The organism is Acinetobacter sp. LoGeW2-3 (genome assembly GCF_002688565.1).
Taxonomy (GTDB): Bacteria; Pseudomonadota; Gammaproteobacteria; order Pseudomonadales; family Moraxellaceae; genus Acinetobacter.
On record NZ_CP024011.1, the window covers coordinates 173,014 to 230,684 of the forward strand.

Sequence of the window (57,671 nt, forward strand, 5' to 3'; positions counted from 1 at the left end):
TCGCAAGCTTAATCCAGACCATGAACTAGTTATGATTTGTGCCGATGATGCGACCAACTACGCGAAACCGACACTTTCCAATGCTTTAGTGGGCAAAAAAGCACCTGAAAATATTGCCTTAGGCGATGCTGCAAAAATGGCGGCTCAGTTAAATATGCGTATTGAAACACATAGCTGGGTCAAAACCATTGATGCGGTTGCACATGAACTGACTGTTGTAAAAGATCAGGCTGAGCATAAACAGATGTATTCAAAACTGGTTCTTGCGGTGGGTGCACAGCCAGTTCGTCTGGCCATTTCCGGTGATGGCAGTGATGACATTCATGTGGTCAACAACCTGACTGACTATAAAGCTTTCCGTGCCAGTCTGGAAAAACGTGAAGATAAGCGCGTGGTAATTTTAGGTGCAGGCCTGATTGGCTGTGAATTTGCCAATGACCTGCAAAACACCGGTCATCAGGTAACTGTCATTGACCTGGCACCGCAACCTTTAGCGCGTTTACTGCCAGCACACGTTGCAGATGCTTTTCAGCAAAATCTGGAAGAAACGGGTATCAACTTTGTATTAGGTACAACTGTTGAGAAAGTCTCTAAAGTTGAAAATGGTGACTATCTGGTAACTTTAGCCAATGGTCAGTCTGTCATTGCTGATGTAGTTCTGTCTGCGGTGGGCTTACAGCCAAATGCATCAGTTGCGAAAGAAGCTGGTATACAGATCGGTCGCGGTATTCTGACCAATAGCCAGTTAGAAACTAATCTGGCGGATATTTTTGCTGTCGGTGACTGTGCTGAAGTTAATGGAACTTTATTGCCTTATGTGATGCCGATTATGCAGCAGGCTCGTGCGCTGGCTAAGACCTTAAATGGTGAAACTACAGCAGTCCATTACCCAGCGATGCCAGTCGCAGTAAAAACTCCTGCAGCACCACTGACTGTACTGCCTGCACCAGCGAATGTTGATGTAACTTGGGACACCGAAGAATTTGAAGATGGCATGATTGCCAAAGCTACAGATGCTGAAGGAACTTTACGCGGTTTTGTGCTCTTAGGGGCGACAGCAGGGAAACAACGTCTTACTTTGACTAAGCAGGTTCCTGACTTGATTCCTGTATCAGTTTAAGGTTTAAATACAAAGGACATTCTTTGTACAGTACAGAATGTCCTTTTATAGGGAACTTAACATGAATAGTCATGTGCAATCGAGTCTATTACCATCTCCATATACGGCATTCATGCATGAAACCAAGATTGATCTTGGCAATGGGATTGAATTGCATGTCGAAGTGGGTGGTCAGGAGAATCGCCCGACCCTGTTACTGATTATGGGTCTGGGTGCACAGATGCTATATTGGCCAGACTTTTTCTGTAAATCATTTATCGACCAAGGTTTCCGGGTCATTCGTTTTGATAATCGCGATATCGGCTTATCTTCAAAAGTTCATCATAAAGGTCCACGACTGAATACCCTGAAACTGATGGGTCGCTTCGTGTTAGGTCTGGGGAATCAGGGTGCGCCTTATACCCTGTACGACATGGCCGACGATGTCAGTCTGTTGATTGATAAAATGGAACTGGATGAAGTGTATGTCCTCGGTGCTTCGATGGGCGGTATGATTGCCCAGATTCTGGCAGCACGTTATCCTGAAAAAGTAAAAAAGCTGGCCTTGCTATTTACCAGTAACAATCAACCCTTATTACCCCCACCATTTCCAAAACAACTTTTTAGCCTGATTGGCAAACCCGCTTCACATGATGAAGATGGTATTGTCGACCATAGTTTGAAACTGTTTAACATCATTGGCTCACCTGGTTATATCAACCAACTTGAGGCAATGCAGACCGCTCGTAAATTATATAATCGAAGTTATTACCCAGCGGGTGTACTTCAACAGTTTTTAGCAATATTATGTACGGGCTCGTTGCTGCAACTGGATAAGCAAATCCGACATGAGACGCTTGTGGTACATGGTTCTCAAGATCGCTTGCTGCCACCCGGCCATGGTAAGGCTGTTGCGAAAGCAATATCTGGTGCTAAATTTGAATTAATTGATGGAATGGGGCATGATATCCCACCGCATTTTATTCCATATCTTAGCGAATTATTTGCTGATCATTTTAAATCATAAAATTAGGACACTATGGCTGCATTACCATCCCTAAGACAGCTGTCATATCTCGTAACACTGTCTGAGACGCTGCATTTTACAGAAGCTGCCCGTCGTTCATTTGTGACCCAGTCCACCCTGTCGGGCGGGATCATGGAGTTGGAGCGTTTACTCGGTGGCGTTCTTGTTGAACGTGATCGCCAGAATGTACGCTTGACTCCCCTCGGAGAACAAGTGGTTGCACGCGCCCGTGTTCTACTGGCTGATGCTCAGGACTTAATGCGTTTAAGTCGTGAGATGAGTGAACCTTTGACAGGTGATTTGCACTTAGGTGTGATTCCGACCATTGCGCCGTTCATTTTGTCGCAATTACTCGATGAAGTGCATAAGCAGTTACCGAAAATTCAGCTGCATCTGCACGAAGCACAAAGTGAAAAGATTGTCGAAAAACTTGAGCATGGCAACCTGGATATGGTTGTGCTGGCGCTACCTTTTGACACTCGCAGCCTGAAAGTTGCTGAGATTGTGAAAGAAAATCTGTATGTGGTACACCACAAGTCAGATCAGAATGCAGCGAATGCCCATTCATTAGAAGATTTGGATCTTTCTCGTTTAATGTTACTGGAAGAAGGTCATTGTCTACGTGATCATGCTTTAAGTGCATGCCCGATTGGTGAACGTAAGAATGATCACCGTCTAAAAGCAAGTTCATTGCCGACCTTAATCGAGATGGTGTCTTCGAATCTTGGTTTTACCCTGTTGCCTGAAATTGCACTGCATACCAACATGATTAAAGCCAATCCTGATCTTCAGGTAAAACAGATTGCTGCTGCACCAAGCCGTACTCTGGCACTGGTGACACGCAAAAGTACTCCGCTGCAAAGCGAATTTGATGTACTACTACCAATCCTGCAAAAAATCGCACAGCACTAATCATCATATTGCTGACTTAAAAAGGAGCTATCAGGCTCCTTTTTATTTTTAGAACTGAAAATTTAAGATAGAAAAAAGGCTGGATTTCCAGCCTCTTTTTTTAAGATTCAGTACTTATTTAATCGTTTCCAGTAACACACGCTGTGCATTATGTGGTTGTTCACCTTCTGCAGGTTGTGCACGAATCCAAGTTCCATCACTTTGTAGCAACCAGGCTTGCTGATTATCTTTCAGGTAATTCAATAAGCCCTGCTGATAGATGCGTTTCTTCAGCGCTTCATCTTCAATCGGGAAGCAGGCTTCAACCCGGTTAAACAGGTTACGGTCCATCCAGTCGGCACTCGAGCAATAAATACGGGAATTGCCATTATTGCTAAAGTAATACACGCGGGTATGTTCCAGGAAACGACCGACGATGGAACGTACCCGGATATTTTCCGACAAGCCCGGCAAACCTGGACGCAGACAGCAAATCGAACGAATAATCAGGTCAATCTGCACACCCGCCTGTGATGCTTCATACAGCTTATTGATCAGCTGCAGTTCAGTCAGCGCATTCACTTTGACAATGATCTGCGCCTTCTTACCTTCTTTAGCATTGGCAATTTCATTGTCGATGTAATTTACCAGCTGGGCTTGCAAGGTAAATGGCGCATGTAGCAGCTTTTTCAGCTTGGCCATTTTGCCCATACCAGTCAATTCCTGGAAGATCCGGTGCACATCTTCACATAGCTCTTTATCGGTAGTTAGCAGGCCATAATCGGTATAGATGCGCGCATTGCCAGCGTGATAGTTCCCGGTACCAAGATGGACATAGCGCACTAGCTTGTTATTTTCGCGGCGTACGACCAGAATCATTTTGGCATGGGTCTTATAGCCAACGATGCCATACACCACTACTGCCCCTGCTTCTTGCAGGACATTGGCTACGGCGATATTCGATTCCTCATCAAAACGCGCACGCAGTTCGATGACTGCAGTGACTTCCTTACCATTTCGTGCTGCTTCTGCCAGTACCTGGACAATTTCCGAGTCCGCACCGCTACGATATAAAGTCTGTTTGATCGCCAGCACTTGTGGATCACGTGCAGCCTCACGCAGCAATGAAATCACTGGTGAGAAAGATTCATAGGGATGATGCAGCAGAATGTCCTGTTTCTGCATCGCGCTGAAGATATTTTCAGATTTCTTTAAGACCTTGGGTACGATTGGCGTATGCGAGTCATAACGCAAATGAGGACGTTTAAAATTCGACAGCAGACGTGCCAGGTTTACTGGACCGGCAACTTTATACAGCTGCTCATGTTCAAGATCGAACTCTTCCAGCAAGTATTCATAAATATGCTGAGGACAATTTTCAGTGACTTCCAGACGTACTGCACGACCAAAACGGCGTGAGTTCAACTCACCTTTTAAGGCAATCGCCAGATCTTCGACATCTTCGTTTAAAGCCAAATCAGCATTACGGGTCACGCGGAACTGATAGCATCCGGTTGCAGTCATACCCGGGAACAAGTCGGAGACATGTTCATGGATAATGGCTGAAAGCATGACATGATGTTCTTTCCCACCCGTTAGTTCATCCGGCAAACGCACTACACGTGGCAATGAACGCGGTGCAGGAACAACAGCTAGGTCGATCTGACGACCAAAAGCGTCCTTCCCTTCTAGCGTCACAATAAAGTTCAGGGATTTATTCACTAAACGTGGGAATGGATGAGCAGGATCTAGACTAATCGGCGTTAAGACCGGTGCTACCTGTTCCTGGAAATATTTTTTCACCCATTGCGACTGTGCTGGCGTCAGTTCACCACGGCGCAGAAAACAGATATCTTCTTCACGCAGTTTAGGCAGAATTTCTTCATTTAAAATTCGGTACTGACGTTCAATCGCGGCATGTGCAGTTTTGGAAATCTGATCCAGCACCTGTTTCGGCGTTAAACCATCCGGACTGCGGCTTTCATTGCCCAGATCCAGCTGTTCCATGACACCCGCAACACGAATCTCAAAAAACTCATCCAGATTACGTGAGAAAATCAGCAGAAAATTCATGCGTTCAAGTAGTGGATGCAAAGGATCGACAGCCTGTTCCAGGACACGCAAATGAAAGTCCAGAATAGACAGTTCCCGGTTAATGTAACGGTCATTATAAGTATATTCAGTCTGTACTGAAGGGCTGCTGGCTGCCGTATTCATATCGAACCTTTTAATCTTTTTAAAGCCTGAGTCAATAGTATCAGTATGCTTTAAATTTATGACAATTTCATAAAAAAAGCCCGAATTCTCGGGCTTTATGGTGATTTTTTATAACCAATCTTTACCATTAAGGTAATTCTGCATAACGCATATAACGCTGGATCATGCGCTTACGTGCTTTCAAGGCAGAAGCATTACGATTTTCCTCAAAATATTTCGGATTGGTTAAAATCGCCGCCAAGAAAATAGCTTCTTCCCGAGTCAGACTTTTCGAAGTTTTACCAAAATAATGCTTGGCTGCTGCTTCTACCCCGTAAATATGATGACCAAACTCAATTGAGTTCAAATACACCTCAAGGATCCGTTGTTTCGACCACATGCGTTCCATCATCCAAGTGGCAACTGCTTCCTGACCTTTACGCAGAAAAGAACGTTTATTAAACAGGAACAGATTTTTTGCTAGCTGCTGGGAAATAGTAGAACCACCTGCAACTACTTTACCCTGCTCTTTATTCCGGCTCAAAGCCGTCTGAATCCCATCCCAGTCAAAACCATGGTGATGTACAAATTTGCCATCTTCCGCAGTCACCACTGCTTTTTTCAGATTGGTACTAATCTCGTCATAAGGACGCCATTGATGCTGAATCGGTTTAGAGGGTTCAGTCCAGTAATCAAGTCGCATCATCATGGTGGTATTGACCGGATTGAAACGCCACCAAGCCAGACTGGCAAAGATCCAGAGTTGAATGCATAACACCACACTGAACAGCAGCAAGAATACTCGGATCAGAAAAGCTTTCATGTCAGTGTGTTACTCCTGAAGATGTCATTTTTCGTGTTAAGCTTATTTGAAATATCTCATACAGCGCAAGAATAGCATGTCTGAATACGCACCTCCTTCCATTCACCGTAAACTGGACGTCCACGCCTGGTGGTTTACTGCAGTATTGATTGCAGTGAATGTCGGATTATTTGTCTGGCAGATTCTGACCGGCACCGATGCCAGTCATCCGAGTACGCAAGATGCTATCCGCTGGGGTGCTGATTATGCACCTTTGACTTATCTGGCGGAACCCATTCGCGTGTTCAGCAGCATGTTTTTTCATTTTGGCCTGATTCATTTAATGTTGAACATGTGGGCGCTGTATATTTTTGGTAGCGTCTCAGAACAGCTGTTTGGACGCTGGTATTTCGTTGGTCTTTATCTCTGTGCTGGACTGATGGGCAGTCTGTTCAGCGGTTATATGAATATTCAGGATAGTTATGCCTTAATTGAAGGCGGTGTCGCCAATCCGGGGCTTTTACCGAGCGTGAGTGCTGGTGCCTCAGGTGCAGTGATGGGCTTAGGTGGCGCGTTGACGATCTTATCGATTCTGCCAATTCTTCCACGCCAGCGCTTTATCCTTGATAAAAAAACCTTGCTGATGGTGATGGGGATCAACCTGTTTATGGGCTTTATGATTGCCGGCATCAATAATGCTGCACATATAGGCGGGATGATTATGGGCGCTGTGCTGGCAGCACTGTGGTATGCCGGACAAAAATTACAACGTGCTAATTTCATTCAATTGATCGCTCTCATAGCCACCCTCGCTGCCTGTTATGGACTCTATCAATATAACCTTGCTCTTATTGAGCCTATTGAGCCACTCTGGCAGGAAATTCTGGAGATGATGCGTCAGCAGTTAAAGCTGTAACTGACGCATCTTCCTAGGTCTTATTGATTCAACTCACGCAGACTTTGCAACGGTGGAATATCACTGAGATAACTCAATCGATAGCGACCAATCAAGGCACAAAGCAACGTCATAAAGATCGGTAGAATCAGCCAGATTTCCCAATGTGGCTGAATCGGCAATTCCATGCGGTAACTGGCGACGGCGCTAATCACTTCAGCAAATAGACAAGATACAATTCCGGCACATAGACCAATAAAACCAATTTCCACACTGAGCATGGTTTTCAATTTTTGCTTGGAACTTCCGAATGAGCGAAGTAAAGCCACCTCCCGCTTGCGTTCATCCATGAGCAGATTCAGACAGGCAATCAGAACCAGTATTCCGGCCACACTCACCAGTAAGGCCAAGATCGTCACGATCTGCACCAGTACATTCACAATACGCTTGATCTCGTTCAGAATCAGGCTGACATCGATAAAGACCGTATTAGAAAACTGCTGGATCAGCTGAACCAGTTTTGGTCGTTCCTGTTCCGGCACATAGAAACTGCCCAGATAACTACCGGCATTGGCATCCATGGTATTCGGAGTAAAGATAAAGAAGAAATTCGGACTAAAGCTTTCCCACTCCACACTACGCAGATTCACCACTTTGGCTTCTAGTGGTCCCTCAGGTAAGCTAAACGTCAGCTTATCTCCAATCTTGATTCCCAGTTCTTCCGCAGTCGTGGCTTCAACTGAAACTTCTCCCGGCTGTTTCAATTGCGCTTCGCCAGTTAAAATCACATTATCTTGTGGATACTGATCGGTCTGGGTCAGGTTCAGTTCACGGCGTAGTGTATTACTCTTCTTGACTAACTCTGCAGCAAATGGCTGATCATTCTTGGCAATCAGACGGCCACGAATATTCGGATATAGCGGCGTACTGTTCCAGCCATTTTGCTCTAACTCGGCCCTCAACTGCGGCATCTCAAAAGGCGGCAAACCATAGACAAACTGGTTCGGTGTACCTTCTGGTAACTGCTGTTGCCAGCGTTCCAGCAGATCGGTACGCAATACGGCTAATACAGTAATCAGACTCAGGCCCAGTGCCAAAGCGGTGATCTGTAACGCAGTCTGATACGGTGTCCGTACATAAGCGGAAATCCGGGATTTTGTATTACGCAGGACTTTCAGCAATCCCCATACGGTGAGATACAGCACAGCACAAAGCAGAATAATGGCGCCAATCACCCAAGCCGTTAATACAATATTCTCGGTGAGCACCACACTGAAAATAATCAGGCTCAGTGTCCCACTCACCAGCATCCACAACATGGAATGTACGGATTTTTCTTCCTGACGGATAACCCGGATTGGTGCAGTATTGAGTAGTTGCCACAAACTTGGCAGCACAAAACCAAGCAATACCACAGCACTGGTCAGCATCGCAATCGGCAATGGACCTGATAGCATTGCCATCGCCGAGAATTGCAGCTGCAGATGTGGAATCAGCTGTAACATGAGTTGCAGCAAAGCATAACCTAAACTGATGCCAACAATGGTGCCTATGAGCATCGCGATTGCCAGTACCAGTCCAAGTAATGCCAGATAAGCCGCCAGAATTTGCTGTTTCGTCGCGCCGATACAACGCATTAACGCAATATGATCCTGATTCTGCTGTACATAGCGCTGTGCGGTTAAGGCAATCGCGATACCACAAAGCAAGATGGTCAAAATATTTGCCAACTGCAAAAAGGTATCCAGATTAGCAATCGGCTTCATCAAACGGGTATTGCTTTCACTGGCATTTCTTAGACGCAGACTATTCTGCTCCTCAAACTGTTGTTCCTCAGCTTCTGTATCCACACCCGGTTTAACAATCTTCTTAAAGTCTTTTTGATAGGTTTGAACACTGTCCGGATCACCTGCCATGAGCAGACGATAATCAATCCGGCTACCGACCTGAATCGCATTGGTTCGTGCCACATCTGCCTGAGAGATAATTACGGTCGGTGAGAAACCCGAGAAGCCTAATTCCTGATTAGAGTCATAGTCAATCACGGCAGTAATCTTGAATGAGGCATCGGCAATATTGACCTGATCCCCCACTTTAACTTTGAGCAGATCCATGGCACGCTGACTGAGCCAGATTTCACCCGGTTTTAGCTGTTTCGCTTCGGGTTTGACCCGCAAATCTCCTCTCAAAGGGAAAGATGAATCAATGGCTTTGACATTGACCATGACAAATTCGTCATTGGTATGTGCCATACTGCCAAATACAGTAACCTCCGATTGCTGCAAACCCAGCTGATCAGCCTTTTCACGCCAGGTATCTTCGATTGGCTCATTATTACTAAGCAGCAGATCTCCAGCCAGCATTTCCGCTGCTTGCAATGCCACGGCATTCTGAATCTGCTCATTACTGAACTTAAGCGCTGTGGTCGCGCTAATTGCTAGGGTCAAAGCAATGATTAGCAGATAAATGCCCGTAGTCTTAAAACTTTGAGTCAGTAAAGGACGGAAGAGGTTCATATCATCCTCCATTCACATGTTCAGTCAACTGACCATTGCTTAACTCAAAATGACGCTGGCATAGTTGTGCCAGTTTCTGGTCATGGGTCACGAGAATTAAAGTGGTACCCAATTCATGGTTTAACTGAAATAACAGCTGTTCAATTTCCTTGGCGGTCTCCCCATCCAGATTTCCAGTCGGTTCATCAGCAAAAATAATTTTTGGCTCACTCACCAAAGCACGGGCAATCGCAACACGTTGCTGTTCCCCGCCAGAAAGCACTTTAGGGGTTTGCTGGGCCTGACGGTCCAGCCCTACTCTTTGCAACAGATTCAACGCTTTTTGTTCAGCTGCGGCATAATTGAAGTTTGGCTGTAAACGCAAGGGCAACATCACATTTTCTAATGCAGTCAGATGTGGCAACAGCTGAAAAGACTGAAATACAAAACCGATATTTTCCAGTCTGACCTTGGCTCGCTGTTCTTCATTCATTTCAGTAATGGATTCGCCACAGACCTGTAACTGACCTGAACTGGCCTGATCCAGGGTTGCCAGTATGCCCAGTAAGGTGGATTTTCCAGAGCCGGATCGTCCTGTAATCGCCACCTGTTCTCCAGCCAGAATCTCCAGATTGAGGTCCTCAAAAATCGTCAACTGTTTTTGTGATAGTTGTATCTTTTGTGTCAATTGTTGAGCAGAAATTATTGGCTGTGGCATGATGGTAGCTTTCTGGCGATCTTGAATCATACTTTTCCTATGCATCTGAATATTCAAATTCTAAAGTCTTATTTATTCCGCAGCTTAGCACTGTTTGGCCTGTGCCTGATGCCGGTGCTGGTTTCAGCAAAGACCATTATGATTCTGGGTGACAGCTTAAGTGCGGGTTATGGTATTCAACCTGAACAGGGTTGGGTCAATCTGTTGCAAAAACGTTTAAACCAACAGTATCCGAAACAGTATAAAGTGGTCAATGCAAGTGTAAGCGGCGAAACCACCAGCGGTGCACTGGCACGTCTGCCTAAACTGCTCCAGACCCATAAGCCACATATTGTCGTTATTGAACTGGGTGGTAATGATGGCCTACGTGGTCAGCCGCCACAGATGATTCAGAAAAATCTGGCAAATCTGGTTCAGCAAAGTCAGAAAGCCAAAGCAAAAGTCATTCTTTTTGGCATGAAAATGCCGCCAAATTATGGTCAAAGTTATACAAAAGCTTTTGAAAATAATTACAAGGTGGTGAGCCAGCAATATAAAGTGAAATTGTTACCATTCTTTTTGAATGGGGTGGCAGGAAATAAAAACTTGATGCAACAGGATCTGGTACATCCAAATGCCAAGGCACAAAGTATCCTGTTAAATAATGCTTATCCATATATTAAAGGCGCCCTCTAAGGCGCCTTTAATATCATTCATTCTTAAAATTCAAATTAGAAATCAAAAAAGGTGACTTCACCAGTTTCCAGTGAGTATTCAGCACCCACCACCAGTAATTTGCCTTGTGCAATGAGATTTTCCAGTACTGCTGAACCATGACGTAACTGGTTCACAGAAGCAAATACATTCGAACGTACTGCATGCTTAGACAGTTTGTTCAGGTCATCCTTCAGTTCAGTCTGCATCAGAATTTCAACTGATGGACGTACACGGTTAACAATTGACATCAGATTTGCAGATGGCGGAGTTGCCGGATTGGTCAGTGCTTCAATCGTAGAATGAATTGCGCCACAATGTGTATGACCTAAAACAATGACTACAGGACAACCAAAGCTTTCTGCAGCAAACTCAACACTACCAACCTGAGACGGCGCGACAATATTCCCTGCTACGCGAATGACAAACAGATCACCCAAACCTTGGTCAAATACCATTTCTGCTGGCACACGTGAATCTGAACATCCTAAAACAATAGCAAATGGTTCCTGACTTTCTGCCATTTCAGCACGTTGCTGATGCGATAATAATTTTAAATGCTGCGTTTCACCGTTGACAAAGCGTTGGTTACCCTTTTTAAGACGTTCTATAGCTTCCTGAGCTGTGAGCATTCGTGTTTACCACCGTTGTTTTAAGTTGCAATATCTTAATCCTCTGATTTATGAATGTCACTTGCAAAAAATCAGCTTGTCTAAATTTCTATCAGTGGACCTGCATCACACTAATATTTCAATTTATGATCAGAGTTCACATGAAAACTGATTTTTTTTCACTTATGCGAATAACTTATTGGTGACATTACTTCACAATTATTTACAATAGAAATAACTCTATAATTTTATCCGAACAAGGTGGATTTGCTTCAGGATAAAACTGTTTTGAACAGTACACTGGATGCAAGACAAGGAATGTGACGCCATGATAAGAAAATTAATAAAGCGCTCAAAATTACTCTGCGCCATGACTCTAATATTAGCCCCAAGCTTCAGCACACTAAGTCAGGCCCAAGTCAGTTTTCCTACGCGTGCTCAGCCAAGTAATAATATTCTTAGCCAGTATCTGGTTCAGGAACGGCTACAGGCGGGTCTGAAAAGCAAAACACTGAAAGTCGGTCATATTTCCTGGAGCTATAACGAGGGCGGGAATGTCAATAAACCGTCTATTTTACTGATTCATGGTCTGGCGGGCACCAAAGACGACTGGAATCGTGTCGCACGGTTTCTTACCCCTTATTATCATGTGATCGTTCCCGATTTACCCAATAATGGTGACACCCGTACACCTGCAGATTTTGATTTCTCAGTACCGAATGTAACCTCTCAACTGCGTATCTTTCTGGAAGCTTTGGATGTCAATGAGAATCTGCATGTTGCTGGACATTCTCTAGGGGGGTCGATTGCCACAGTTTATGCTTCTCAATATCCTTTCGATACGCAAAGCCTGTTCTTACTGAATAGTGCCGGAATCTATAAAAACGCCAATACGCGCTATACTCGTGATCCATATGCTTTAAAGAACCTGATTGTAAGCAAACCGGGAGATCTGGAAGATGTCAGTCATAAACTGATGCAGCATCCGCCTGCTCTCTCAGATCAGTTAAAACATGCCCAGGAAAAACTGCTGATTTCCCGTTCCGAGCAGACCAGCAAAGCTATTGATCAAATTGTCATGCTGAGCCGGATCTACACGCCGGAAACATTTGCTCGTTTGACCCGTACTGTAGAAGCACCAACGTTGATTTTATGGGGTAAGCAGGATCGTATTATTAATGTTGAAGTGGCTAAAGAGCTGCACTCCCTATTTAAACGTGCCGAAACACCAGTGATCCTGAACAATGTCGGTCATATACCGATTCTTGAAGCAGAAAGACAGGTTGCACAGTATTATTTACCTTTTCTTGCAAAGACACAGACCCTAAAAAATCCACTTGCTGATAAACTCATCCCTTTAAATTAACTTTTAGAATCAATATGCAGAAACACCCGATGATTGAGCAATTGATCGAAGCTCAGCTTGACTTTCTAGATCAGTCATTTGCTCAATCTGAAACGATTCAAAATGAGTTTCAGACCTTTTATCTCTGGTTCCGCAAACAGACCCTGAAAGATCTGTGGAGTCCGATGCAAATTAACCTGCTATTGCAAAAACAAATATTAGGCACAGCAGCCAGCTCTTTTCTGATTGAACAGATTGCAGAACATATCCGTTTTGCTCTGGTCCACCCTGCAAATGACAATACCAAGATTGCCGATGTGATTCCTGTACTGACCATTGATAAGATTGCTCAGTATGTCGCAAGTAAAAGTGGTCATCGTCAGCGCCTGATCAAGAAAGTGGTGAATAATCCCGCCTTCTCTGCCATGATCAGCCAATTGATCCAGCATTCAATTCAGGATTATCTGGATAATTCGGTGATTGCCAAGAGTGTACCGGGCGTTTCCCGCTTTATGAAAATGGGCAAGTCTGTACTGGAAAATGTCACCGATACCAGTCTGGACAATACTATTGCCAAATACCTGCAAAAGAATATTCTGAAGTTGGGTCAGCTCAGTGAAAATATTCTAAACCAGCATTTTGATGATGAAAAACTGTATCACTTTCAGGCGAATCTTTGGCACAAAATCAAAGATATGCCACTGTCTGTATTGAAGAACTATATTGAAGTGCAAGATCTGAATCAGACGGTGAATTTAGGCCATGAGGTCTGGGACCATATTCGCCAGACTGATTATCTCCAACAACAGGTACATGACGGCGTACATGCCTGGTATGTACGCAATCAAGAACATACGTTTGATCTACTGCTTCGTGACCTAAATATTGATGAATCCCTGATTCAGCATGAGTTGAATGAATTACTGGTTCCTGTAATTCAACAGATGATTTCTCAAGGTTATTTACGCACACGTGCTCGTCTGTACTTAGAAAAATTTTATTATTCAAATCAAACTTTAGATATCTTAAAGTTAAAATAAATGCATTAAAAAGCCCAGATCATTCTGGGCTTTTTTGGAAATAATGCAGTGATGCTTATTTCATGTAGGCGCCTTCTGACTGGCTGTGGTCAGTTTGGTCAACCACGTGTGCCAATTCAGGAATATGCTGTTTCAGCGTTGTTTCCACACCTTGTTTTAGGGTGATATCAATTGCTGAACAACCTTGGCAACCGCCACCAAACTTAAGAACCGCTGTTAAACCATGTTCAGGGTTTTCTTTCACTTCTACCAATGCACAGTTACCACCGTGACCTGCTAGGCCTGGGTTGATTTCTGACTGAAGTACGTAAGTAATACGCTCTTCTACAGATGCATCAGGGCCCACACGTGGCACTTTAGAGTTTGGTGCACGGAAAGTTAGCTGACCACCAAAACGGTCTTTGTTGTAATCAATCACTGCATCCAGCAAATAAGGAATAGACGGTCTATCGATGTACGCAGGGAATTCTGGATAATCCTGTTTGTAATCTGTCGGTACAACTTCATCTGGTGCACTATAAGCCATGCAACATTCAGCGCGCGGTGTACCCGGATTTTCCACAAAAACACGTACACCAATACCTGGTGTATTTTGCTTTTCCAGTAGATCCTTTAAATACTCTTGTGCAGTCGGTGTAATCAATAGATTTGGAATTTCTTCTGTAACTGCAGTGCTGCTGTTCTCAGTCGACATAACAATAATTTCCTCAAGCTGAAGCTGCTATTTTAACTGAAGATGCGGGGTAAATTTAAAATTTCAACTAAAATTGTCGGATTTATTATAAAAGTACTACCTAAATGTCAGAATAATGGCAAGATTGAGTATCACCACTTCAGAATTAGAACTGCCAGATATGTTGCATTTACCCTTTAATCATACCGTTACCCTTATTCTGATTACCTGCATTATCTCCTTTATCGCATTTTCCAAAGAACAGGTCATGAACCGTCTGATTTTCTGGCCACCAGCGATTCAGCGTGGCCAGTATGACCGTTTCATTTCGCATGGCTTTATTCATGCCGATGGCACACATCTACTGTTCAATATGATTACGCTGTTTTTCTTTGGCAGCATTATTGAGAGCTTTTACCGCCAGTACCTTTATGATCTGGGCTTTGTTTTGTTCTACTTAGGTGGTCTGATTGCCGCGATTGTTCCGAGTTATCTTCAAAATAAAAATAATCCACGTTGGGCCAGCCTAGGTGCTTCAGGCGCAGTATCGGCAGTGCTGTTTGCCTATATCCTGTTTGAGCCGTGGAAACTGATTTTTGTATTCTTTATTCCAGTACCAGCGATTATTTTTGCGGTGCTTTATGTGGCATATAGTGTTTGGTCTGGCAAACGCGGTAATAGCAATATCAATCACAGTGCCCACCTTTGGGGTGCGGCTTATGGTGTGATTATGACCATTATCCTGGAACCTCGACTGATTCCACATTTCCTGAATAAACTGGCGCAACTTCCTTTCTAAATTCTTTGATTCATCAAGGGATAGTTACTATCCCTTTTTTAATCATTATCAAAGCTAATGCAAATTAAATTTTAAACAAGTAATGAAAAGGAAACTGTGTGTTTCCCTTTTACTTGAAACATCTCGTAATAATTTCCAAAGTCAGGATGTCATATATTGCCAACCTTGGACTAAATTTTGCAGCGATAATGTTTACATCTGTATATTAATTGCTGTAAATCGCGAGATATTTTGCATGTCCACTTCCCTAGACGGTCTTCAATTCCCCATTTCCAATCCACAACAAAAACCAAGCACATCGAAAATCGGCCGTAACATCATTTCTGAAGCCTTAGGCGCAGTTGATCCTGTGCATGCCACCGCAGCGCAACAGGAAAAAAACTGGCGTAAGCAATATCCGGTTCACTTCAAGCATTTGGTTGAAGATGGACTGCGCTCTCAAGGTGCAGCACTCAGCATTGCTAAGCAAGGTTTAGAAACGGCGCATTGCAGCTTTGAGTTTTACCGTGATGGTCAGAAGCATCTGCTAAAAGATGTGATGTCTCTGCCTGCGCAGAACCTGAATACTTTCCAGCTGAAAGATCAGTCTGACAAACCCCCAGAATGGTATGTACCTTACCATGGTAAAAAGCTGCAAGGACAAGCATTACTGGATCAGATCCAGTCTTGGGAAGAACGCGGCATTGTCGAGCCAAGTCATGCCAATGCCTTGCGTGAATGTATTGCCCATCCGGAATGGTTTGACCTATCTGATCGTACCACTGTTCTATTTGGGGCTGCTTCTGAAGCAGGCCCACTAACCTGGCTGTCTAAATGGAAAGCCAATATTGTCGCGATTGACCTGCCGAATACCCGTGTCTGGGGCAAGATTCTGGATACGGTGAGTCAAGGTAATGCGACTTTATATGCACCATCAGTTGAAGCGCTGCCAGCTGATACTTCACTAGACATTTTAAAAGAAAAACTAGGGGCTAACCTGCTCACCCAAATTCCTGAAATTGCCCAATGGCTGATTCAGTTCAAACAGGATCTGGATCTGGCTGCGATTGCCTATCTGGACGGTGAAAAGCACGTACGTGTTTCTATGGCAATGGATGCCATTATGAAATATGTCAGTGAGCAAAAAGCCAATACTAGCCTGATGTATATGTGTACCCCAACGGATGTGTACGCAGTTCCTGAAGAAGTGGTTCAAGCTTCACAAAGCAAATATCAACATCTTTCCAAAATTGAAAGTACGTTAACCAAAGGTATTTCACTGATTTCACACAAGCACTTTTTCCAGAAGAATGAGCAGGATCTGTTCAAGGTTGGCGACAAGTCTTATGGTGTTTGCGACTGTTTGGTGGTTGAGCAAGGTCCAAATTATGCATTAGCTAAACGCATCCAGCAATGGCGTGCAACGCTAGCACGTGCCAATGGTCAGCGTGTCAGCATCAATATTGCACCTTCGACGACGACTTATTCAGTGACCAAGAATCCGTTATTAAAAGCTGCATTTAACGGTGCTAGCCTGTTTGATGTAGAAGCTTTTGCACCAGAAACCACCAATGCGGTTATGGCTGCCCTTTGGATTCATGACCTGCGTAATACTGAGTCAGTCGCCAATCCTAATGTAAAACTCAATCATCCTTTAGAGCTGATGATGTTTGGTGCGAATCATGGCGGTTTATGGCGTGTGGCTTATTTGGCGCGTACTGCTCTGCCTTTTGCTGCGTTGTATGGTTTTGCAACGGATAAATTACCGAAGGGATTGTTAGGTAAGTTGAAGAAGTGATTTATTTTCTTCAATCTAAAATTCTTCTAGGGCAAGTAGTAAATAGTATTTTAATTTAAAACTATACCCTCACCCCAGCCCTCTCTTACGCTTCGTTTAAAGCAGTGCTTTAAACTCGCTCAGGGAGCGGGAGCTTTCTTTGTGAATTTAATAATTATTTTTAATTATAAAGGAAGTTCCCTTTCCTCTCAGGAGAGGGTTAGGGAGAGGTAAAAAATCACCCATAAAAAAACGCTGCCTAAGCAGCGTTTTTACATCAAATTTTTTTAGAAAACTTGTAGCAGAATCCAGTACAAACCACCAGATAAACAGATCGTTGCTGGCAGTGTAAATACCCAGGCAGACAAAATCGATTTAACCATTTTAAAGTTCAAGCCAGACTTATTCGCCACCATCGTACCTGCAACTGCAGAGTTTAGGACGTGCGTGGTAGATACTGGCATACCAAAACCATCAGCAGCAGCAATCGTAGACATGGCAACCAGCTCGGCTGACATACCTTGACCATAAGTCATATGCTCTTTACCGATCCGCTCACCAACCGTCACGACAATACGCTTCCAGCCGACCATGGTACCTAAACCGAGTGCCAATGCAGTCGCGACTTTTACCCAGGTAGGAATGTATTGCAGGAATGAATCCAGATTGTCACGGTATTCATCAACTGTTTGTTCCTGAGCCTCACTCATTGCCGGTAAAGCTTCTGCTTTATCCAGACGTTTAAACGCTGTGGTGCTCAGGTACATGTCATTCCGGAATTCTGAAACTTGCGCTTCTGGAACATCCTTGATGTTGCCATAGCTACCGACCTTATCACCCAGATGATCCGTCAGACTTGCCAGTGCAGGAACAACCTCAGCATTCAATTCTTTGGTTTGAATGTAGGTCGTGATGATGGCACGTGCTTTTTCGTCTGGAATATCTTCATGCTGCGGATAAATCGCATCAGCTGTTTGTGCAGACAACTGGCCAAAAGACTGGATATGTGCTGCATCCAGATTTTTATTCAGTGAATATGCCAAAGGTACACAACCGATCAGGATCAGCATGATCAGGCCCATACCTTTTTGACCGTCATTTGAACCGTGCGCGAAACTCACACCCGTACAAGTAAAGATCAGAATGGCACGAATCAATGGTGGTGGTGGCTTGTTGCCTTCAGGTGGCTTAAACAGTTCAAGTTGCTTACGGAACACCTTTTTCACTAACAGGAACAAGACAGCAGCAAATGCAAAACCAATCAAAGGTGAAAACAGCAATGCTTTACCAACTTTCAGCACCTGCTCCATATCCACACCAGAAGCACCACCACCCGAATTCAGCAGGTAGTTCATGATGCCTACGCCCAGAATCGAACCGATCAGGGTATGTGAACTGGAAGCTGGAATGCCGAGGAACCAGGTGCCCAGATTCCACAGAATCGCAGCGATCAGCATGGCAAAAACCATGGCAAAACCGGCACCCGTGCCGACATTCATGATCAGTTCAACTGGCAGTAATGCAATGATCCCGTAGGCAACGGCACCACTGGCGACCATTACCCCAAGGAAATTACAGAAACCTGCCCACATGACCGCAACTGGTGCAGACAGTGCATTGGTATAAATCACGGTCGCAACCGCATTGGCCGTATCGTGGAAACCGTTGACGAATTCAAAGCCCAGCGCAATCAGCAGTGCTGAAGCTAAAAGGATCATGGAATACAGACCGATCGGTGGAACATGAGCCAAATCTGAAGTCACTTGGAAGCCGATATAAATCAGCGTAGAAATAATGAGAGTCAGAAACACCGGCATAAAAAATTTCGGTGTTGGCACATGAACATTGGCCGGCTTATCAGAAGGCGACTGTTGGGCTGAACCTAAGGGAGTTTGATTAGAATTCATGCAAGCAGTAATAGAGGATTCAAGAATCCCCATATTGTTCAGTTAAATTGTGACAATTATATGACAAAGCGCTGTCATATAAACCAATTTTTCAGATTTTCTCACTGCCGTTTATCCTGTAACTCCATACAATAAAAATGAAAATTAAAATTTTAAAATCAGTTATTTACTGAAATAACAGTATTCTATTAATCAATTTTATTCATGTTTTGCAATATATCTATTCTACCCATCACAGCTGTCATATTCTTGAAGCTTATACCCTTGGGTTCATATTGCCCTGCTCATATGACATTTTCATGAAACTCACTTACATTTTATTTTCCAGTTAAGTGCCCTTCTCAGGGACTTTATTAATGCAGTTTTCTATCTGTTTTCAGCTTGCTAGGCAGACCTAGATTTCCTTATCAAATTTTCATATCAGATATATCCAGCATTCTGTATAAGCACTACAGAAAACTGCGCACTAATCTGTTAAGATTGTTGCCGTTTTTGATGCTTACTGAGAAAGTTTGAATGTCTACACTTGCCACCTTAAAAGAACTTCTTGCCAAGAGAATTTTAATTATCGATGGTGCGATGGGTACCATGATCCAGCGCCATAAATTGGAAGAAGCCGATTATCGTGGTGAGCGTTTTGCTGATTGGGCATACGATCTTAAAGGCAATAACGACTTACTTGTGCTGACTCAGCCACAGATTATTCAAGGCATTCACGAAGCGTATCTTGAAGCCGGTGCCGATATCATTGAAACCAATACCTTTAACGGTACCCGTGTTTCAATGTCTGACTATCACATGGAAGATCTGGTTCCTGAGATCAACCGTGAAGCAGCCCGTCTTGCCAAAGAAGCATGTGCCAAATATTCAACGCCTGAGAAACCACGTTTTGTGGCTGGTGTAATTGGGCCGACATCACGCACGACCTCTATTTCTCCAAACGTAAATGATCCTGCGTTCCGTAACATTACCTTTGATCAGCTAAAAGTAGATTACATTGAATCGACGAAAGCACTGATTGAAGGTGGTGTCGATATCATCCTGATCGAAACTGTATTCGATACTTTAAATGCCAAAGCTGCGATCTTTGCGGTGAAGGAAGTATTTAAAGAATTGGGCACTGAACTACCAATCATGATTTCAGGTACGATTACTGATGCATCTGGCCGTACCTTGACAGGTCAAACTGCGGAAGCATTCTGGAACTCAATGCGTCATGCAGAACCGATCTCGATTGGTTTCAACTGTGCCCTTGGTGCAGATGCAATGCGTCCACACGTCAAAACTGTATCTGACGTTGCCGATACTTTCGTGTCTGCGCATCCGAATGCTGGCTTACCAAATGCCTTCGGTGGTTATGATGAAACGCCGGAAGAAACTGCAGCCTTCATTAAAGAATTTGCGGAAAGCGGCCTGATCAACATCACGGGTGGCTGTTGTGGTACAACGCCTGATCATATTCGTGCGATTGCTCAAGCAGTTGAAGGGATTGCCCCACGTCAAGTTCCTGAGATTGAACCAGCATGTCGCCTCAGTGGTTTAGAGCCATTTAACATTACCAAAGATTCATTGTTCGTGAACGTGGGTGAACGTACCAACGTCACCGGTTCGAAAAAATTCCTGCGTCTGATCAAAGAAGAAAACTTTGCCGAAGCGCTAGATGTTGCGCGTCAACAGGTTGAAGCTGGTGCACAGATCATCGACATCAACATGGATGAAGGCATGCTCGATTCAGAAGGTGCGATGGTGCACTTTTTGAATCTGGTGGCATCTGAACCTGATATCTCTCGTGTGCCCATCATGATTGACTCATCTAAATGGGAAATCATTGAAGCTGGCCTGAAATGCGTGCAAGGTAAAGCAGTTGTAAACTCGATCTCCCTGAAAGAAGGTTATGACGAGTTTGTTGAACGCGCCCGCCTCTGCCGTCAATACGGTGCAGCCGTGATCGTGATGGCATTCGATGAAGATGGTCAGGCAGATACAGCTGAACGTAAAAAACAAATCTGTAAACGTTCTTATGACGTTCTGGTGAATGAAGTCGGCTTCCCTGCTGAAGATATTATTTTTGACCCGAACGTATTTGCCGTGGCAACTGGTATTGAAGAACACAACAACTATGGTGTGGACTTCATTGAAGCAACTGGTTGGATTAAACAAAACCTGCCACATGCGATGATTTCAGGTGGTGTATCGAACGTATCGTTCTCATTCCGTGGTAATGAGCCTGTGCGTGAAGCGATTCACTCGGTGTTCTTGTACCATGCCATTCAACAAGGCATGACCATGGGGATCGTGAACGCAGGTCAAATGGCAATTTACGATGACATCGATAAAGAACTGAAAGCAGCCGTTGAAGATGTTGTGCTTAACCGTAACCAGGGTGCAAGCGGCAATGAAGCCACTGAAAAATTGCTGGAAATTGCTGAAAAATACCGTGGTCAAGGTGGCACGCAAAAAGCCGAAGAAAACCTTGAATGGCGTAATGAAAGCGTTGAAAAACGCCTGGAATATGCATTGGTAAAAGGCATCACCACTTATATCGACCAAGATACTGAAGAAGCACGTTTAAAAGCCACTCGCCCACTAGACGTGATCGAAGGTCCATTAATGGCAGGTATGAACGTGGTCGGTGATCTGTTCGGTGCCGGTAAAATGTTCCTGCCACAGGTAGTAAAATCTGCACGTGTCATGAAACAAGCTGTGGCTTGGTTGAACCCGTACATCGAAGCGGAAAAAACCCAAGGTGAAGCCAAAGGTAAAATCCTGATGGCGACCGTAAAAGGCGACGTCCATGACATTGGTAAGAATATCGTAGGCGTGGTACTGGGCTGTAACGGTTATGACGTGGTCGATCTTGGTGTGATGGTGCCATGTGAAAAGATTCTACAAACTGCGATTGATGAAAAAGTCGATATCATCGGTTTGTCTGGTCTGATCACCCCGTCTCTAGATGAAATGGTTTTTGTTGCCAAAGAAATGCAGCGTAAAGGCTTTAACATTCCATTGATGATTGGTGGTGCAACGACTTCTAAAGCGCATACTGCTGTGAAGATTGCTCCTCAATACCAGAATGATGGCGTGTACTACACGGCTGATGCCTCTCGTGCGGTCGGTGTAGCGACTCAATTACTTTCTGCCGAAATGAAACCAAAACTGGCAGCAGACTATGCAGCGGATTATGAAAAAATCCGTGTCCGTCTTGCCAACAAACAGCCGAAAGCTGCGAAGCTGTCTTATGCTGAATCGGTTGAAAATGGTTTCAAAATCGACTTCGACAAGAATGCGCCATTTAAGCCAAACTTTATCGGTTCACAAACTTTCACCAACTATCCTTTAGAAACCTTGGTGGAATACTTTGACTGGACACCGTTCTTTATTTCTTGGAGTTTGGCTGGCAAATTCCCGAAAATTCTTGAAGATGAAGTCGTTGGTGAAGCAGCACGTGATCTGTATGCACAAGCACAAGCAATGTTGAAAGACATTATCGACAATAAACGTTTCGATGCGCGTGCAACGTTCAGCATCTACCCTGCAAATCGTACCGGTTCAGATACGGTTGCTGTGACTGATGAAGCTGGTAATGTAACGCATACTTTTGAACACTTACGTCAGCAGTCTGACAAAGTGACTGGTAAAGCGAACTACTCTTTGGCTGACTTTATTGCGCCTAAAGATGTGGTTCAGGATTACTTGGGTGGCTTTACCGTTTCGATCTTTGGTGCGGAAGAGCTGTCTCAGGAATATAAAGCCAAAGGTGATGACTATAACGCAATTATGGTTCAAGCCTTGGGTGACCGTTTTGCGGAAGCCTTTGCAGAGCATCTGCACCAGCGCATCCGTAAAGAGTTCTGGGGCTATCAGGCTGACGAAACTCTGGACAATGATGAATTGATCAAAGAGAAGTATGTCGGCATCCGTCCTGCGCCGGGCTACCCAGCTTGTCCTGAACATTCTGAAAAAGTGCCATTGTTCAACTGGTTAGGTACGACTGAGAAGATGGGTACTTACCTGACTTCTAGCTTTGCGATGTGGCCACCTTCATCAGTAAGCGGTTTCTATTATGCAAACCCTGAAACTGAATACTTTAATGTGGGCAAAATCTCTGGCGATCAGCTGGAAGATTATGCGAAACGTAAAGGCTGGACACTGGATGAAGCGAAACGTTGGTTAGCGCCAAATCTGGATGATTCTATCGTGTAAGAATCCTCTAATTTAGAGAAGAAAAAATCCCCTCGAGTGAGGGGATTTTTTATTGAAATATTAATTTCTGTTTTGTCTTCTCATATTCTCAATTGATTTTTCAAAGTTTGTTTCTTTAACTTCTTCAGACCATTTTGTCCAAAAATCAATCGTAGCACTGAGTGGTTTCTGAGTTGGTTCATGAATTTTAATACGACTAGGAAGTAATACTGCATCACCAACAACCATTGCCTCACCCACATCCAGCAATGGTAGTTGCTCTAATAAACTGGCATAACTTTCAGGCAAAACACTTCTCACAGCACTCTGATCATCAGAATTTGTCAACCTTAAAGAGATAATATTATTGCATTGGCTTAATATCGTAGTACTAACATCAGAAGGCCGTTGACTCACAATTAACAAAGCAACACCATATTTTCGTCCTTCTTTAGCAATCTTTTCAAAAGTTGCAACTGCTCGTTTTTCTAATGGGCTATTAGGATAGTTTGGTAAATATAGATGTGCTTCATCACATACAAAAGCTAGAGGTCTTCTACTAGCAGAATCAGTCCAAAATTGTACTTGATACGTTAGTCGAGAAACTAATCCGATAATAGTTGGCAAAATATCAGCAGGCACATCAGAAAAATCTACAACTTTTATATTGCTTTCAGCAAATGACATTAATTTTGCAACAATATTATATAAGGATTCGTATTGAAGATATGAGGAATCATTTTGAAATAGAAAGGAGTATCTTTTGTCATTAACACGACTTTTAATCCTTACAAGTAACCGTGTTAATTCTCCATGATAGGGACCATTTTTATCTTTATTATTAGCACCCGGGACTCTTTCTGTATTTAAATATTCTAATCGCTCTAATAAGTCTTCAATTCTATAAGGAATAGGGCTATCAAATGTTAAAGTTTCTATAAGGTCAGCTTTATTATTATCTTCTAAAAATTTTTTCTTTAACTCCAAAATAGTATTTTGAACTAAAACAACTTGGTTGTGAGCAGTAAACTCACTACCATCTACAAAAAGAGTCTGAATTTCATCATTATTAAGTAACCAATAAGGCAAATATATATTTTCTGGTGAAGAAATATCATCTTCTGGGCCAGGAATTCTAAGTTGCTTAGCATAAGCTAGACTTTTATATTCACTATGCAAATCATAAACAATGATATTAGAGGAAGGTAATTTGGAGGTATTTTCTAGTAAAGTAGCGACTGTCCAAGATTTCCCTGAACCTGTACTTCCTAATATAGCAGCATGACGTTGAAACAGTTTATTTCCATCCAATAACGCTTTCGCCTTATCATCTAATTTGAAAACTCCTAATTCTAGTAAGCTTTTTGAATCTTTCTCATCAGATAAATGACCCATAAAAACTTCTAAATTTGCATCTTTTAAGACAAAACATTGAGTATCAATTTCAGGTACATGATCTACTGATCTAGTAAATATATTTTTTTGTTTACTCGCATCCCATTTTAGAGCCCCCATCAAAGTTACTTTAACCGTATTAACTACCGTTTCTTCCAAATATTCTAATTCTTCTTCCTCTTCCGTTATACTAGTTGGACTTACTACAATAGACTTAATAACTTTGTCTATCATACCAATCAACCAATAATCATAAGCAATATTTAATTTAGCAGCGATTAATTGATTTACTCGTGCTTTTTTTAAATTATTACTATCTTCTACTAATATTGATACTTTTCTAGTATCTACTTCTCTAACGTCACCCAGATAATAAGATTCATCAAATGAAAACATAACTATGTCCCTAAAATTTCTTTACTAAAAACTGAAAATTCCCATAAATTAATATCAAGCTCATACCAACTACCAAGTTTTTTATTAAAGACTCTTGCATTATCATTTGAATCTTGTTTGCAAATTACCCACATATTTTCAGAGCTATTCATCCACTCTTCAATTCTTTCATTTAAATCTCTTGTAATTACTAAAGCGTTATTCTTATTATTTTGAATTTTATTCTTTATTGTTCCATTTACTAACTGCATATCATTAAATCCAAAACCCAAAAATAAAAATGAACTTGATCCATTCACTGCAGCATCATAAGCACTTAACAATGAAGTTCTATGCTCATGTAATTTTTCATATTTTGATAAACCAGGTGTTACCAATATACGCTCAACTGTAAGAGGCTTCGAATGTGTCCAAATATCACTCTCAACAACTTTATCTTTATATAAAAAAGTATTAAGAGACCCATGAGGCTTATAAAATTTAATATGCTTTTTTAAGGCTTTTCTCGGTGGTCTGCGACCAGTTGACGGAGTAATATGCTGATGATGATTACAAGACTTTTCCCAATCTAAATGTTTAATAACACCTCCGCTAAATCCGGTACAATAAGCAATATTGTCTGATACTAGACTATATTCACAAAGTAAATCATAGTTAGGAGTTGCAACATTCAAGACTTGATTTTCGCCAATAGAATTAAATAATTTATTAATTATTTTTCTTAAGCTCCATGAAACTTTTCCATCCAAAATTTGAGTTGAATATTCTTTATCTATTGAAGCTACAAAATTAGCTGTATTTTCAACTATCCTATTAATTAATTCAGTTGAATTAACTTCATTCATAGAATTTTCAAAATCTATTCCATTATTAAGTTTATCAAGAACAGCCTGCCATTCTTCTAACATTACTCCTGATAGAGTACTAAACTCATTTTCCAAATATTGTTGTAATGCTCCCATACCGAAACGAGTATCAAGTGCACAAGAGGTACCTGTTCCAAATAACACAAAAGGAGTATCTAAGAAAAAATTTTGAAGTTCTGTGTAAATTTTACTTTTCATAGCCCCAAATTTATAAAATAAAAACAATAATATATATTAAAATTAGTTTGATTTTTACACAAAAATATAATTTTTTGCTCTTTATAAGTTTTATTTTCTTTTCTGAAAAAACTTAAAGATTATCTTTCGTTCAATTTTGTCCTAACTTTTCTACTCTATTATTTTTTAAGCTCTCTTTTTTACATTTTAAGTTTTATTTGTTTAGTAATTTCAATAATAATAAATAGATATTAATCTCCCAAATCCATGACTATTGGTGTTCCAATGAAGAAACTCATGAACGATGCTGAAAACATCGTTGTCGAAATGTGCAAAGGCTTTGTCCTGGCACATCCAGAACTGGCATTTAATGAATCTTATAAAATCATTTCCCGAAAAGAAAAACACCAAAATGTCGCCCTGATCAGTGGTGGCGGTAGCGGTCACGAACCTGCTCATGCGGGCTTTGTCGGTCAAGGCATGCTGGACGCTGCCGTATGTGGTGACGTGTTTGCCTCACCTTCACAAATTCAGGTCTATAAAGCCTTGCAGCAAGTCGCGACTGACAAAGGCATCCTGATGATCATCAAAAACTATTCTGGCGATATGATGAACTTCCAGAATGGCGCAGCATTAGCAACTGAAGATGGCATCAAGGTTGATTACGTCAAAGTGGCAGATGACATCGCGGTAAAAGACAGCTTATATACAGTCGGTCGTCGTGGTGTAGCCGGCACGGTCTTCGTGCATAAAATTGCCGGTGCTGCTGCATCTAAAGGTTATGAGCTTGCTCGCGTGAAAGAACTGGCACAAAAAGCTGCGGACAATGTGATCAGCCTTGGTTTCGCCTATTCCTCTTGTACCGTTCCAGCCAAAGGCACACCAACGTTCACTTTGGCTGATGATGAAATGGAATACGGCGTAGGCATCCACGGTGAACCGGGGATCCGTCGTGAAAAAATCCTGCCGTCTAAAGAACTGGCTCAACGCATTGTCGATGACCTGTTTCTGGATCGTCCTGATCTGACTGAAGTTGCAGTTTTGGTAAATGGTTTTGGCACAACACCACTGCAAGAACTGTATGTATTCAATAATGATGTATGTGAACATCTGGCAAGCAAAGGCATCAAAATATATCGTACCTTTGTTGGCAACTACATGACCAGTATCGACATGGCCGGTGCATCGGTTTCCCTGCTGGCTGTGGATGATGAACTGAAAACTTATCTGGATGCAGAAGCCAATACCCCTGCATTTAAAATGGATGGTTCACCTGCACTGCCATTTGAGTTTGCTGCCAAAGGTCAAACGGCTACACGTACAGTAAATACCGATGTTGAAACGCATCCTGAACATGCTGTGATTGCCAATGAACAATTCACTATTGAAAACATGCGCTATGTGGTCGATGTGATGAGTGCCTGCATTATTAAAAATGAAGTGCCTTTCTGTGAACTGGATGCCCATGCAGGCGACGGCGACTTCGGTATGAGTGTTGCCAAAGGCTTTAAACAACTCAAACGCCAGTGGCATGAATTAGTTCAGGCTGAACAGATGGATGATTTCTTGCTGAACTGCTCCATGATCATCATGGAACATTGTGGCGGTGCTTCAGGTCCAATCTGGGGTTCTGCATTCCGTGCAGCAAGTAAATCGATTAAAGGCAAAACCACATTATCTGTGGCTGATTTTGCTGAGATGCTGCAAGCAGCAGTAAAAGGCATTCAAGTCACAGGCGAACGTTCATTTGGTCGTGGCGCAGTCGTGGGTGACAAAACCCTGATTGATGCTCTGGTTCCATGTGCAGATTCTTGGTCTGCAAATACCGATAAGACTTTTAAAGAAAACTTTGTTCTAGGTGCTCAAGCTGCTGTTGCCGGTGCAGAATCAACTAAAGACATCGTGGCGCGTATGGGGCGTGCAGGTACGGTCGGTGATCGAAGTCTGGGATATCCAGATGCCGGTGCGCATGGTTTAGGTGTAATCTTTACGGATATTGCTGAACATATTAAATAAGATTGCCTGATGTAATAAAGCCTCGACATTGTTCGGGGCTTTTTATTTATATTCTTACCTCAATCCTCTCTTACGCCTCCTTTAAAGCAGTGCTTTAAACTCGCTCAGGGATAGGGAGTAACATATGTCTATTTGCTTCAGTAATTTAAAAATGGAATTCCCTCTCCTTACAGGAGATGAGCAGCACTGCTGCGCAAGGAAAAGGTTATTTATACTTTTCCAAAAACTTTTCCAACTCCTCCGTCACCACCACCCTTTTTCTACCCTTTAACTGATCTTTATCCAGTAAACCTTCTGAGTCTACAACCAGCACTTTATGTCCATCCTGTTTTAAACGATCGACACCTTCAAACAGCATTCGGGCACCAACATCATGCATCAGAGTGAGATTGGTTAAATCGAGAATAATGGTGCTTTTACCTTCCGGTTCATCCTGCAAGATTCGTAGCAGCATTTCAGACTCGGTAAACTGCAACACGCCACGCAGTTCATAAACCACGACGTTATTCTTTTTACCCACCGTATAACGGCTTTGCAGAATGGTCTGTGCTGACGGCGTACCTTCCATGAGATGCAGTCCCATATCATGCGACAGATTTTCAAAGATTCTGACACCACGTACACTATTACCATGCTCATCAATTTTTGGGGAAAATACCGCAATCCCCACTTGCCCTGGCAGCACTCCAATAATGCCACCTGCCACACCACTTTTGGCCGGAATACCGACTGTCGTCAGCCAGTCTCCAGCAGCATCGTACATACCACAGGTTAGCATGACACTGAGTAATTGCCGGACTAAAGACCGATCCAGCAGCCGTTTTCCCGTCTTGGGGTTTACACCACCATTGGCCAAAATACTGGTAATGACTGCTAAATCTTTTACTGTGACTTTAATGGCGCATTGCTTGATATAGCCATGCACGATTTCTTTAGGATCTTCATCCAGCACACCCACCGTACGCAGCATGTAACCAATCGACATGTTACGAAAAGCCGTTTTAATCTCGGAGTTATAGACTTGCTCATCAAAGGACAATTCTCGCCCTGCCAGCCCACTTAAGAATCGTCGGATCTGTTCAGCGCGGGACACAGTTTTTTTATAAGGAATCAGAGAATGCGTGGTAATCGCACCTGAATTAATCATCGGGTTTTTAGGAATATTGCGTTCTTTTTCCAGCGAAATCTGGTTGAAAGCCTCACCTGATGGCTCTACCCCAACTTTTTCCAGTACCTGTTTTAGCCCTAACTCCTTGATTGCCAGTGCATAGGCAAAAGGCTTGGAAAGAGACTGCATGGTAAATTCAACGTCATCATCTCCTGCAGAATAGATGGTCCCGTCTACGGTCGATAGCGCAAGTCCGAGCTTGTCAGGATCGACTGCGGCAAGTTCAGGAATATAATCGGCCAGCGCGCCTTTTTCATTATCATGGCAGGTAGAAAGCACATGCCTTAAATAGTCGGGAACAGGTGTTTTCATCCAGATGGATCCTTAAAATTTTTATATTATTTCCACCTTAAATTTTTAGGAAAAAACTACAAGTATTGCTGGGTAGCATTTTGCAAATAACCAGCATTACTTTAAACATAAGCTATTTGCCGCTATAAATCTTCAGCATCAAAAGATCATGCAGTTTTATTTTTTCAAATTTTCAAAATGATTGAGTGGATAAATATCGTTCTTATATTTTTATAACTATGCTTAATTACGGAAAATGATATTATTCATACAATAGCTAATATTCTAACCCAACATGCTGACTTCAGATTTTACTTTTTATAGCTTACTGGTGCCGAGTATTATGTCGAGCTTGGGGATCATCATGCTATGTATTTCCCATTATAACGACTTACCGCATTATTTAAGCTCCTACGCCTATGCACTGATATTGTTTGGTTTGGCTATATTACTCAATACCATTTTATCTGGGTCAGCATTAATAGAAATCTCAAGTCTTGTTGCTATACTTTATTTTTTATCTTGTGCATTTCACAGTAAAGCGATTTATGAGCGTTTAACTGTCGACTATTTATGGCCCACCTATATTTACTTGATTAGCTTGGGTGCATTTGGCATTTATTACTATACCCAAGTGACTGCAGACCAGACTGCCCGTTTGCTGATTATTGGGATGACTACCGCAGCGATCTATCTACACCGCCCGATTGTTTTTCTTCGGACTCCCACACGTTTGCGGATCGACCGTTACCTGAAAATCTTTACCTTTGTGACTGCGGTTATTGCCATTGGACGTGCAATCGTATTAACTGCTTTATTGAATGATGAAGGCTTTGTCGCCCATTACGAACCGGCTTGGGCATTTACGCAACTGTTACTGCTTTTAATTGAACTGATCTTTTTAGGGATGTTCATCAGCTGTGCCATTTTGGACCTGGTATTAAAGCTAGAACAGGAACGCTATCGCGATCCACTGACCGGATTATTAAACCGTCGTGGACTTGAAGCCTATATTCAAAAAATAAATTCCGATCCTGACTTACAGCATGCGGTTTTGATGGCAGATTTAGACCATTTCAAGTCCGTGAATGATCGTTACGGACATCAGGTGGGTGATTTGGTTTTACAGCATATTAGTCAGATCTTTAAAGCCAATATTCGGAAGAAAGACCAGGTTTCACGTATTGGTGGTGAAGAGTTTTTGATTGTCTTGCCCAATATTCAAAAGGATGCTGCTTTTAAAATTGCTGAACGAATCCGATTACAACTTGAAGATACCCCATTACAGCATGAGCAGCAGCATATTGATCTAACCATCAGTATAGGCGTTAGCTTTTTCAAGGATCCGGCAGAGATTGAAGAAGCCATTTTAGCTGCCGATCAAGGCTTGTATCAGGCCAAACAAATGGGGCGCAATCAGATTCAATCTGCATAAAATCATTTTTACTAGAGATACATTAAAAAAATAATCACGAAATTTATAATTAAATTATTAGTTTATTTTTTATTCAATTTGAAAAATAATTAATTTTCTTACAATGTTTCAGATATTTGCGATGACCATTTTCCATACAAAATTTCTCAATTTTTATTTACACAAAATAATAAGAAACTCTGTTCTATTTTTGTTTATTTTTGCTAATTAATATAATGTTATTATGCTTAGAATCTCTCCCTAATATTTCCTATAAATGTTCGATGCCCAGCTGAACTTTTACAGCATACTCATCCCTATTACGATTATCTGTCTGGGGATTGCGATCGCCTGTCTGTATATTTTTCAAAGACTGCCACGCTATTTGGCAAGCTATTCGCTGGCCTTGGTCTGTGTCGGTTTTAGTCTGCTGTTGCAAACTGTCCTCACTGAGGATTTTCTAGAAATTGTTTTAGGCCCGCTTTTCGCCATCTATTTTCTAGGCTGTGCATTGCATATCTATGCCATCCATGAACGCCTCCATCTGCCCCCTCGTTGGCCTGTGCTGATTAGTCTGATTTTTTTGGGTTCGGTCGCCATTTTTTATTTTTCTGCGATTGAGCAGCAACAAGTGTATTCACTACTCGTGACCAGTTTTACTACGGCTGCCATTTTCCTGCATCGCCCGATTGCACTGTGGCAGCACCGTGCAAAACTAAAAATTGACCGGACGTTAAAAATACTCATTTTAGTGGTCGTGTTCTTCATTATCATGCGTGCAGTGATTTTTAGTTTCCTGATGCAAGGCGATGACCCGCTCTCCTCTTATGATGGTTTATGGGCGTTTACTCAGTTACTTCGTCTCTTAGTCGATATTATATTTTTAAGTTTGTTCTTTAATGGTGCTTTTCAGGAAGTCGTTCTACGCCTGACCCAAGAACGCAATTATGACCCATTAACTGGTTTATTAAATCGACGCGCCTTAGAGGAACATCTGACTAAAATTGAAAATCAACCGAGTACACAAAGAGCAGTATTAGTTGCAGATCTCGATCATTTTAAACAGGTCAATGACCAATATGGGCATACCTTTGGCGATCTTGCCCTGCAACATGTCAGCCAAATTTTCCAACAAAATATTCGCAGCTCGGACAAAGTGATTCGTATGGGAGGTGAAGAGTTCTTAATTTTATTGGATCGTTGCCATCAAACGAAGGTATTACATATTGCAGAACGCATTCGCAGCTCTGTAGAAAATACACCACTGCAATACCGCGGTGAGTGTATTCGTATAACGGTCAGTATTGGGGTGAGCTTTTTTAAACAATCTGAAGAGTTTGAATGTGCTTATCACCAAGCAGATCAACTGTTGTATCAAGCGAAAAATGAAGGCCGTAATCGCATCCATTTTCAGCCAAATCACGCCTAACCCACTTTGATTGGCTATAAAAAAGAGCATCAGCATGCCCTTTTTTATCAGATGATTATTTCACCTTGGTTTTACGAATCATCTTATACAGCATCTTCGGTGAAATACGGGATACGATGACACCCAGTTTTTCCTTGGTACCACCGACCACAATATATTCCTCCCCCTGCTGTAAGGCTTTGACTGTCTGTTTGGCAAAGTCATCGGGAGCCAAGCCATTTTCAATCGCTTCATCTTGTTTGGCTTGAGGTTTGCCTTCACCATTAAGTGCATTAAAAGAGACATTAGTTTTCACGAAGCCTGGGAAAATCACCGAAACCTGAATCCCCTGATCAGCCACCTCAGCACGCAAACTGTTGGCCCACATATGAATTGCACCTTTGGCTGCTGAATAAGAAGCGCGGTACTGTGTGCCCAGCAAACCAGCCACACTGGAAATAAATGCAATACGTCCCGACTTCTGTTCCAGGAAAGTCGGCAATACAGTTTTAGTCAAAAATACTTGTGAGAAATAATCTACTTCCATAATGGCACGTTCAGTTTCCATGGTGGTTTCCTGAATTAGTGCACGCAGACTAAGACCGGCATTGTTAATGAGCCAGTCAATCCGGCCTTTATTTTCCAGCACCTTAGCATAGGCTTTCTCCACTTGAGCTTCATCGGTAATATCCGCAATAACAGACAGATGTTGATCAGGATTCGGCAAGCTGAGACGGACATTTTCCAGTTCTTCAAAACGGCGAGCAGTTAAAATTACCTGCGCCCCCTGTGCTGCACATTCTTGTGCCATTGCCTTACCAATCCCTGAAGATGCCCCAGTAATCCATACCACTTTTCCATTTAAATTTTCCAGCTTTGCCATTGATCCCTCTGTCTTTTGTTAAATATTTGATGTCTGTTTTACTTCATCTTCTAAAAACGCTAAAAAATGCCCGAAGTAATGACTGATAGTTGGCGCATCATACAGGCTTCCCAGTTTGTCAAAACGCTTATAGCCGAGTTGCGTGGTTAAATTAATCACACCATTCAGGGTTTTATCAACCACCATATTGAACTTCAGCATTTTCTTGGGCTGACGTACCAGATGGGTAACGCCCTGATCCACCACTTCAATAAAAGTCTTTAATGCCGGTGAGACATAGTGAGGATTGCCAGATCGCATTTCCTCTACATAGCTCAGCAGTTCCATCGCCAGCGTTTTCTCGATGGGATAACGCACGTAGTAATCGCCTTCAATTTCGTGGGTCATCTCATACAGATAATTCACCATCGGAATCAGCCGTTCATTGCCAAAAAATGAAACTGACCACGGCATATATTTCCGTGTGGTCTCGACAATTTGCTGTACCACTTTTTCAGACTCGCGATCCGCAGAAGTTGAAAGACGAGCAAGGCGACCAAAGACCTGATCAATAATTTCACAGGCGATATCGGTCAGGTTTTCACCCAAGGCTTTGGATAGACTGACTTGATCGCCATTATTGAGACGAGCATGAATATCGCGAAAGCGATGATGGGTTTCAGGCTGGATTTGCAGCGTTATGTTATAGCTCATCTTCATCTCCTCTACACGAGTCGTATTCTTTTTAATCCGCGATGAGTCGCCTTTGTTTCAGTTCTATCATAGCCCGGTATCTGTCACAAGCTGCATGGTTAAAGTTTGCATCGGCTTAGGCTGCCGCATACGCCATTTTTTTTGCTACAATAGATGCAATTTTTTATCCACTTTTGATCTGTTTAGACTATGACTGATTCAGCGCAAAATATTGCTACGACCTACGATCCTACCGAGATCGAGAAAAAATGGTACCAAACCTGGGAAGAGCGCGGTTACTTCAAGCCGTCTGAAAAAGGTGAATCATTCTGTATCATGATTCCGCCGCCAAACGTCACTGGTAGCTTGCACATGGGTCATGGTTTTAACAACGCCATCATGGATGCGCTGACCCGTTATAACCGTATGTCAGGCAAAAATACCTTATGGCAACCAGGTACCGACCACGCAGGTATCGCAACGCAGATGGTTGTGGAACGTCAGTTGGGCGCTCAAGGTGTCAGCCGTCACGACCTTGGCCGTGAAAAGTTCATCGAAAAAGTTTGGGAATGGAAAGAACAGTCTGGCGGTAATATTACCCGTCAAATCCGTCGTTTAGGTTCTTCTGTAGACTGGTCTCGTGAACGCTTCACCATGGATGAAGGTTTATCCAATGCTGTTAAAGAAGTATTTGTAAAACTGCACGAACAAGGTTTGATTTACCGCGGTAAACGTCTGGTGAACTGGGATCCAAAACTGCAAACTGCCCTGTCTGACCTGGAAGTTGAATCTGATAAAGAAGAACAAGGTTCATTGTGGCACTTAAAATATTTCTTTGAAGATAAATCACTTCGCACTAAAGATGGTAAAGACTACCTCGTTGTTGCAACCACTCGTCCAGAAACATTACTCGGTGATTCCGCGGTTGCAGTAGCGCCAGATGATGAACGTTATGCACATCTTGTTGGTAAAAACATCATCCTGCCGATTACTGGTCGTACTGTTGCCATCATTGCTGATGAATATGTTGATAAAGAATTTGGTACTGGATGTGTGAAAATTACACCTGCTCACGACTTCAATGACTATGAAGTGGGTAAGCGTTGTGAATTACCAATCATCAACATCTTTAACAAAAATGCTGAAGTACTGGCTGAGTTTGAATACATTGAGAAAGCTGGTGAACAGATTTCTAAAACCATTCCTGCACCAGCAGACTATATCGGTTTAGAGCGTTTTGAAGCGCGTAAAAAATTGATTGAACAGGCTGAAGCTGAAGGCTGGTTAGATCAAATTCTCCCATATACATTGAAACCACCTCGCGGTGACCGTTCAGGCGTGATTGTTGAGCCATTACTGACAGACCAATGGTATGTAAAAATTGCGCCACTGGCTGAACCTGCAATTGAAGCGGTAAAAGATGGCCGTATCAAGTTCGTTCCTGAGCAGTACAGCAACATGTACATGTCATGGATGAACAACATTCAGGACTGGTGTATCTCGCGTCAATTGTGGTGGGGTCACCGTATTCCGGCTTGGTACGATGCTGAAGGCAATGTATTTGTCGGTCGTAACGAAGAAGAAGTTCGTGCGAAACACGGTATTTCTCCTGAAGTTGAATTGAAACAGGACGAAGATGTACTAGATACCTGGTTCTCTTCTGGTTTGTGGACATTCTCAACTTTAGGCTGGACTGGCGACGAAGCGAAAGACAAAGACAACTATTTCTTGAATACTTTCCACCCGACTGATGTTCTGGTGACTGGTTTTGACATCATCTTCTTCTGGGTTGCCCGGATGATCATGATGACCATGCACTTCATGAAAAATGAAGATGGCACACCACAAGTACCATTCAAAACTGTGTATGTACACGGTCTGGTACGTGATGGCGAAGGTCAGAAGATGTCTAAGTCTAAGGGTAACGTACTTGACCCATTAGACCTGATTGACGGTGTTGATCTGGAAACCTTGGTACAAAAACGTACTTTCGGTCTGATGAACCCTAAACAGGCTGCGAAGATTGAGAAATCTACCCGTAAAGAATTCCCTGAAGGTATTCAGGCTTACGGTACTGACGCAGTTCGTTTCACATTCTGTGCGCTTGCCAACACTGGTCGTGACATCAAGTTCGACATGAAACGTGTTGAAGGTTACCGTAACTTCGCCAACAAAATCTGGAACGGTACCCGTTTCGTGATGATGAATGTTGAAGGTCAAACGGTTGGTCAAACTGCACGTCCTGATCTTTGGGAATTGCCTGAACAATGGATCGTGAGCCGTCTGCAAAAAGCGGAACAAGCGGTTCAGCAAGCGTTCGCGACTTACCGTTTAGACTTGGCTGCTCAAGCGATCTACGAGTTTATTTGGAATGAATACTGTGACTGGTATGTCGAGCTGACTAAACCGGTTCTGAATGATGCTAACGTTTCTGAAGAGCGTAAAGCTGAAGTTCGCCGTGTGTTACTGGCGGTGATGGAAGCGTCTTTACGTCTTGCTCACCCAATCATGCCGTACCTGACTGAAGAAATCTGGCAAACACTTGCACCTAAACTGGGGATCTCTGGCGAGACCATTATGCTTGCTCAGTACCCTGTTGCAGATGAAGCGCTGATCAATGAGCAGGCTGAAGCGGATATGAAATGGCTGCAAGGTCTGATCGGTGCTGTACGTAACATCCGTGGTGAAATGGGCTTAGGTAATGCTCGCTTATTACCAGTTCTTCTTCAGAACACCACTGAAGCTGAAAAAGCACAGATCACTCGTATCGAAGCCTTGTTCAAGGCATTGGCTAAAGTTGAAAGCATCACCTTCTTAGGCGACAGCGAACAACCACCATTGTCTTCTTCTTCAGTAGTCGGTCACGTATCTGTATTCGTTCCAATGAAGGGCTTGATTGATCCTAAAGCGGAATTGGGTCGTCTACAAAAAGACTTAGACAAAGTTCAAAAACAGCATGACCAAATTGCAACTAAACTTTCTAACGAAGGTTTCGTAGCAAAAGCACCTGCTGCTGTGGTTGAAGGTGAGAAAGTGAAACTTGCTGAGTTTGCTGATCAGTTAGCAAAAATTAAAGCGAATATGGAGCAAATTGCGGCGCTTTAATGTGTTGTTAATTTAATCTAATTTGTAGTATAAAGGGCTGATTATTCAGCCCTTTATTTTTCTCTATGTCTTCAATTTTTGCCTTATTTTTCAAAGAAAAAGTATTACAACTCGATGGTAAAAACCTTATTATCATAGGTAATAATGGTGCAGGAAAAACTCGTTTCTTAAACAATCTTGCTAATGATTTAACAGGACGAAATGGTCGACATAACTCTGAGAACAGAGAGAAACTCAAGCATGAGTTAATATCTTTAATTAATTATGGTGTAATAAACTTTCATTCTTCTTTAGATTTTCAAGAGAAAGAAAATAAGCATCTTAAAGAAATATTTTTACAGGATATAGCCAATCTTGATTTTGTGTTTACGAAAGAATTAAATGAATTTCAAAAAAAATTAAATTACAAATATAGTATTTTTCAAAAAAGGTTAGGAAATTTTTCTAAAACTAATAACTTGAGCTTACGATTTAAAAATTATAAAGATAATCAGAAGAACTACTACTACTCTTCACCAGAACACATACATAACTATGTTAGAGAAATAAATCACTTAAGTAATTCTTATTTATCGAATCAAAAACCATTAGAAGTGGTGATGTCTTTATATGATAAAAATAATATTTTTTTCTTTGATGCGGCTCGAGTTCCAAGAATGGATTTTTCTTTAGATGTTTTTAAGACATATGATGATTTCTTAGACATTGATTCATTCGCCAATATTGAAGGTGCATTAGAAGCATATTTGGTACGTCAAAAATCAGAATTAATAGATTTAATGAAATTTAGAACTTTAGAAGGAACAAAAATAAGACAAATTAGTAAACTTGAAAAATGGTTAATAAAAGTAGAATCCGATCTAAAATGGATATTTGAAAATGAAAATACAAAACTTTCATTTACTCAAGACGGTAATAAAGTATTAATTAAACAAGGAGAAAACTCTTTTTCTTTTGATCAACTATCATCTGGGTTTAAAGCCATATTTAATATTTATACAAACTTATTAATGCGCGCACAAATAAAAGATTTAGAGCCTGAAAATTTAATTGGTATAGCCATCATTGATGAAATTGATGTACATCTTCATATATCACTTCAAAAAAAGATTTTACCCTTTCTTATAAAAGCATTCCCTAAAATTCAATTTATTGTAAGCACGCATTCACCTTTTGTGATCACCTCACAAAATAGCAATACTTTTGTTTTCGATCTAACAACTAACGAACTTATTGAAAAAGATTTAAGTCATTATTCATACGAATCTGTTATTAAAGGATTATTCCACGTCGGAATAAAATCTGAACAGTTAGAGTCAGAAATCAAACTTATAGCTGAAATCTTAAATAATGAACCAAATAATTATGAAAACCTCAGGAATATTTTAAAAAATATTAGTCCTTTTGTGAAACAACTAGATGTTGAGTCAAAATCTTTTTATTTCAGAGCATTAAATCATTTACTAGACAATCAAGAACTGGGAGATCTTGATGTTTAAAGTTATACGTTCAGATAAACCTGAAGATTGGACAAACTCTAATTACACAGACCCAGTGGTAGTTAAACAATTAAAAAAAGATTTTTTTTCTAAATGTTACTTATGCGAACAAACGGATTTCGGTAATGTCAATGTAGAACATTTTGTACCACACCTTAACAAAAGCGAAGAGCTAAGGACGGATTGGAATAATCTTTATTATGCCTGCTCTCACTGTAACGGTATTAAAGGCTCAAGACATAAAGAATTACTCGATTGTTGTGAAGAAAGTCACAATGTAGATACTGCTATTTCTTTGGAAGCTCCAAGTGTTCCAAATGGAAAAATTGTCTTAACTAACACATTAAATAATAATTCGGAATTATTTGAACTCACAAATAAAACCGTAGCATTATTAGAGCAATGCTATAACAATGCGAACAGTGGTAATCAACAAATAAGCCACCAATATTTGAAAGAAAAAATACTAGAAGAGCATGCTTATTTGCAAAACTTACGTTTCCAACTAAAAAATGGCTGGAACCGTTTAAGAAGACAACAGAAAGCTGATCTTATTGAAGATATTACCAATATGCTTCAACCCACTTATCCATTTTCAGCATTTTGGAAAACATATGTTAGAAATGATCCTTTTTTATCAGATGTTTTAAATCAATAACCCTGACCCTCTCCCCAAGGGAGAGGGAGTAAAGCAAGAACTTAAAGCACCCCATTCTCCAACAACATCTCCAATCCACTCACCTTCTTCATATATTTCAACCGTTCTTTCTCTACTTTAAGCTGTTGCTTTACTGCTGCTGTATCAGCATCAATCTGCTTATATAAGTCAGTAATTTGAACTTTGCCTTTCGATTTCTGTATTGTAATTTTGGCTTTCTGCGACCAAACCAGATCTGCAATCAGCTCATCAATTTGATCCTGCAATTTATGACTCTGCGCATTCAAAGCCAGTTGGTAAAACTTCACTTGCTCGGCAGTTAGTCCCTTTTTCGAACTATCCCGGTTTTGCTCCACCTGAATTTGCATTTTTAACAAAGAAAATAAATCCTGCTCGGCATAAGCTTCATTAGCACGTTGCAACATTTCAGTCTTTTCTATTTTCTTGGCTTCATCAGGTTCACGGTCAGGGTGAATCGTGGCAGCAATCTTTAAATACACCGTTTTTAATGACTGCTCCGCCATCTTCTCCGCTTGTTCCCTTTTCTCTTGCTGACGCTTAAACCTAGCTTGCTCACGTGCCTGGCTGTATTGCTCAGCGTCCAATTCTTTATAGACTTCGGAATCTATCTGATCTGAATCATTTAGCTCATTAAAACTTTCTGCAACTTCACTCGATGCTTTATTTTTAGATTTCTTGGTTTGGGCATATTCAACCGATTGCTGAAAGTAGTGATATAGCTCGTCTACCTTCTTATGTTGCTGCTGATTTAATGCAGGTAATTCTTTTAACATCCCAGCCAAAACATAAATTTTATCTTCTAACTGAGCCATGTCAGCTTTGCTGAAATTATATTGACTTAGGCTATTCCAAAGCTGTTGCATTTGCTCAAACAGCACCACATACAATGCATCATATACAGGCACGAAGGTCTTTCGGGTATATTGCTGAATCTCTTCTTTCGCCTGTTGCCATTGTTCCAGCTCACACTTCTGCTGTTCAATTTTATCAATCAGACGATTCAGCTTTTTTTGCTGTGGTGTAAGCTCTAAGTCTGGCTGAACAGTGGTTTTTAGATCAAAGGACATAGCGAAGATGCAAAACAAATAAATACTATTTTATTCCTAAAACTTTTGAGTGACTGCTGATTTACTGCAAATTAAAAAGCAGACCGAAGTCTGCTTAGTAAAAATCAATTAATTTTCAACAATGACACGCCCATTTAATGGTTGAATCGGACGGTTATTCGGATGTCCCATTAAATCGGTAAATTGTTTAATCTGCTGTTTAGAAGCTGTTTGGATTTCTTTCATCATTACCCAGCGCACCCCTTCTGAACATGGTGGCGTGGTCAGCGATCCACTAAAGCGATAGTATTCTTTATTCTGTGGCAGCATGCCATTTACCGATTGTGGCTTGCTCAGTACAACTTTTTCACCCTTCTGTTTAGGTAAATGTTTCCACATCCTTTCTAGCATCGGATTTTCTTTGCCCTGCTCATACATCATCCCCACCACGGCGAGTTCACCTTTCGCATTGGCATGAACAAGATGAATTTCTAGAGGATAACTTTTCCCTTTAATCTGGTTTTCACTTGGGCTATGAAAATGGAATTGTTTCAACTCAAACTGCTCACCATCCAGTTCTAAAACTCCACCTTGGGCAAAGTCGACCTGTACTGTATGACCATTATTCTGGATGGACTGAATCAGAGTGTCATAACTAAACTTTAAAGGTTGCAGCTCTGCCTTGACGGTATTTTCGATATTGATAGGTGACTGATTTACGCTATTGCATGCAGCATATTTTTGGCTCAGCGAACCCCACTGATGGGTCTGCTTATAATCCCAGTCTGCATCCGCATATGCTGCTGTCGTGAGTCCAAATGCAACTGCACATAGCATGACCTTTTTCATTTATTCACCTACCCTCGTTATTACCACTGTTTTTAAATACAGGAATATTCATGTATTTATTTTCTTTAAAGTACAATTAAGCAAATGATTTATTAATAAATAAAATTAATATTAACGATATTTCTATTAATAAATCAGGCGGGTTTTATTAAAACAGAGAGGAAAATCAAGACAAGTACAAAAGATTCCATTCTTAATTTAGAATGTCGTGCAAGTTTTATAGTTTTGTTATTAATTGAAAAATAAACTATTTTTATCCCGTTAATTTATATTCATCATCGGTTCATCAAATACCTAAGATACCGAGAGCTCCTCTTTATATACATAATCACTAAACTCTGCATCCTGCTTCATTGCTACACTCAAATCAAGCTAGGAAATATGGGTAAGCATTTGGATTTTTTCACGATTTTCGTTAATGATACCGATTGGAAATTTGTCGGTGAGATTCTACTGCGCTGCCTGATCATGTATACCATGATCATTGTGTTCCTGCGCCTGACCGGTAAGCGTGGGGTACGTCAACTTTCCATTTTCGAAGTCGCGATTATCCTGGCTTTAGGCTCTATTGCGGGCGATCCAATGTTCGATGAAACCCTGCCTTTATTGCAGGCATTTATCGTCATGTCGACCATTATTGTTTTATACCGTCTCACCACCTACCTGACCATGCAATATCAACCCTTTGAAGATCTGCTCGAAGGCAAACCGCTATATATTGTTGAAAATGGCGAAATGGTACTTGAGCATATTTCCCAAGGAAAAATGTCGCACGATGAATTCTTTGCTGAAATGCGTCAGCAAGGTGCTGAACATCTGGGGCAAATTCGTACTGGACTGCTGGAAAGCGATGGCAAATTCAGCATACTCTTTTACAGCCCTGAAGAAGTCCGTTACGGCTTACCCCTATTTCCTAAAGCCCAACAAGAACTAATTACCGAAGTTGAACCGCATAGCTATTACGCCTGTCTGCACTGTGGCAATGTTGTTTTACTATCTACTCCAGATGCCATTTGCCAGCGCTGCAAATATTGCAAATGGATCAAAGCCATCAATACACAGCGTCAAACTTAAGCTTTGAGATAATCCAGCACTTGAGCAAGATTCTGAATCTTGTGTTCGATCTGTTGTAATGGGGTGTGGAATCCTTCCATCCATAAGGTTTGCATGCCTGCACTCTGCGCACCTTGAATATCATTGATCGGATGATCACCGATATAAAGACAATGCTCTGGTGCGACAGCCAGCTTGTGCGCGGTATAGTGGAAAATTTCAGGATTTGGCTTACTGATGCCAACCAGACCTGAGCTGATGATTTCATCAAAATAATGGCCAAATCCAAGTCCACGAATAATATTCATTCGGGTGTCATGTCCACCATTGGAAATAATGGCCAGCTTATAATTATCAGCTTTAAGTGATTGCAATAAGATTTCTGCCTGAGGCATGGCTACGGCGAACTGACCAAAATTTTGGAACCAAAAATCACTGAGTTCTTCCAGTTGTGGTTTAGACTGCCAGGACAATTCTTGCAAGAGAGCAAAAGCAACTGATCCGCCAATCGTGGAATGAGTCAGCAATTCCTTTTTAGGATAACCGCCATTATCAATACGGCGTACGATCTCGGTAATTTTTGCAACATCAACTAAATCTAGCGCATGACTATAATGCTCTGCCAGATATCGGCTATACGCCTGCACACTCAGATCACGATGGGTTAGCGTATTATCCAGATCAAATAAAACAGCGCGTACAGTCATAATATTTACATCAAACTTTTGCGCTTACTTTAACAGTTCAGACAGTGCTGTTATTCGGTTTAAAATCATAAGCTATACAAATTTCCATATAAAAAGGCGATGTAAAAACATCGCCTTTTTTTCAGATCACAAACTCTAAATTAGAATTTGTATTCTAGACCTGTACCTACAACAGGTTGTTTAGTTTCATTTGAAGCTTGTTCAAGTGTTAAATAACCAGCATAGCCATAAGCTTTTACTTGCTTAGAGAATGCATAATCAGCGCCAACGAGAATTTGTTGAGCATCGTAATCTGATTTACCATTTTTAAACTCAGTTGTACTTTGACTATATTGGCCTTTCACAGTCCAAGCTTTCGCATTTGGAAGATTATATTCCGCGCCAATTAACCAAGCTTGTTGATCATCAATATTTCTGATTGTTGCAAGCCAAGTTGGCAAAGTTTCATCATCCGCATCCGCATTAGCTGTCTCTTCAACTTCTGAAGTTTGATAAAGTGCCTTAATAGCCAATGCATTATCAAGTAAATTCACACGACCAATAGCACGAATTGTATTAGCAGCAGCAAATGCACTACCTGCCACCCCACCTGTTACTTCTGGTGCAGAAGCATTTTGGAAACCACGACCAGCAAAGTTAGATGGGATTGCTTTGTCATAGCCAAGACCTAATACAACAGGTTTGCTGTCATACACCACAGATGCTGACCATGCATCACCTAGACCACGACCTGCAACCTTAGCTCCGCCTTTAGATTGGCTAATACCACCTGCTTCACCTGTTGCCAAGAGTGCAGTTGCTTTTAGTTTACCATCACCAACTGCTAATGCTGGAGCTTCATAAACTACCACATTATCGATACGGTTTTCACCAGTCATGATACCCGCTACATCTGCTTTATTTGCAATATAGTTATTAAATGTATCAACCACAGCAGAAAGTTGTTTTACAGGCGTATCAATTTTACCTAGTTTAATTGCACCTAGTTGTTCATCTTTAAGACCAACTAAAAGATTACGTGGTACAAATGTGTCAGAATTACCACCGTTATCTACGTAGAAAGTGAATTCTGCTTGGTAAAGAGCACTTAAACGGTCAGTAAGTTTTTCATCACCTTTTAGACCGACAAATGAATTATTAGTATTCAGCTCAACGACATCACGGTCACTTACGCCGGATCTATTGTCTTCTGGCAAATAATCTACAGATGCATCAATTTCACCATAGAAAGTTGGTGCTGCAAAAGTTGTCCCCGCTAAAAGGCTTAATGCAATCGCTGTTGCTAACTTAGTTTTCATTTCAATAGTCCTTTGGTTAATTTTGTAACAAATCATACACAACGTCTTTATACTACAAAATTATTAAAAACATATTTATATATTCTTTTTAGTACTTTAGGCTAATATCCAACCAAACAATTGATTCAGATCATTTTTCAATCAATTTCACGTTGTTTTATCCAACCGTTTATCGGGATTAAGCACAATATTGCAATAAAAACGATGCCATACAGATAATTCTGATAGCCCAATTTATCCCCTAATATTCCACTTATACTGTAAAGCCCACCACTAACCGTCGCCATAATCGCAACCTGAAAAGTAAAGTCTGTTCCCGCTAAATGCTTACGGCTATATTGCATGATTAAAGTCAGCATCACGACTAATAACATGGCAGAAATCATGTCTTCAGCTGCATTCACTAGATAAATCACCACAGGTGCAACTGACTGCTTGGTCTCGTATTGCATTGCCAGCCAGGCATAAGCCATCAAGCTAATAATCTTGAGAATTGAGAACACCAATAAAGTTCGGGCACGTGAAAATATTTTTAAACACCAGCCCGCGAGTCCTGCTCCAATCAGTGCTGCAAAGGCACCGAGCATAGTGACGTAAATCCCGATCTGACTAAAGCTTAATCCCATATCGACCATCAATGGTTTTAATAAGGGACCGGACAGACCATCTGCAATTTTAAAAGTCACCAAAATTGCTAACCACCAACGTAAGGTCGGATGTTGCAGAAAGTATTGAAAATAGGTTTTTAACTGGAATTTATTTCGCTGGGCTTGTGCAATAGCATTTAGGTTTTCATGTCTTGGTTCTTTAAACAAAAGTACGGGTAAAGTATTCAGAAAGACTAAGGCTGCTAAAATGAGAAAAGTGGTTTGCCATTGCAGGACATCTAATAACCATAGAATCGCACCGCCACCGACGATAAAACCAAGCCGTGAACCAATCACCTGAAAGGTATTGCCCCAGTGTTGCTGTTCATTTTTTAGAATATTGACGGCAAGTCCATCCGTGGCAATATCCTGTGTCGCCCCAACGCCATTCATAAAAAGCAACGCCACAAAAAAAGCCAACAGATACACTGGCTGGTTCAATGCATCGATCGGCATAAAAGACAGGACGATCAGTACGAGAACCGACAACAGCTGCATCGGGATGATCCAGCTTCGATAATGTCCTTTTACAGCTGAGCCATATCGATCTACCAACGGCGCCCAAAAAACTTTGATCGACCAAGGCAACATCAACAGGCCAAATCCACCGATATGGGTCAAAGATACACCTTGAGCACGCAAAATGACTGGAAGTGCATGTGTCATAAACCCCACTGGCAAACCTTGCGCCCAGTACAGGGAAAACAGCAAAACATAGATGTTGCGCATGGCGGGCATTAAGAGTCCTTGTACTGATCAAAGCTTCCAGAAAACATTATCTGGCATAGAGTTTTTGCCAGTGAAAAAATTACAGCAAAGGAATAATATAATAAAAACAAAGAATATTGTCGTAATTAAAGAGTCTGATAAGATGGCAAATACCTCCTTTCCAAACCTGCCTCCTTTAGTCCCTGGACGTGGCAGTAAATTCAGCCGGACATTTTATAAAAAGCTTTTTCTTGCCCAAGGCTGGAAAATGGAAGGTGAATTTCCAAACCTTCCGAAAGCTGTTGCCATCATTTCTCCACATACTTCCAATATTGATGCCTGGCTTGGTTTTAATGCCCTACTCGGTCTCGGCATTCAGATCACTATTTTTGGTAAAGACAGTCTATTTCGTACCCCACTGAAACCCATTCTGGAATGGATCGGTGTGGTTCCTGTAGTACGAGATACTCCTCAAGGTCATACCCGACAGATTGTGGATGTGATTAACAAAACCGACCGGATCTGGGTCGGTATGGCGCCTGAAGGTTCACGCAAGGCACCCGAAAAAATCCGTAGCGGTTTTTACCATATTGCCAAAGCAGCCAATCTGCCGATTGTGATGTTTTCCTTTGACTATGACATCAAGACCATTCATATCTTGGGCGTATATCATTTAACCGGTGACTATGAATATGATCTGGAGCAGATCTATGCTCATTATGAAGGCAAGATCTCGGCAAAAAATCCGGACTGGATTGCCAAGCCGTTACAAAAGCTGGTGAAAAAACGCTAGGCAAAGCAGTAGTTTTTTGTTCTGATAAGGATAATTTGCTTATTTAACACTCAATTTTTAGAATGAAATTAATCCGTTATGCGATGATTGGCTGCTTGGGTCTGAGCCTGGCCGCCTGTGATAGAAGTCCTACCAAACCTATTGTAACTCCTACGCTTAAAGCCCGTGAACCCGTCATTGCCCTTGCCTTGGGTGGTGGTGGTGCGAAAGGCTTTGCTCATATCGGCGTGATTAAAGTCCTCGAATCTCATGGCATCAAACCTAAAATCGTCACTGGAACCAGTGCCGGAAGTTTTGTCGGCAGTCTGTATGCCAGTGGTAAAACTCCATATCAGTTACAGCAAATTGCCCTTAATTTTAAGGAAGCAGATATTCGTGATCTGACCTTAAATCGTCAAGGGATTATCGCGGGTCAAAAGTTGCAGGATTATGTGAATAAGAATGTCGCTAATAAACCCATTGAACAGTTCCCGATTCGTTTTGCTGCGGTTGCGACCCGCCTAGATAATGGTCGTAAGGCTGACTTTATTAAAGGCAATGCCGGTCAGGCTGTTCGTGCCTCTTGCAGTATTCCAAATGTCTTTGTTCCAGCAGTCATCGGTGGGACCAAATATGTCGATGGTGGACTAGTTAGCCCGATTCCAGTGAAAACAGCCAAGGACATGGGCGCCGATATTGTCATTGCGGTGGATATCTCGGCACGCCCCGATGCCAATAAAGCCGTGAATATGTTTGGCCTACTGGATCAGACCCTGAATATTATGGGTCAGCAAAGTATTAATGAAGAACTGAATCAGGCCAGCATCGTGATTCAGCCGAAGGTCGGACATATCGGTACACTGGATCTAAAATCGAGCAATGAAACCATTCTGGAAGGTGAAAAGGCTGCCCAGTTAAAAATCCGTGCTATTGAAAAAGCCATCAGCGATTTCAGCAAGTCTCAGGCAGCACTGCAACCGCCACGCAAGGCCAAGTTCTAAATCAGGCATTGCAGGTATTCATCGGCTGCTGCATCTGCTACATTGAAGTGAAGATAAAAATCATGATGAATATTTAATATTGAATGACATAGGTTAATTTATGGAATTTGTTCTTGAACCGTGGCACTGGTTTGTACTTGGGATCATCCTGATTCTGTCAGAGTTAATTTTGCCAGCATTTGCCGCACTCTGGTTTGGTGTTGGGGCAATTATGGTCGGCATTCTTTATTGGATGTTCCCGATGATGGGACTGACCACGCAGCTACTGACCTGGATCATTCTTTCTGTGCTGTGTACGCTGGCATGGTTCAAGTTTATTAAGCCGCTGTCTACCGACAAGACCAAGGCCGGACTATCACGTGAAGCGACGATCGGTCAGGTCGGTATGGTGATTCAAACTGATCTGAACAATGGTCAAGTCAAAGTCCGCTTTCCGCTCCCTGTCCTCGGTTCAGATGAATGGGACTGCCGTACCCTAAGCCCGGTACAAGTTGGCGACCGGGTTCGTGTAGTCGATATTCTCGGTAATGACTTGGTCGTACAACCCCATAGCAATAATTAAGAAAAGGAAAAGGTAAAAGAGATGAGTGTAAGTTCTATCATTATGCTGGCCTTGCTGGCATTTGTTGCTGTTACCATTTTCAAAGGTGTACGCATTGTTCCTCAAGGCTATAAATGGATTGTACAACGTCTGGGTAAATACCATTCCACCTTGAATCCTGGCCTGAACTTTGTGATTCCTTATATCGATGAAGTTGCCTATAAAGTAACGACCAAAGATATCGTGCTGGATATTCCGTCTCAGGAAGTGATTACCCGTGATAATGCGGTCTTGCTGATGAATGCCGTGGCTTATATCAACCTGACTACACCTGAAAAAGCTGTATACGGGATTGAAAACTATTCATGGGCGATTCAGAACCTGGTTCAAACTTCACTGCGTTCGATTGTCGGTGAAATGGATCTGGATGATGCACTGTCTTCTCGTGATCACATCAAGGCACGTTTAAAAGCCAGTATTTCAGATGATATTTCGGATTGGGGTATTACTCTAAAAACCGTAGAAATTCAGGATATCAAACCATCTCATACCATGCAGGCGGCAATGGAAGAACAGGCGGCGGCTGAACGTCAACGTCGTGCGACAGTGACCAAAGCCGATGGTGAGAAACAGGCTGCAATTCTGGAAGCTGATGGTCGTCTTGAAGCCTCACGCCGTGATGCAGAAGCACAAGTGGTATTGGCAGAATCTTCGCAACGTGCCATTGATATGGTAACTCAGGCAATTGGTGATAAAGAAATTCCTGTGGCCTACTTGCTTGGCGAGCAATATGTGAAGGCGATGCAGGATATGGCGAAATCTCCAAATGCCAAGACTGTGGTATTACCAGCGGATATTATGAATACCATTCGTGGTGTCATGGGTCGCAATCATTAATTGTTAAGAAATATGAATCAAATAGGCAGTCGAATGACTGCCTATTTTCATTTAAATCAAGAAAATCTCAGCAAAGATTGTGAAATTATGGTTAAATTTCGCGTTTATTTTTGAAATCTTCTGGATACGATGTTGCATGGTTTTCGGATTAAAGACCACAACATTTGTCATAATCCTTATTTCGATCTACTGTCCAACTTAAAAATGGATACCGTATGAGCTCCCTAAATCCAACCTTAATTACCTTCCTCTTTTATATTGTCGCCATGGTCGTGATTGGCCTGATGGCTTATCGCGCGACAACAAACTTTTCCGATTACATTTTAGGGGGCCGACGTTTAGGTAGTTTTGTCACTGCACTTTCTGCTGGTGCTTCCGATATGAGTGGCTGGCTGCTGATGGGCTTGCCTGGCGCAATTTATCTTTCTGGTCTGTCTGAAATGTGGATTGCGATCGGTCTGATCATCGGTGCCTGGCTGAACTGGCTACTGGTTGCTGGACGTCTGCGTGTACATACTGAAGTTCAACACAATGCCCTGACCTTACCGGACTATTTCTCGAACCGATTTAACGACCAGAAAAAAGTTCTGCGTATTGTTTCTGCATTCGTCATTCTGATCTTCTTTGCGATCTACTGTGCTTCCGGTATGGTCGCAGGTGCACGTCTGTTCGAAAGCATGTTTGAACTGCCATATAGCACTGCCCTGTGGATCAGCGCAATTGCAACGATCAGTTATGTATTTATTGGTGGTTTCCTGGCTGTCAGCTGGACTGACACGATTCAGGCGACCTTGATGATCTTTGCCCTATTACTGACTCCGATCGTCACAATTTTAAGCTTCTCAGATATATCACAAATGACTCTGGCTTTAGAAGCTGCACGTCCGCAGGCGATGAATGTACTGGGTGATCTGAGCTTTGTTGCGATTATTTCCTTACTGGCTTGGGGTCTCGGTTACTTTGGTCAGCCGCATATTCTGGTACGCTTTATGGCAGCAGATTCGGTAAAATCAATTCCGAATGCACGTCGTATCGGTATGACCTGGATGATTCTTTGCCTAGGTGGTGCAGTCGCAGCTGGTTTCTTTGGTATTGCTTACTTCCAGGCACATCCTGAATTGGCGGGTACGGTAACAGCTAATCCTGAAACTGTATTTATGGAATTGACCAAGATTCTGTTCAATCCATGGATTGCTGGTGTGGTGCTGGCTGCCATCTTGGCTGCGGTGATGAGTACTTTGAGCTGCCAGTTATTGGTCTGTTCAAGCACGTTGACTGAAGACTTTTATAAGTCATTCTTGCGTAAAAATGCGTCTCAGAAAGAACTGGTTTGGGTTGGCCGTTTAATGGTGCTGTTGATTGCCCTGCTTGCCATCTGGATGGCAGGTAATCCTGAATCTAAAGTGCTTGGTCTGGTGGCTTATGCATGGGCTGGTTTTGGCGCTGCGTTTGGCCCACTGATTATTCTGTCATTGTTCTGGAAACGTATGACCCTGAATGGTGCCCTAGCCGGTATGATCGTGGGCGCGGCAGTGGTGATTCTATGGAAGAACCTGTTTGCAGCAACTGGTCTGTATGAAATCATTCCAGGCTTTATCTGTTCAATGATCGCCATTATTGTGGTGAGCTTGATGGGCAAAGCCCCAACAGCTGAAATTACGGATCGTTTTGAACAGGCAGAACGTCTGTACAACGAAAGTAAATAAGATTCCCTGAAATAAAAAAGAGGACTGCAAGTCCTCTTTTTTATGCATTGAATATTTTATTGAGATGATTAACTTTTACGGTGTAACAGGAACTGCGTGATCTGGGTCAATTCTTCCGCCTGACCTTCAAAATGAGCCAAAGCATTTAAGGCCTGATCATGTAGCTGTTCAGCATATTGCTTTGCCTGCTCTAATCCCATTAAAGCTGGATAAGTCGATTTTTCCACCTGTTCATCCTTGCCTGCTGTTTTACCCAGCACTTCGGTATCAGAAATAATATCTAAAATGTCATCTTGTACTTGGAAAGCCAGACCAATCGCCTGGCCAAATTCACGCAATTTCGGAATCGCCAGATCAGTGCCCTCAAAAATTGTTACTGCTGCCATCATGATTGCGGCAGAAATTAACGCTCCAGTCTTATTACGATGAATCGTTTCTAATGCGTCCTGATCAATTTGCTTCCCTTCAGATTGCAGATCCAGTACCTGACCATTGACCATCTTGGAAGATGCCGTTGCCAGAATCTGCATCTGTTTTAAGATAATCGCCGGCTCTACTGCGGGTCCCTGATCGAACAGACGGCTACCGAGAATTTCAAAAGCCATCGATTGCAGAATATCGCCAGCAAGTAACGCCGTATCTTCACCAAAAGCAGCATGACAAGTCGGCTGACCACGACGCAATAAATCATTGTCCATACATGGCAAATCATCATGTGCTAGCGAATAGCAATGAATGAACTCAATTGCCACCGCAGCACGACGTACTGCAGCAGTATTCTGATTTGGTTTAAGCGCGGCTGTGGCATAACATAAGGCTGGACGTACACGTTTCCCACCCAGCATCACAGCATGATGTACCGCTGATTTTAGCGGCTCAGGAATGGCAAAAGCATCAAGTGCTGTCAATAAGTCCTGTTGAATACGATGTTGTGCTTGAGTCAATGCATGGGTTGACAGCTCAGTTGTAGATGACACATTCGCCTCAGATCGGTTATTCAGTATATTTTCGATGACAAGGATAAGGAACTTGCCGCTTTATTGCAGCATTGTACCTCTAATCATCCTGAATTATCAGCTTGAAATCGTCTGCTTATTTTGCTCTATCAAATTGATAGATCATTTTTAATTGGAATATGCTGTCTACAAAGCTAAATGCCATGACCCAAATAAAAAAACCATTGTCGGAACAATGGTTTCTTATACAAGCAGCATTCAATACATTAATTCTGTTCTGTCAGCACATCTTCAGGCACACGTACCCAACCTTCCATCAATACACGGGCACTACGGCTCATGATGGCTTTTTTCACTTTCCATTCGCCATTTTCTTGAGTAGCCTGTGCACCCACGCGTAAAGTTCCGGATGGATGACCAAAGCGCACTGCTTCACGCTCACCACCACCCGCAGCTAAATTTACCAGAGTTCCAGGAATTGCTGCGGCCGTGCCAATCGACACGGCGACTGTTCCCATCATGGCATGATGCAATTTACCCATGGATAAGGCACGAACCAGCACATCGGTATCTGCTTCAGTGATCGCCTTGCCACCTGAAGAAACATAGGCTTTCGGCTGAGATACAAATGCAATTTTAGGGGTATGTTGACGTTGCGCTGCCTCAGCAATATCAGAAATCAACCCCATTTTTAATGCGCCATAGGCACGAATGGTTTCAAATTTGGCCAATGCTGCAGGATCACTGTTAATATCATCTTGCAGTTCAGTTCCTTGATAACCCAAGTCTTCAGCTTTCAGGAAGATAGTCGGAATCCCTGCATTAATTAAAGTTGCTTCAAAGCTACCAATGTTCGGCACAACCAGTTCATCTACCAGTTGACCTGTCGGGAACATTGCCCCACCCTCGGCATCATCATCCGCAGGATCCAGAAATTCGATCTGAACTTCAGCTGCAGGGAACGTTACACCATCCAGCTCAAAGTCACCGAGTTCCTGCACCTGGCCATTGACGATTGGCACATGGGCAATAATGGTTTTTTGAATATTCACCTGCCAGATGCGTACTGTGCAGATGCCATTGTCCGGAATACGAGCGGCATCCACCAGACCATTGCTAATCGCGAATGAACCTACGCCCGCTGTGAGATTGCCACAGTTACCACTCCAGTCGACAAAAGGCCGGTCAATCGCGACCTGTCCAAACAGATAATCCACATCATGCTCAGGCTGCTGGCTTTTAGACAGAATGACCGTTTTACTGGTACTTGAACTGGCACCACCCATTCCATCAATCTGCTTAACATAAGGATCTGGGCTACCAATGACACGTAACAGTACCTGATCTCTAATTTTGCCCGGTTTTTGTGCTGCAGATGGAAGATCTTCCAGCTTGAAAAATACGCCTTTACTGGTACCACCACGCATATAGGTAGCTGGAATCTTGATTTGCGGGGCAAAACTCATATTTTTATCTTCCTTCAACTTGTCTTTATTTTGTAAACATCGCGGGGCTAAATCGATGTGAGTATAGTATATTTATACTGCATTAAACTGGCTGCTCGACCTTTGTATAAAAAAGCAACATTTGTGAAATTTGAATTGACCAGTTCAAATTCAATTCATCATATTCAATAAAATTAATATATTGATTCATTTATCTTTTATTTCATTTATTTTTATAATATTTTTTTATAAAACTGATAACCATATTTTATTCAAGGGCTTGTACTAGGCTTCTGTAGTTTCATCCTTTACAATCTTCCTACTTATTTTCCATTGTCGGGCTGAATACTTTGAATAAAGAGTCTTCACAACTTCAGCGTGGCTTAAAGAACCGTCATATTCAGTTGATCGCCATGGGCGGTGCAATTGGCACAGGCTTATTCTTAGGTTCCGCACAGGTGATCCAATCCGCTGGTCCTTCGATTATTCTGGGCTATGCCATTGGTGGCTTAATTGCTTTCCTTATTATGCGTCAATTGGGTGAGATGATTGTTCATGAACCTGTTGCAGGTTCTTTCAGCCATTTTGCTTATAAATATTGGGGTAAATTCCCTGGTTTCCTTGCGGGCTGGAACTACTGGATCCTGTATATCTTGGTTGCTATGACCGAGCTGACTGCTGTCGCAAAATATATTAACTACTGGTGGCCGCATATCCCTGCTTGGTCATCAGTGCTATTTTTCTTCATCGTGATTACCTTGGTCAACCTCGGCAATGTGAAATTCTACGGTGAATCCGAATTCTGGCTTTCTATTGTGAAAGTGACTGCGGTCATTTCCATGATTGTATTTGGCCTGTATTTACTCTTCACTGCAGATGCCTCTTCTACTGCTTCGTTTAGCAACCTCTGGACAGCGGGTGGTTTCTTCCCGAATGGCTTTGAAGGTCTGTTCTATATGTTGGCCTTCCTCATGTTCGCTTTCGGCGGGATTGAGCTAATTGGTATGGCTGCGGCAGAAGCTGAAAATCCGGAAAAGACCATTCCTAAAGCGATTAACCAGGTTGTGTTCCGTATCCTGATTTTCTATGTGGGTGCGTTAACAATCTTGTTATCACTTGTGCCATGGAATCAGCTGGAACTGGGTGGTCTGGACAAAAGTCCATTCGTAATGATCTTCAGTCAGCTAGGTATTGACTGGGCTGCACACCTGCTGAACTTCATTATTTTGACTGCTGCACTGTCCGTATATAACAGTGGTATGTATGCGAATAGTCGTATGCTGTTTGGTCTGGCGAAACAAGGTAATGCACCTAAGATCTTCCTGAAAGTAAATAAACAAGGTACGCCAATTCCTGCAGTTCTATTCTCTGCTGTGTTGATCTTTGGCTGTGTATTGTTGAACTACTTTGTCCCAGAAGATGCTTTAAGTCACCTGATCTATGTGGTTGTAGGTGCGCTAGTATTGAACTGGGCCATGATTTCACTGACACATTTCAAGTTTATTCAAGCAATGAAAAAAATGGGTGAGAAAACGAAGTTTCCAGCACTTTGGTCTCCAGCAGGTAACGTGCTTGTATTGGGTTTTATCGCGACGATCCTTTACATCATGTGGACTCAAGGCTTCCAGGAATCGGTATACATGCTTCCGATCTGGGTAGTAGTGATGTTTGTCCTATTTAAGCTACTCCAGACTAAAAATTAATTAGAAACGTTTTAATTGATGATTTTTTAAAGTTATTGCTTCGGCAATAACTTTTTTTTTCGTCCTTTTTGGAGTAGATTAGGGATCGTTTTGCGCCCTTAGCTTAACTGGATAGAGCAGTTGCCTCCTAAGCGACCGACGTGGGTTCGAGTCCCGCAGGGCGCACATATTTTAAATATGTGAACTAATTAACAAAAAATTTAAGCAATAATTCAATATATTTATATTTTTTTAACTTAATCACCATCTTATTTAATTTAAATATTTTCAATTACTTATATCATTAAATTACCTTTCAATTAGTATTTTTACTCTAATTTGATGTTTTTTTGAACTATTCATTCAAATTCGAGCATTTACTCTTTTTTATATTGTGTTATTTTTGTCACATGGAGTAACAAATCAGCCATTGAAGGCAAAGGAATGACTCCAAAAAAAATACCAAGCAAATACCGAATAAACGTTTAAAACCCAAATTTGTACCTCAAGGGAAGATGAAGAATGAAATTAAAAACGCTTAGTACAGCAATGATTTTAGCAACGTTACCAATGACAGGTACGTTTGCTGCAGCGTTGGATCGTTCAGGCCAATCTATTGCAGCTTTTTTGCAGCCAGGTAATTATTTTGAAGCAGGGATTTCTATCCTAGATCCTGATGTATCTGGTAGAGATGCAGCTGGAAATTCAACAGGCGATATGGCGAGCGATTATTATTTCCCAAGTGCTGCTCTAAAATTTCAAGTCACAGATAATTTTTCAGTTGGCTTAATTTACGACCAACCCTTTGGTGCTGAGGCAGAATATAACCCAGGTAGTATTTTTGCGGTAAACCCAAATGAAGTTGTTGCTAGTATTCCTAACCCTGCTGCACCTGGGGGAATTGTGCCAGTTACAGCAGAAATGGCAGGCGTAGCTAATCAAACTACAAATGTTGAAGTAAAAACTGAAAATTTGACCTTCTTATTTGGATTCCAACCAAATGAGAATTGGAATATTTATGCTGGTCCAGTTTATCAAACAGCAAAAGGCAATGTTTCTTTAAGAGGTGCTGGATATGGTGGTGCTGCAGGCTTTGGATCATATGATGCCAATTTGAAAGAAGATTCTGCATTAGGCTGGATTGCTGGTCTTGCTTACCAAATTCCTGAAATTGCTTTAAAAGCATCCGTGACTTATCGTTCAGAAATTGAGCATAAATTACAAGCAACAGAAACTGCAGGATTTGGGCAAGACATTACTACAGTAATTCCTGTTCCAATGACAGCCGCTAAAACCGATGTAACGACTCCTCAATCGGTTAATCTAGATCTTCAGTCAGGTATTATGACTGACACAGTAGTATTTTTAAATGTACGCTGGGTGAACTGGGAAGATTTCTCAATTCGTCCAAATTATTTTGGGCAAGCAGCACAAGCTGTGGTTGGAGAAGCTATTAATTTAGTTGATTATTCTGATGACCAATGGTCTGCAACTGCAGGTATAGGTCGTAAATTTAGCGAGCAATGGGCTGGTAATGTTTCTGTAGGTTGGGATTCTGGTGCAGGTGATCCTGTTACAACATTAGGTCCTACAGAAGGATACTGGAATGTTGGGCTTGGGTTGCAATTCTCACCTGCTCCAAATTACTTTATTGCTGGTGGCGTAAAATATTTCTGGTTAGGCGATGCAACAGCTAAAACAGCTATCAATAATAATGTAGGTAAATTTGAAGACAACAATGCTATCGCATATGGTCTGAAAATTGGTTACCGTTTCTAATATCCAGAACAATAACAAACCACCTTCGGGTGGTTTGTTATTGTTTAAATTTATTTTTATACATTTGTAAACTATTTGTTGATTTAAACATCAATTAATTTTTAACTAATTTATTTGTCATTCCAGTCAATTCACCTAAAAATAATATTATTGAATTCACATATTTAACCTTATATTTTTAGTACAAAAACTCTAACCTCTCCTATTTTAATTACTGATCAGTTCAAATCTTCATTAAAGCCTAGCATTTACTCTTTTTAATTTTATGTTACTTTTCCACAACTTTTTATTATGTTTATGCAACATTATCAGGGAAGAGCCATGAAGCTTAAGCCAATTTCTATTGCAATATTACTTGCAACACTCCCAACCTCAACAATTTTTGCAGGTGGTTTAGACCGCTCAGGACAGTCAATTCAAGCATTTTTACAACCAGGAAATTATGCAGAAGCTGGTATTTCGGTTTTAGATCCAGACGTTAAAGGCACTTCAACTGTTAAGAATGATTTTGGCGATTATACTGGTAATAAAATTAGCGATATGGCTGATGATTACTCTTTCATTAATGCGGCAATCAAAGTTCAGGCAACTGATAAAGTATCTTTAGGTTTGATTTATGATCAGCCTTATGGCGCCGATGCAACTTATTCTGCTAATGGAGCTATATCTAGCTTCTCTCAAGCCGCAGAAGGAACATCAGTAGAAGTTAAAACTCAAAATTTAACTGCGCTAATTGGTTATCAACCAAATCAAAACTGGAATTTTTATGCGGGTCCAGTATGGCAAACTGTAGAAGCGGATATTAAATTACGCGGTGCTGCATATAAAAGCCTATCTGGTTACAATATTAAAGTAGAGCAAGAAGAAGCATATGGTTGGTTAGCTGGCTTTGCCTATCAAATTCCAGAAATTGCGCTTAAAGGAGCTGTAACTTACCGTTCTGAAATCAAACATAATGCATCAAGCAAAGAAACATCTTCACTGTACGTTCCTGCTAATATGCTCGGTAATCCTCTACTTATAGACTTAAGAAATATTAATAGTAATGTCGAAGCAATTACTCCTCAATCTGTAAATATCGATCTACAATCGGGTATTTCTCAGAATACGATTGCATTTGCAAATTTACGTTGGGTGCATTGGGATAATTTCGTAGTTAGTCCTACTTTACTTTCTCATCCATTAGTTAATCAAAACCTAATTGATTATTCTGATGATCAATATTCTGCAACATTAGGATTAGGACATAAATTTTCTGATAAATGGTCTGCTACTACTGCGGTAGGCTGGGATTCTGGTGCAGGTAATCCTGTGACAACGCTTGGCCCAACTGAAGGCTACTGGAGTTTAGGTCTGGGTGCTCAATATAGTCCTGCTGCAAATTACTTTATCCAGGCCGGTGTAAAACATCTATGGCTAGGTGATGCTACTGCACAGACAGGAGGAAATCCAGTAGGTGAATTCGAAAATAACAATGCATGGGCAT

At 41.8% G+C, this 57,671-nt stretch carries 44 protein-coding genes and 1 tRNA gene (2 of these 45 only partly in view); 26 read left to right on the plus strand and 19 right to left on the minus strand.

Features of this window, described 5'->3' with window-relative positions; all coding sequences use genetic code 11:
* From BS636_RS00870 to oxyR, 3 genes are all read left to right on the plus strand, one after another.
* Positions 1–1,120 carry the 3' portion of an NAD(P)/FAD-dependent oxidoreductase gene (locus tag BS636_RS00870; RefSeq protein WP_099337094.1) on the plus strand. It extends 59 nt beyond the left edge of the window, so 1,120 of the gene's 1,179 nt are visible here — the last part of the coding sequence; the start codon falls outside the window, past its left edge; it ends in the stop codon at positions 1,118–1,120.
* 61 nt (positions 1,121–1,181) lie between these two features.
* Positions 1,182–2,126, plus strand: a complete 945-nt coding sequence (gene estB / locus BS636_RS00875) for an esterase EstB (RefSeq protein ID WP_099337095.1) — start codon at positions 1,182–1,184, stop codon at positions 2,124–2,126.
* Between the two features lie 12 nt (positions 2,127–2,138).
* Positions 2,139–3,038: a LysR family transcriptional regulator OxyR gene (oxyR, locus tag BS636_RS00880; protein ID WP_099337096.1), complete on the plus strand. Its 900-nt coding sequence runs from the start codon at positions 2,139–2,141 to the stop codon at positions 3,036–3,038.
* A gap of 114 nt (positions 3,039–3,152) precedes the next feature.
* Here oxyR and ppk1 read toward each other — a convergent pair whose 3' ends face one another.
* Both ppk1 and mtgA read right to left on the minus strand, forming a co-directional pair.
* Positions 3,153–5,234, minus strand: a complete 2,082-nt coding sequence (gene ppk1, locus BS636_RS00885) for a polyphosphate kinase 1 (RefSeq protein ID WP_099337097.1) — start codon at positions 5,232–5,234, stop codon at positions 3,153–3,155.
* A gap of 127 nt (positions 5,235–5,361) precedes the next feature.
* On the minus strand, positions 5,362–6,036 hold the full coding sequence (gene mtgA / locus BS636_RS00890; protein ID WP_099337098.1) for a monofunctional biosynthetic peptidoglycan transglycosylase: 675 nt from the start codon (positions 6,034–6,036) through the stop codon (positions 5,362–5,364).
* Between the two features lie 76 nt (positions 6,037–6,112).
* On the opposite strand from mtgA, the gene BS636_RS00895 reads away from it, so the two are divergent.
* A complete protein-coding gene (locus BS636_RS00895) occupies positions 6,113–6,931 on the plus strand; it encodes a rhomboid family intramembrane serine protease (RefSeq protein WP_099337099.1) in 819 nt (272 codons plus the stop codon).
* Between the two features lie 20 nt (positions 6,932–6,951).
* Here the strand turns inward: BS636_RS00895 and BS636_RS00900 are convergent, their stop codons facing one another.
* Positions 6,952–9,426, minus strand: coding sequence for an ABC transporter permease (locus BS636_RS00900; protein WP_099337100.1), 2,475 nt, complete (start codon positions 9,424–9,426; stop codon positions 6,952–6,954).
* 1 nt (position 9,427) lies between these two features.
* Positions 9,428–10,153 (minus strand): ABC transporter ATP-binding protein, encoded by a 726-nt coding sequence (locus tag BS636_RS00905; protein WP_004893459.1) that lies wholly within the window; start codon positions 10,151–10,153, stop codon positions 9,428–9,430.
* Between the two features lie 78 nt (positions 10,154–10,231).
* Between BS636_RS00905 and BS636_RS00910 the strand changes: the two genes are divergently transcribed.
* Positions 10,232–10,798: an arylesterase gene (locus BS636_RS00910; RefSeq protein WP_416202908.1), complete on the plus strand. Its 567-nt coding sequence runs from the start codon at positions 10,232–10,234 to the stop codon at positions 10,796–10,798.
* A gap of 35 nt (positions 10,799–10,833) precedes the next feature.
* Here the strand turns inward: BS636_RS00910 and BS636_RS00915 are convergent, their stop codons facing one another.
* On the minus strand, positions 10,834–11,448 hold the full coding sequence (locus BS636_RS00915; protein WP_004810892.1) for a carbonic anhydrase: 615 nt from the start codon (positions 11,446–11,448) through the stop codon (positions 10,834–10,836).
* Positions 11,449–11,755: 307 nt separating this feature from the next.
* Between BS636_RS00915 and BS636_RS00920 the strand changes: the two genes are divergently transcribed.
* Together BS636_RS00920 and BS636_RS00925 are read left to right on the plus strand one after the other, a co-directional pair.
* Positions 11,756–12,793, plus strand: a complete 1,038-nt coding sequence (locus BS636_RS00920; RefSeq protein ID WP_004893456.1) for an alpha/beta fold hydrolase — start codon at positions 11,756–11,758, stop codon at positions 12,791–12,793.
* A gap of 14 nt (positions 12,794–12,807) precedes the next feature.
* Positions 12,808–13,812: a hypothetical protein gene (locus BS636_RS00925; RefSeq protein WP_099337102.1), complete on the plus strand. Its 1,005-nt coding sequence runs from the start codon at positions 12,808–12,810 to the stop codon at positions 13,810–13,812.
* A 55-nt stretch (positions 13,813–13,867) separates the two neighbouring features.
* Here BS636_RS00925 and nfuA read toward each other — a convergent pair whose 3' ends face one another.
* Positions 13,868–14,506 (minus strand): Fe-S biogenesis protein NfuA, encoded by a 639-nt coding sequence (nfuA, locus tag BS636_RS00930; RefSeq protein WP_099337103.1) that lies wholly within the window; start codon positions 14,504–14,506, stop codon positions 13,868–13,870.
* A gap of 160 nt (positions 14,507–14,666) precedes the next feature.
* On the opposite strand from nfuA, the gene BS636_RS00935 reads away from it, so the two are divergent.
* Positions 14,667–15,284, plus strand: coding sequence for a rhomboid family intramembrane serine protease (locus BS636_RS00935; protein WP_099339564.1), 618 nt, complete (start codon positions 14,667–14,669; stop codon positions 15,282–15,284).
* A gap of 235 nt (positions 15,285–15,519) precedes the next feature.
* Complete coding sequence (locus tag BS636_RS00940) at positions 15,520–17,061, plus strand: hypothetical protein (RefSeq protein WP_099337104.1); 1,542 nt, start codon at positions 15,520–15,522, stop codon at positions 17,059–17,061.
* 266 nt (positions 17,062–17,327) lie between these two features.
* Here BS636_RS00940 and BS636_RS00945 read toward each other — a convergent pair whose 3' ends face one another.
* Complete coding sequence (locus tag BS636_RS00945) at positions 17,328–18,947, minus strand: inorganic phosphate transporter (protein WP_099337105.1); 1,620 nt, start codon at positions 18,945–18,947, stop codon at positions 17,328–17,330.
* A 516-nt stretch (positions 18,948–19,463) separates the two neighbouring features.
* Between BS636_RS00945 and metH the strand changes: the two genes are divergently transcribed.
* Complete coding sequence (metH, locus tag BS636_RS00950; protein WP_099337106.1) at positions 19,464–23,150, plus strand: methionine synthase; 3,687 nt, start codon at positions 19,464–19,466, stop codon at positions 23,148–23,150.
* Positions 23,151–23,210: 60 nt separating this feature from the next.
* Here metH and BS636_RS00955 read toward each other — a convergent pair whose 3' ends face one another.
* Both BS636_RS00955 and BS636_RS00960 read right to left on the minus strand, forming a co-directional pair.
* On the minus strand, positions 23,211–24,920 hold the full coding sequence (locus tag BS636_RS00955; protein WP_213064230.1) for an ATP-binding protein: 1,710 nt from the start codon (positions 24,918–24,920) through the stop codon (positions 23,211–23,213).
* A 2-nt stretch (positions 24,921–24,922) separates the two neighbouring features.
* Complete coding sequence (locus BS636_RS00960; protein ID WP_099337108.1) at positions 24,923–25,984, minus strand: SIR2 family protein; 1,062 nt, start codon at positions 25,982–25,984, stop codon at positions 24,923–24,925.
* A 264-nt stretch (positions 25,985–26,248) separates the two neighbouring features.
* Between BS636_RS00960 and dhaK the strand changes: the two genes are divergently transcribed.
* Positions 26,249–27,979 carry a dihydroxyacetone kinase subunit DhaK gene (dhaK, locus tag BS636_RS00965; protein ID WP_171265974.1) on the plus strand — a complete coding sequence of 577 codons (1,731 nt, stop codon included), beginning with the start codon at positions 26,249–26,251 and terminating at the stop codon, positions 27,977–27,979.
* A 205-nt stretch (positions 27,980–28,184) separates the two neighbouring features.
* Here dhaK and BS636_RS00970 read toward each other — a convergent pair whose 3' ends face one another.
* Complete coding sequence (locus BS636_RS00970; RefSeq protein WP_099337110.1) at positions 28,185–29,459, minus strand: glutaminase; 1,275 nt, start codon at positions 29,457–29,459, stop codon at positions 28,185–28,187.
* A gap of 274 nt (positions 29,460–29,733) precedes the next feature.
* On the opposite strand from BS636_RS00970, the gene BS636_RS00975 reads away from it, so the two are divergent.
* Both BS636_RS00975 and BS636_RS00980 read left to right on the plus strand, forming a co-directional pair.
* On the plus strand, positions 29,734–30,873 hold the full coding sequence (locus BS636_RS00975; RefSeq protein WP_228206916.1) for a GGDEF domain-containing protein: 1,140 nt from the start codon (positions 29,734–29,736) through the stop codon (positions 30,871–30,873).
* A 256-nt stretch (positions 30,874–31,129) separates the two neighbouring features.
* Positions 31,130–32,281, plus strand: coding sequence for a sensor domain-containing diguanylate cyclase (locus BS636_RS00980; RefSeq protein ID WP_099337111.1), 1,152 nt, complete (start codon positions 31,130–31,132; stop codon positions 32,279–32,281).
* Between the two features lie 55 nt (positions 32,282–32,336).
* On the opposite strand, the gene BS636_RS00985 is transcribed toward BS636_RS00980, so the two are convergent.
* Both BS636_RS00985 and BS636_RS00990 read right to left on the minus strand, forming a co-directional pair.
* The gene (locus tag BS636_RS00985) at positions 32,337–33,143 is read right to left on the minus strand and encodes an SDR family oxidoreductase (RefSeq protein ID WP_099337112.1); all 807 of its coding nucleotides are present in this window, start codon (positions 33,141–33,143) and stop codon (positions 32,337–32,339) included.
* 18 nt (positions 33,144–33,161) lie between these two features.
* Positions 33,162–33,836, minus strand: coding sequence for a hypothetical protein (locus tag BS636_RS00990; protein ID WP_099337113.1), 675 nt, complete (start codon positions 33,834–33,836; stop codon positions 33,162–33,164).
* A gap of 189 nt (positions 33,837–34,025) precedes the next feature.
* On the opposite strand from BS636_RS00990, the gene BS636_RS00995 reads away from it, so the two are divergent.
* The 3 genes from BS636_RS00995 to BS636_RS01005 all read left to right on the plus strand — a co-directional run bounded on the left by BS636_RS00995 (position 34,026) and on the right by BS636_RS01005 (position 39,077).
* Positions 34,026–36,920: a valine--tRNA ligase gene (locus BS636_RS00995; RefSeq protein WP_099337114.1), complete on the plus strand. Its 2,895-nt coding sequence runs from the start codon at positions 34,026–34,028 to the stop codon at positions 36,918–36,920.
* 65 nt (positions 36,921–36,985) lie between these two features.
* Complete coding sequence (locus tag BS636_RS01000) at positions 36,986–38,419, plus strand: AAA family ATPase (RefSeq protein WP_099337115.1); 1,434 nt, start codon at positions 36,986–36,988, stop codon at positions 38,417–38,419.
* On the plus strand, positions 38,412–39,077 hold the full coding sequence (locus BS636_RS01005) for an HNH endonuclease (protein WP_099337116.1): 666 nt from the start codon (positions 38,412–38,414) through the stop codon (positions 39,075–39,077). The genes BS636_RS01000 and BS636_RS01005 overlap by 8 nt, the downstream gene beginning before the upstream one ends.
* A gap of 41 nt (positions 39,078–39,118) precedes the next feature.
* Here BS636_RS01005 and BS636_RS01010 read toward each other — a convergent pair whose 3' ends face one another.
* Entirely contained in the window at positions 39,119–40,165 is a 1,047-nt protein-coding gene (locus BS636_RS01010) for a molecular chaperone DnaJ (protein ID WP_099337117.1), read from the minus strand.
* Between the two features lie 108 nt (positions 40,166–40,273).
* Positions 40,274–40,993, minus strand: a complete 720-nt coding sequence (locus BS636_RS01015; RefSeq protein WP_099337118.1) for a carbonic anhydrase — start codon at positions 40,991–40,993, stop codon at positions 40,274–40,276.
* A 393-nt stretch (positions 40,994–41,386) separates the two neighbouring features.
* Between BS636_RS01015 and BS636_RS01020 the strand changes: the two genes are divergently transcribed.
* Positions 41,387–42,067 (plus strand): DUF421 domain-containing protein, encoded by a 681-nt coding sequence (locus tag BS636_RS01020; protein WP_099339566.1) that lies wholly within the window; start codon positions 41,387–41,389, stop codon positions 42,065–42,067.
* Here BS636_RS01020 and BS636_RS01025 read toward each other — a convergent pair.
* The 3 genes from BS636_RS01025 to BS636_RS01035 all read right to left on the minus strand — a co-directional run bounded on the left by BS636_RS01025 (position 42,064) and on the right by BS636_RS01035 (position 45,436).
* On the minus strand, positions 42,064–42,753 hold the full coding sequence (locus BS636_RS01025; RefSeq protein WP_099337119.1) for an HAD family hydrolase: 690 nt from the start codon (positions 42,751–42,753) through the stop codon (positions 42,064–42,066). The genes BS636_RS01020 and BS636_RS01025 overlap by 4 nt on opposite strands.
* A gap of 140 nt (positions 42,754–42,893) precedes the next feature.
* Complete coding sequence (locus BS636_RS01030; protein ID WP_099337120.1) at positions 42,894–44,051, minus strand: porin; 1,158 nt, start codon at positions 44,049–44,051, stop codon at positions 42,894–42,896.
* 137 nt (positions 44,052–44,188) lie between these two features.
* Positions 44,189–45,436 carry an MFS transporter gene (locus tag BS636_RS01035; protein ID WP_099337121.1) on the minus strand — a complete coding sequence of 416 codons (1,248 nt, stop codon included), beginning with the start codon at positions 45,434–45,436 and terminating at the stop codon, positions 44,189–44,191.
* A gap of 133 nt (positions 45,437–45,569) precedes the next feature.
* Between BS636_RS01035 and BS636_RS01040 the strand changes: the two genes are divergently transcribed.
* The 5 genes from BS636_RS01040 (at position 45,570) to putP (ending at position 50,323) form a co-directional block, all read left to right on the plus strand.
* Positions 45,570–46,199 (plus strand): 1-acyl-sn-glycerol-3-phosphate acyltransferase, encoded by a 630-nt coding sequence (locus tag BS636_RS01040; RefSeq protein ID WP_099337122.1) that lies wholly within the window; start codon positions 45,570–45,572, stop codon positions 46,197–46,199.
* Positions 46,200–46,261: 62 nt separating this feature from the next.
* On the plus strand, positions 46,262–47,179 hold the full coding sequence (locus BS636_RS01045; protein WP_099337123.1) for a patatin-like phospholipase family protein: 918 nt from the start codon (positions 46,262–46,264) through the stop codon (positions 47,177–47,179).
* A 100-nt stretch (positions 47,180–47,279) separates the two neighbouring features.
* A complete protein-coding gene (locus BS636_RS01050) occupies positions 47,280–47,741 on the plus strand; it encodes an NfeD family protein (protein ID WP_099337124.1) in 462 nt (153 codons plus the stop codon).
* Positions 47,742–47,762: 21 nt separating this feature from the next.
* Positions 47,763–48,617 (plus strand): SPFH domain-containing protein, encoded by an 855-nt coding sequence (locus BS636_RS01055; RefSeq protein ID WP_099337125.1) that lies wholly within the window; start codon positions 47,763–47,765, stop codon positions 48,615–48,617.
* A 215-nt stretch (positions 48,618–48,832) separates the two neighbouring features.
* Positions 48,833–50,323 carry a sodium/proline symporter PutP gene (putP, locus tag BS636_RS01060; protein ID WP_099337126.1) on the plus strand — a complete coding sequence of 497 codons (1,491 nt, stop codon included), beginning with the start codon at positions 48,833–48,835 and terminating at the stop codon, positions 50,321–50,323.
* Between the two features lie 68 nt (positions 50,324–50,391).
* On the opposite strand, the gene BS636_RS01065 is transcribed toward putP, so the two are convergent.
* A complete protein-coding gene (locus BS636_RS01065; protein WP_099337127.1) occupies positions 50,392–51,300 on the minus strand; it encodes a polyprenyl synthetase family protein in 909 nt (302 codons plus the stop codon).
* Positions 51,301–51,545: 245 nt separating this feature from the next.
* Positions 51,546–52,745, minus strand: a complete 1,200-nt coding sequence (prpF, locus tag BS636_RS01070) for a 2-methylaconitate cis-trans isomerase PrpF (protein ID WP_099337128.1) — start codon at positions 52,743–52,745, stop codon at positions 51,546–51,548.
* 329 nt (positions 52,746–53,074) lie between these two features.
* Here prpF and BS636_RS01075 point away from each other — a divergent pair, with 329 nt between their 5' ends.
* From BS636_RS01075 to BS636_RS01090, 4 genes are all read left to right on the plus strand, one after another.
* Positions 53,075–54,427 (plus strand): amino acid permease, encoded by a 1,353-nt coding sequence (locus tag BS636_RS01075; protein WP_099337129.1) that lies wholly within the window; start codon positions 53,075–53,077, stop codon positions 54,425–54,427.
* 92 nt (positions 54,428–54,519) lie between these two features.
* A tRNA-Arg gene (locus BS636_RS01080) sits at positions 54,520–54,592 on the plus strand.
* A 336-nt stretch (positions 54,593–54,928) separates the two neighbouring features.
* Complete coding sequence (locus BS636_RS01085; RefSeq protein WP_099337130.1) at positions 54,929–56,185, plus strand: OmpP1/FadL family transporter; 1,257 nt, start codon at positions 54,929–54,931, stop codon at positions 56,183–56,185.
* 321 nt (positions 56,186–56,506) lie between these two features.
* Positions 56,507–57,671: the 5' portion of an OmpP1/FadL family transporter gene (locus BS636_RS01090; RefSeq protein ID WP_099337131.1), read on the plus strand. It continues 29 nt past the right edge of the window; 1,165 of the gene's 1,194 nt are visible here — the first part of the coding sequence; the start codon lies at positions 56,507–56,509; its stop codon lies off the right edge, out of view.

Excerpts from the sequence above, each read along its gene's own strand:
- estB (WP_099337095.1), top strand. The coding sequence starts at position 1,182 with ATGAATAGTCATGTGCAATCGAGTCTATTACCATCTCCATATACGGCA.
- oxyR (WP_099337096.1), top strand. The coding sequence starts at position 2,139 with ATGGCTGCATTACCATCCCTAAGACAGCTGTCATATCTCGTAACACTG.
- ppk1 (WP_099337097.1), bottom strand. The coding sequence starts at position 5,234 with ATGAATACGGCAGCCAGCAGCCCTTCAGTACAGACTGAATATACTTAT.
- mtgA (WP_099337098.1), bottom strand. The coding sequence starts at position 6,036 with ATGAAAGCTTTTCTGATCCGAGTATTCTTGCTGCTGTTCAGTGTGGTG.
- BS636_RS00895 (WP_099337099.1), top strand. The coding sequence starts at position 6,113 with ATGTCTGAATACGCACCTCCTTCCATTCACCGTAAACTGGACGTCCAC.
- BS636_RS00900 (WP_099337100.1), bottom strand. The coding sequence starts at position 9,426 with ATGAACCTCTTCCGTCCTTTACTGACTCAAAGTTTTAAGACTACGGGC.
- BS636_RS00905 (WP_004893459.1), bottom strand. The coding sequence starts at position 10,153 with ATGATTCAAGATCGCCAGAAAGCTACCATCATGCCACAGCCAATAATT.
- BS636_RS00910 (WP_416202908.1), top strand. The coding sequence starts at position 10,232 with ATGCCGGTGCTGGTTTCAGCAAAGACCATTATGATTCTGGGTGACAGC.
- BS636_RS00915 (WP_004810892.1), bottom strand. The coding sequence starts at position 11,448 with ATGCTCACAGCTCAGGAAGCTATAGAACGTCTTAAAAAGGGTAACCAA.
- BS636_RS00920 (WP_004893456.1), top strand. The coding sequence starts at position 11,756 with ATGATAAGAAAATTAATAAAGCGCTCAAAATTACTCTGCGCCATGACT.
- BS636_RS00925 (WP_099337102.1), top strand. The coding sequence starts at position 12,808 with ATGCAGAAACACCCGATGATTGAGCAATTGATCGAAGCTCAGCTTGAC.
- nfuA (WP_099337103.1), bottom strand. The coding sequence starts at position 14,506 with ATGTCGACTGAGAACAGCAGCACTGCAGTTACAGAAGAAATTCCAAAT.
- BS636_RS00935 (WP_099339564.1), top strand. The coding sequence starts at position 14,667 with ATGTTGCATTTACCCTTTAATCATACCGTTACCCTTATTCTGATTACC.
- BS636_RS00940 (WP_099337104.1), top strand. The coding sequence starts at position 15,520 with ATGTCCACTTCCCTAGACGGTCTTCAATTCCCCATTTCCAATCCACAA.
- BS636_RS00945 (WP_099337105.1), bottom strand. The coding sequence starts at position 18,947 with ATGAATTCTAATCAAACTCCCTTAGGTTCAGCCCAACAGTCGCCTTCT.
- metH (WP_099337106.1), top strand. The coding sequence starts at position 19,464 with ATGTCTACACTTGCCACCTTAAAAGAACTTCTTGCCAAGAGAATTTTA.
- BS636_RS00955 (WP_213064230.1), bottom strand. The coding sequence starts at position 24,920 with ATGTTTTCATTTGATGAATCTTATTATCTGGGTGACGTTAGAGAAGTA.
- BS636_RS00960 (WP_099337108.1), bottom strand. The coding sequence starts at position 25,984 with ATGAAAAGTAAAATTTACACAGAACTTCAAAATTTTTTCTTAGATACT.
- dhaK (WP_171265974.1), top strand. The coding sequence starts at position 26,249 with ATGAAGAAACTCATGAACGATGCTGAAAACATCGTTGTCGAAATGTGC.
- BS636_RS00970 (WP_099337110.1), bottom strand. The coding sequence starts at position 29,459 with ATGAAAACACCTGTTCCCGACTATTTAAGGCATGTGCTTTCTACCTGC.
- BS636_RS00975 (WP_228206916.1), top strand. The coding sequence starts at position 29,734 with ATGCTGACTTCAGATTTTACTTTTTATAGCTTACTGGTGCCGAGTATT.
- BS636_RS00980 (WP_099337111.1), top strand. The coding sequence starts at position 31,130 with ATGTTCGATGCCCAGCTGAACTTTTACAGCATACTCATCCCTATTACG.
- BS636_RS00985 (WP_099337112.1), bottom strand. The coding sequence starts at position 33,143 with ATGGCAAAGCTGGAAAATTTAAATGGAAAAGTGGTATGGATTACTGGG.
- BS636_RS00990 (WP_099337113.1), bottom strand. The coding sequence starts at position 33,836 with ATGAGCTATAACATAACGCTGCAAATCCAGCCTGAAACCCATCATCGC.
- BS636_RS00995 (WP_099337114.1), top strand. The coding sequence starts at position 34,026 with ATGACTGATTCAGCGCAAAATATTGCTACGACCTACGATCCTACCGAG.
- BS636_RS01000 (WP_099337115.1), top strand. The coding sequence starts at position 36,986 with ATGTCTTCAATTTTTGCCTTATTTTTCAAAGAAAAAGTATTACAACTC.
- BS636_RS01005 (WP_099337116.1), top strand. The coding sequence starts at position 38,412 with ATGTTTAAAGTTATACGTTCAGATAAACCTGAAGATTGGACAAACTCT.
- BS636_RS01010 (WP_099337117.1), bottom strand. The coding sequence starts at position 40,165 with ATGTCCTTTGATCTAAAAACCACTGTTCAGCCAGACTTAGAGCTTACA.
- BS636_RS01015 (WP_099337118.1), bottom strand. The coding sequence starts at position 40,993 with ATGAAAAAGGTCATGCTATGTGCAGTTGCATTTGGACTCACGACAGCA.
- BS636_RS01025 (WP_099337119.1), bottom strand. The coding sequence starts at position 42,753 with ATGACTGTACGCGCTGTTTTATTTGATCTGGATAATACGCTAACCCAT.
- BS636_RS01030 (WP_099337120.1), bottom strand. The coding sequence starts at position 44,051 with ATGAAAACTAAGTTAGCAACAGCGATTGCATTAAGCCTTTTAGCGGGG.
- BS636_RS01035 (WP_099337121.1), bottom strand. The coding sequence starts at position 45,436 with ATGCCCGCCATGCGCAACATCTATGTTTTGCTGTTTTCCCTGTACTGG.
- BS636_RS01040 (WP_099337122.1), top strand. The coding sequence starts at position 45,570 with ATGGCAAATACCTCCTTTCCAAACCTGCCTCCTTTAGTCCCTGGACGT.
- BS636_RS01045 (WP_099337123.1), top strand. The coding sequence starts at position 46,262 with ATGAAATTAATCCGTTATGCGATGATTGGCTGCTTGGGTCTGAGCCTG.
- BS636_RS01050 (WP_099337124.1), top strand. The coding sequence starts at position 47,280 with ATGGAATTTGTTCTTGAACCGTGGCACTGGTTTGTACTTGGGATCATC.
- BS636_RS01055 (WP_099337125.1), top strand. The coding sequence starts at position 47,763 with ATGAGTGTAAGTTCTATCATTATGCTGGCCTTGCTGGCATTTGTTGCT.
- putP (WP_099337126.1), top strand. The coding sequence starts at position 48,833 with ATGAGCTCCCTAAATCCAACCTTAATTACCTTCCTCTTTTATATTGTC.
- prpF (WP_099337128.1), bottom strand. The coding sequence starts at position 52,745 with ATGAGTTTTGCCCCGCAAATCAAGATTCCAGCTACCTATATGCGTGGT.
- BS636_RS01085 (WP_099337130.1), top strand. The coding sequence starts at position 54,929 with ATGAAATTAAAAACGCTTAGTACAGCAATGATTTTAGCAACGTTACCA.